This window comes from Variovorax rhizosphaerae (assembly GCF_037889975.1).
Taxonomy (GTDB): Bacteria; Pseudomonadota; Gammaproteobacteria; order Burkholderiales; family Burkholderiaceae_C; genus Variovorax; species Variovorax rhizosphaerae.
In genome coordinates this window covers 56,461-114,131 of the sequence record NZ_JBBKZT010000008.1, presented here as the reverse complement: position 1 = coordinate 114,131, position 57,671 = coordinate 56,461, and the positions used below count along the sequence as shown (strand labels likewise).

44 protein-coding genes (2 of these 44 only partly in view) are annotated in these 57,671 nt (G+C 66.9%); 29 read left to right on the top strand and 15 right to left on the bottom strand.

Features of this window, described 5'->3' with window-relative positions; genetic code table 11:
* Positions 1 to 66: the 3' end of a DUF2917 domain-containing protein gene (locus WKW82_RS18035; RefSeq protein ID WP_340343699.1), read on the top strand. It extends 240 nt beyond the left edge of the window; only the last 66 of its 306 coding nucleotides appear in the window; the start codon falls outside the window, past its left edge; the stop codon is at positions 64 to 66.
* Between the two features lie 134 nt (positions 67 to 200).
* Here WKW82_RS18035 and WKW82_RS18030 read toward each other — a convergent pair whose 3' ends face one another.
* The 3 genes from WKW82_RS18030 to WKW82_RS18020 are packed head-to-tail and all read right to left on the bottom strand — an operon-like array spanning position 201 to position 4,252.
* Complete coding sequence (locus tag WKW82_RS18030) at positions 201 to 596, bottom strand: hypothetical protein (protein ID WP_340343698.1); 396 nt, start codon at positions 594 to 596, stop codon at positions 201 to 203.
* The gene (locus WKW82_RS18025; protein WP_340343697.1) at positions 597 to 2,690 is read right to left on the bottom strand and encodes an nSTAND1 domain-containing NTPase; all 2,094 of its coding nucleotides are present in this window, start codon (positions 2,688 to 2,690) and stop codon (positions 597 to 599) included.
* On the bottom strand, positions 2,687 to 4,252 hold the full coding sequence (locus WKW82_RS18020; protein WP_340343696.1) for a TIR domain-containing protein: 1,566 nt from the start codon (positions 4,250 to 4,252) through the stop codon (positions 2,687 to 2,689). Before WKW82_RS18020 ends, WKW82_RS18025 begins: the two co-directional genes overlap by 4 nt.
* Positions 4,253 to 4,372: 120 nt before the next feature.
* Here WKW82_RS18020 and WKW82_RS18015 point away from each other — a divergent pair, with 120 nt between their 5' ends.
* Positions 4,373 to 5,470, top strand: a complete 1,098-nt coding sequence (locus WKW82_RS18015; protein ID WP_340343695.1) for a fatty acid desaturase — start codon at positions 4,373 to 4,375, stop codon at positions 5,468 to 5,470.
* Between the two features lie 262 nt (positions 5,471 to 5,732).
* Here the strand turns inward: WKW82_RS18015 and WKW82_RS18010 are convergent, their stop codons facing one another.
* The 3 genes from WKW82_RS18010 to WKW82_RS18000 form a co-directional block, all read right to left on the bottom strand.
* Entirely contained in the window at positions 5,733 to 7,067 is a 1,335-nt protein-coding gene (locus tag WKW82_RS18010) for a DUF1254 domain-containing protein (protein ID WP_340343694.1), read from the bottom strand.
* Between the two features lie 130 nt (positions 7,068 to 7,197).
* Positions 7,198 to 8,634, bottom strand: a complete 1,437-nt coding sequence (locus tag WKW82_RS18005) for a DUF1254 domain-containing protein (protein WP_340343693.1) — start codon at positions 8,632 to 8,634, stop codon at positions 7,198 to 7,200.
* Positions 8,635 to 8,865: 231 nt separating this feature from the next.
* A complete protein-coding gene (locus WKW82_RS18000) occupies positions 8,866 to 10,176 on the bottom strand; it encodes a PQQ-dependent sugar dehydrogenase (RefSeq protein WP_340343692.1) in 1,311 nt (436 codons plus the stop codon).
* Between the two features lie 414 nt (positions 10,177 to 10,590).
* On the opposite strand from WKW82_RS18000, the gene WKW82_RS17995 reads away from it, so the two are divergent.
* From WKW82_RS17995 to WKW82_RS17975, 5 genes are all read left to right on the top strand, one after another.
* Positions 10,591 to 11,391 carry a Bug family tripartite tricarboxylate transporter substrate binding protein gene (locus WKW82_RS17995; RefSeq protein ID WP_340343974.1) on the top strand — a complete coding sequence of 267 codons (801 nt, stop codon included), beginning with the start codon at positions 10,591 to 10,593 and terminating at the stop codon, positions 11,389 to 11,391.
* A 13-nt stretch (positions 11,392 to 11,404) separates the two neighbouring features.
* On the top strand, positions 11,405 to 13,273 hold the full coding sequence (locus WKW82_RS17990) for a GAF domain-containing protein (RefSeq protein ID WP_340343691.1): 1,869 nt from the start codon (positions 11,405 to 11,407) through the stop codon (positions 13,271 to 13,273).
* A complete protein-coding gene (locus tag WKW82_RS17985) occupies positions 13,270 to 13,881 on the top strand; it encodes a response regulator transcription factor (protein WP_340343690.1) in 612 nt (203 codons plus the stop codon). Before WKW82_RS17990 ends, WKW82_RS17985 begins: the two co-directional genes overlap by 4 nt.
* An 80-nt stretch (positions 13,882 to 13,961) precedes the next feature.
* Entirely contained in the window at positions 13,962 to 14,324 is a 363-nt protein-coding gene (locus tag WKW82_RS17980) for a response regulator transcription factor (protein WP_340343689.1), read from the top strand.
* Between the two features lie 126 nt (positions 14,325 to 14,450).
* Positions 14,451 to 15,941, top strand: a complete 1,491-nt coding sequence (locus WKW82_RS17975; RefSeq protein WP_340343688.1) for a DUF1254 domain-containing protein — start codon at positions 14,451 to 14,453, stop codon at positions 15,939 to 15,941.
* Positions 15,942 to 16,021: 80 nt separating this feature from the next.
* On the opposite strand, the gene WKW82_RS17970 is transcribed toward WKW82_RS17975, so the two are convergent.
* The 3 genes from WKW82_RS17970 to WKW82_RS17960 form a co-directional block, all read right to left on the bottom strand.
* Positions 16,022 to 17,395: an amidohydrolase family protein gene (locus WKW82_RS17970; RefSeq protein WP_340343687.1), complete on the bottom strand. Its 1,374-nt coding sequence runs from the start codon at positions 17,393 to 17,395 to the stop codon at positions 16,022 to 16,024.
* Positions 17,396 to 17,467: 72 nt separating this feature from the next.
* A complete protein-coding gene (locus WKW82_RS17965) occupies positions 17,468 to 18,025 on the bottom strand; it encodes a dihydrofolate reductase family protein (RefSeq protein ID WP_340343686.1) in 558 nt (185 codons plus the stop codon).
* Between the two features lie 144 nt (positions 18,026 to 18,169).
* Positions 18,170 to 19,162, bottom strand: a complete 993-nt coding sequence (locus tag WKW82_RS17960) for a LysR family transcriptional regulator (RefSeq protein WP_340343685.1) — start codon at positions 19,160 to 19,162, stop codon at positions 18,170 to 18,172.
* A gap of 103 nt (positions 19,163 to 19,265) precedes the next feature.
* Here WKW82_RS17960 and WKW82_RS17955 point away from each other — a divergent pair, with 103 nt between their 5' ends.
* The 3 genes from WKW82_RS17955 to WKW82_RS17945 are packed head-to-tail and all read left to right on the top strand — an operon-like array spanning position 19,266 to position 22,568.
* On the top strand, positions 19,266 to 20,063 hold the full coding sequence (locus WKW82_RS17955) for a gamma-glutamyl-gamma-aminobutyrate hydrolase family protein (RefSeq protein ID WP_340343684.1): 798 nt from the start codon (positions 19,266 to 19,268) through the stop codon (positions 20,061 to 20,063).
* 26 nt (positions 20,064 to 20,089) lie between these two features.
* A complete protein-coding gene (locus WKW82_RS17950) occupies positions 20,090 to 21,208 on the top strand; it encodes a M14 family metallopeptidase (RefSeq protein WP_340343683.1) in 1,119 nt (372 codons plus the stop codon).
* A 22-nt stretch (positions 21,209 to 21,230) separates the two neighbouring features.
* A complete protein-coding gene (locus tag WKW82_RS17945) occupies positions 21,231 to 22,568 on the top strand; it encodes an MFS transporter (RefSeq protein ID WP_340343682.1) in 1,338 nt (445 codons plus the stop codon).
* 27 nt (positions 22,569 to 22,595) lie between these two features.
* On the opposite strand, the gene WKW82_RS17940 is transcribed toward WKW82_RS17945, so the two are convergent.
* Positions 22,596 to 22,778, bottom strand: a complete 183-nt coding sequence (locus WKW82_RS17940; protein WP_340343681.1) for a DUF3606 domain-containing protein — start codon at positions 22,776 to 22,778, stop codon at positions 22,596 to 22,598.
* Between the two features lie 305 nt (positions 22,779 to 23,083).
* Here WKW82_RS17940 and WKW82_RS17935 point away from each other — a divergent pair, with 305 nt between their 5' ends.
* Together WKW82_RS17935 and WKW82_RS17930 are read left to right on the top strand one after the other, a co-directional pair.
* Positions 23,084 to 23,488 carry a cupin domain-containing protein gene (locus WKW82_RS17935; protein ID WP_340343680.1) on the top strand — a complete coding sequence of 135 codons (405 nt, stop codon included), beginning with the start codon at positions 23,084 to 23,086 and terminating at the stop codon, positions 23,486 to 23,488.
* Between the two features lie 86 nt (positions 23,489 to 23,574).
* Positions 23,575 to 26,511, top strand: coding sequence for a TIR domain-containing protein (locus tag WKW82_RS17930; RefSeq protein WP_340343679.1), 2,937 nt, complete (start codon positions 23,575 to 23,577; stop codon positions 26,509 to 26,511).
* Between the two features lie 36 nt (positions 26,512 to 26,547).
* Here the strand turns inward: WKW82_RS17930 and WKW82_RS17925 are convergent, their stop codons facing one another.
* Together WKW82_RS17925 and WKW82_RS17920 are read right to left on the bottom strand one after the other, a co-directional pair.
* Positions 26,548 to 26,916, bottom strand: coding sequence for an SPW repeat protein (locus tag WKW82_RS17925; protein ID WP_340343973.1), 369 nt, complete (start codon positions 26,914 to 26,916; stop codon positions 26,548 to 26,550).
* Between the two features lie 222 nt (positions 26,917 to 27,138).
* Positions 27,139 to 28,572, bottom strand: a complete 1,434-nt coding sequence (locus tag WKW82_RS17920) for an MFS transporter (RefSeq protein ID WP_340343678.1) — start codon at positions 28,570 to 28,572, stop codon at positions 27,139 to 27,141.
* A 172-nt stretch (positions 28,573 to 28,744) separates the two neighbouring features.
* On the opposite strand from WKW82_RS17920, the gene WKW82_RS17915 reads away from it, so the two are divergent.
* The 3 genes from WKW82_RS17915 (at position 28,745) to WKW82_RS17905 (ending at position 33,627) form a co-directional block, all read left to right on the top strand.
* Complete coding sequence (locus tag WKW82_RS17915) at positions 28,745 to 29,818, top strand: AraC family transcriptional regulator (RefSeq protein WP_340343677.1); 1,074 nt, start codon at positions 28,745 to 28,747, stop codon at positions 29,816 to 29,818.
* A gap of 514 nt (positions 29,819 to 30,332) precedes the next feature.
* A complete protein-coding gene (locus tag WKW82_RS17910) occupies positions 30,333 to 32,198 on the top strand; it encodes an alkyl sulfatase dimerization domain-containing protein (protein WP_340343676.1) in 1,866 nt (621 codons plus the stop codon).
* A gap of 160 nt (positions 32,199 to 32,358) precedes the next feature.
* The gene (locus WKW82_RS17905; RefSeq protein ID WP_340343675.1) at positions 32,359 to 33,627 is read left to right on the top strand and encodes a porin; all 1,269 of its coding nucleotides are present in this window, start codon (positions 32,359 to 32,361) and stop codon (positions 33,625 to 33,627) included.
* A 100-nt stretch (positions 33,628 to 33,727) separates the two neighbouring features.
* Here WKW82_RS17905 and WKW82_RS17900 read toward each other — a convergent pair whose 3' ends face one another.
* Entirely contained in the window at positions 33,728 to 34,987 is a 1,260-nt protein-coding gene (locus WKW82_RS17900) for an ion channel protein (protein WP_340343674.1), read from the bottom strand.
* A gap of 253 nt (positions 34,988 to 35,240) precedes the next feature.
* Between WKW82_RS17900 and WKW82_RS17895 the strand changes: the two genes are divergently transcribed.
* The 11 genes from WKW82_RS17895 (at position 35,241) to WKW82_RS17845 (ending at position 53,797) form a co-directional block, all read left to right on the top strand.
* A complete protein-coding gene (locus WKW82_RS17895) occupies positions 35,241 to 35,684 on the top strand; it encodes an outer membrane lipoprotein (protein WP_340343673.1) in 444 nt (147 codons plus the stop codon).
* A 188-nt stretch (positions 35,685 to 35,872) separates the two neighbouring features.
* The gene (locus WKW82_RS17890) at positions 35,873 to 36,523 is read left to right on the top strand and encodes a sulfatase-like hydrolase/transferase (RefSeq protein WP_340343672.1); all 651 of its coding nucleotides are present in this window, start codon (positions 35,873 to 35,875) and stop codon (positions 36,521 to 36,523) included.
* A complete protein-coding gene (locus tag WKW82_RS17885) occupies positions 36,478 to 36,951 on the top strand; it encodes an alkaline phosphatase family protein (RefSeq protein WP_340343671.1) in 474 nt (157 codons plus the stop codon). Before WKW82_RS17890 ends, WKW82_RS17885 begins: the two co-directional genes overlap by 46 nt.
* A 140-nt stretch (positions 36,952 to 37,091) precedes the next feature.
* Entirely contained in the window at positions 37,092 to 38,084 is a 993-nt protein-coding gene (locus WKW82_RS17880; protein ID WP_340343670.1) for a S1/P1 nuclease, read from the top strand.
* Positions 38,085 to 38,339: 255 nt separating this feature from the next.
* Positions 38,340 to 41,147, top strand: a complete 2,808-nt coding sequence (locus tag WKW82_RS17875; RefSeq protein ID WP_340343669.1) for a tetratricopeptide repeat protein — start codon at positions 38,340 to 38,342, stop codon at positions 41,145 to 41,147.
* A gap of 563 nt (positions 41,148 to 41,710) precedes the next feature.
* Positions 41,711 to 44,266 (top strand): tetratricopeptide repeat protein, encoded by a 2,556-nt coding sequence (locus tag WKW82_RS17870; protein WP_340343668.1) that lies wholly within the window; start codon positions 41,711 to 41,713, stop codon positions 44,264 to 44,266.
* A gap of 313 nt (positions 44,267 to 44,579) precedes the next feature.
* Positions 44,580 to 48,476 (top strand): nSTAND1 domain-containing NTPase, encoded by a 3,897-nt coding sequence (locus tag WKW82_RS17865; protein ID WP_340343667.1) that lies wholly within the window; start codon positions 44,580 to 44,582, stop codon positions 48,474 to 48,476.
* Positions 48,477 to 48,627: 151 nt separating this feature from the next.
* Entirely contained in the window at positions 48,628 to 50,400 is a 1,773-nt protein-coding gene (locus WKW82_RS17860; protein ID WP_340343666.1) for a flavin monoamine oxidase family protein, read from the top strand.
* 241 nt (positions 50,401 to 50,641) lie between these two features.
* Positions 50,642 to 51,418 carry an enoyl-CoA hydratase/isomerase family protein gene (locus tag WKW82_RS17855; protein ID WP_340343665.1) on the top strand — a complete coding sequence of 259 codons (777 nt, stop codon included), beginning with the start codon at positions 50,642 to 50,644 and terminating at the stop codon, positions 51,416 to 51,418.
* Positions 51,419 to 51,478: 60 nt separating this feature from the next.
* Positions 51,479 to 52,441 (top strand): Bug family tripartite tricarboxylate transporter substrate binding protein, encoded by a 963-nt coding sequence (locus WKW82_RS17850; RefSeq protein WP_340343664.1) that lies wholly within the window; start codon positions 51,479 to 51,481, stop codon positions 52,439 to 52,441.
* Between the two features lie 129 nt (positions 52,442 to 52,570).
* Positions 52,571 to 53,797 (top strand): acyl-CoA dehydrogenase family protein, encoded by a 1,227-nt coding sequence (locus WKW82_RS17845; RefSeq protein WP_340343663.1) that lies wholly within the window; start codon positions 52,571 to 52,573, stop codon positions 53,795 to 53,797.
* Positions 53,798 to 53,870: 73 nt separating this feature from the next.
* Here the strand turns inward: WKW82_RS17845 and WKW82_RS17840 are convergent, their stop codons facing one another.
* A complete protein-coding gene (locus tag WKW82_RS17840; RefSeq protein ID WP_340343662.1) occupies positions 53,871 to 54,839 on the bottom strand; it encodes a Bug family tripartite tricarboxylate transporter substrate binding protein in 969 nt (322 codons plus the stop codon).
* On the opposite strand from WKW82_RS17840, the gene WKW82_RS17835 reads away from it, so the two are divergent.
* The 3 genes from WKW82_RS17835 to WKW82_RS17825 are packed head-to-tail and all read left to right on the top strand — an operon-like array spanning position 54,838 to position 56,884.
* Complete coding sequence (locus tag WKW82_RS17835; protein WP_340343661.1) at positions 54,838 to 55,047, top strand: hypothetical protein; 210 nt, start codon at positions 54,838 to 54,840, stop codon at positions 55,045 to 55,047. The two genes, WKW82_RS17840 and WKW82_RS17835, sit on opposite strands and share 2 nt — an antisense overlap.
* A complete protein-coding gene (locus WKW82_RS17830; RefSeq protein ID WP_340343660.1) occupies positions 55,044 to 56,273 on the top strand; it encodes a CaiB/BaiF CoA transferase family protein in 1,230 nt (409 codons plus the stop codon). Before WKW82_RS17835 ends, WKW82_RS17830 begins: the two co-directional genes overlap by 4 nt.
* A complete protein-coding gene (locus WKW82_RS17825) occupies positions 56,273 to 56,884 on the top strand; it encodes a glutathione S-transferase family protein (RefSeq protein ID WP_340343659.1) in 612 nt (203 codons plus the stop codon). The genes WKW82_RS17830 and WKW82_RS17825 overlap by 1 nt, the downstream gene beginning before the upstream one ends.
* Before the next feature lie 155 nt (positions 56,885 to 57,039).
* On the opposite strand, the gene WKW82_RS17820 is transcribed toward WKW82_RS17825, so the two are convergent.
* Positions 57,040 to 57,671, bottom strand: partial view of an amidohydrolase family protein gene (locus tag WKW82_RS17820; RefSeq protein WP_340343658.1) — the 3' portion only. Its footprint extends 205 nt past the window's final position; only the last 632 of its 837 coding nucleotides appear in the window; the start codon falls outside the window, past its right edge — the gene reads right to left on this strand; its stop codon occupies positions 57,040 to 57,042.

Below are 57,671 nucleotides of genomic sequence, written 5' to 3'. Positions count from 1 at the left end.
CATCGGCCTGCCAGGCCCCTCGGCTCATTGCTGCGGGGCTGGCGACGTCGCCTCGAAGTCGTTTGAAGCGGTCAACTGCTTTTTCCAGGTTCAGCTTGCAGGAGCGGATGCGCTGCTGTGGCATGGCCACGCTCTGGTTGGGTGGCGCTGGGCCGAAGCCGGCGCCGACGTGGTGCTCGGCGGCCCACATCCACATCGCCTTACGTGGCGCCGCTGCGTCCAGAGGTCGTGGCGCTGTCGGCAACAGCGCTGGGACTGGAAGGCGAAGTCCGGGAGCTTGAGGCTGTGCTCGAAGTGCCCTTGAACCGCGGCCCGTCATGAAGGACGGCTGGCTCCAGGGGACCTGCCTCGGGCAAGCGTTCGCGCAGGGTTCGCAGGCTGGAATCTAGGCGCCGCACCGCGAGCACCCAGCCGAGCAGCACGCCGCCCACGCCCACGCCACCCAGCACGACACTCAGGTCGCCACCGATCGCACCCCCGATCGAATACACAATCATCACCAGCGCGCCCACGCCGGCGGAGAGCCATCGGGCGGCGGTCTCGACGAACCGGAATGCCCGCGCAGGGCGCCCGTGCTCGCGTGAAGGCGCCGTCATTCAGCCCTCCTGCGGCGCGCGCGGCCCATCGGCCAGGTTCTCGTCGAGCCGCTGGCCGATCGCCTCGACTTCCGAATTCAGCCGGGTCACGGCCAGCACCCAGCCGACCAGAATCAGCGCCAGCGCGAGGCCGATTGCGACCAGCAGCCACCCGCCGCTGCGACTGCTGATGCCAATTGCAGAGCAGGTAGTGAGCACGCCGATGCCGACCAGCACCGAGACCCACTTGCCCGTCACTTCGATGGCCCGCAGCAGTCCGCGCCGGACTGCGGCCAGCACGCGCGCGCTCCGTGGCTGCTGCTCCGGCGGCGGCCGGATCTGCGCGCCGACAATGCGCTGGATCGGCTTGAGCGCCAGGCGCCCGTAGACGCGCCGCGCGCCGTAGGTCAGCACCAGGTACAACACGACGTGGGAACCGAACTTGATCATCTCGGCCAGGGCAACGGCGAGGGACGCTGTGCGGACCGGCGGAATGGGTACGTTCGCCGGGTCCTTGCGCACGATTGCCTCCTGTGCCTTGAGCTCAATGCGCTCTATGGCCGGCCGGATCGCCGCCTCGGCGGAGTCCCAGAACGCCTTCACCGGTGGCACGCCGAAGCTGGCGAAGAAGAGCAGGAGTACGAGCGCGGCGATGCTGTTGCGAAGACGTCGCCAGCGGCGTTCGAACTCGCGCTCCGCCAGCCAGCGGTCGCGCGCCGCCTTGCTGGCAGCCAGAAAGGTCTGTGCCGGCACGATGTCTTCGTGCTGGTCGGCCGCCCATGCCGCGTTGGGCGCCTCGGCGGCCTGCCAGTCGAGCGCGGTCTGCAGATCGGGGTCGCGGTACAGGCCCGACTTGCCATTGCGGTAGAGCCGCGCCGACTCAACCAGCCGCTTGAAGGTCTTGATCGACTCCACTTCCTCGGCCACCCACTGGCCGAGAAGCCGCCATTGGCGGATCAGGCTCTCGTGCGAGATGTCGATCACCGGGTCGGCGCCCGGCCGCTCTTCCGACACCACCAGGAACAGGCGGCCGTCGGTGCGGAACCGCTCCACGATGGCAAGGATGCGGGCCGGCTCGGCGCGGCAGCGCGCGGCGATGGCGGCCAGCCTTGCCGGCCGCCGTATCCCGCGGTTCGTCGAGTCCACCGTGGTCAGGGCCTGGAACAGGCCCCGGGTCAGCTGCAGTTCGTCCTTGCTCATGCCCTCCAGCGCGGCATCGGCGTCGCGCGACAGCGCCATCTTGATGGTGCCCACGCTTTCGTAATGCTCGATGTCGACCGGCCCTTGCGCAACCAGTGCCCACGCGTCCCAGGTGCGCATGAGCGCGTGCTGCAGCACCGGCAGGTCGTCGCGACTGTCGATGGTCTCGTTGAGCAGGCGATCGCTCAGTCGCGCCGCGATCTCCTGTCGGTACAGCCGTATCGGGCCTTCGATGGCATCGCGCCGCTGCTCGCGCGTGAGCCGCGGCACCAGATACTGGCCACGGTTCAGCACCTCGGGCAGGCCGACGAAGGCATCGCACTCGCCGAGAAAGTCCGAGCGCATGGTGATGACCACGTAGACCGGAACGGCGCGCTGCGCCGCCAGTTCGATCAGGATGGCGACGAAATCGCTCGCCTGGTCGCGCTCGTACTGCGGGGCGTCGTCTCCGACAAAGCGGAAGACTTCCTCAAACTGGTCCACCAGCAGCAGCAAGCTGGCGTCGCGCGCGGTCAGCGTGGCCGACAGCGCTTCGAGCACGGTCGCGGCGCGCCCTTCCCTGATGGCGGCAAGCAGTTCGGCCGTCCGTGCCTCGGGCACCGGCTCGCTGCTGCAGCTGCCCAGCACGCAGGCGGCCAGGTTGGCCAGCGGCGCGGTCCCGGGCTTCATCGTGCCGAGCAGCCAGACGTCACGCTCCTCGACCAGGAAACCCGCCTGCAGGACCGGTATGAGGCCGGCGCGCACGAGCGAAGATTTGCCGCAGCCGGAGCTCCCCACCACCGCCAGGAATCGCAGCGCGTGCAGTCGCCGCAGCAGTTCAGCCACCTGCTGGTGGCGGCCGAAGAAGAGCAGGGTCTCGTCGGCTTCGTACGGCCGCAACCCGACGAACGGATTCTGGCTATCGCCCATCTTCATGCCGGTACCCCGTCCGCGCCGCACAACGTGTCCACCGAACGCGCGGCGAGATCAGGACTGCCGCTGTTGTCGATGAGCTGCACCTGCACCGGCCCGCGCGCAAACCTCTCGGCGTCGCTCGCCTTGGCGGGCGGCACGATGAGGACGAAAAACGACTTCACTTGCAGGTCGTTGATGACGCTCATCTGCAGCGCCAGGCCGAGCCGGCGGCGCACCCAGGCTTCGCTCACTTGACCGAACAGGATGACGAGCGACGACACCTGGCGCAGCCGGCTTTCGAACGCTTCCAGGTTCTTGTTCGGGTCGTCTTCCTGCGGGTTGATGTAGGGCTGGATGCTGCGCCCGACGAGCAGCCTGCTCAGCTCGAGCGCATATAGCTGGTCTTTCAGGTGCGTGTCCAACAGCACGCTGCCGCGCGGCCCCGCCTGGGCTTCGGCGCGCTTGCGCAGCTGCGCCACCTTGTCAACGATCTGCGACACCAGCAGCGGGCGCGCCCCACGCACGAAATCGTGCCCCGAGCCTTCGCGTTCACCGTTCTCCAGGTTTTCGAGGATGCCGCGATAGGCTTCGTCCTCAACGGTTGGCGTGTCCAGGTCGCTCGGTACCCAGATGAGTTGCGAGCTGGCCCGCCCGCGCGCCAGTTCCAGCTGGCGCAGCGGGTAGGTCTGGCCATCGACGCCGTCGACCTCGCGCCCCGGCGTTTGGTCGAGCAGGTGCACGCTAAGCAACGCCTCCTGCGTGAGTTCCCGCACGCGGGCGTCGTGTGCTTCGGCCTCGTAGGGTGGCGGCACATTGGATGCGACGGCAAGGCCCTTGGTGCGCAGTTCGCTGACCAGCCGTCGCCGATGGCCGGCCAGTGCGTCGGAGACATCGGCGACGAAGACTCGCGGCCCCGCTGACGTCGACGCCGACGCCGCGGGTGCCGGTGCCGGAGCATGTGCCGCCGTTGCCTGCTCGAGCGCTGCGTGGAAGGCCTGGAGCGTCTGAATCAACGCCACGGTGAGCGCGTTCATCTGGCGCTTGAAGCGTAGCCGGTCTTCTTCCGGATCGGTCGGCTGGCCGAGCGCGCCGCTCGGGTCGTTAGGGTCGTCGGCGTCGTGGAAGGGGAAGCCGGAGCTGCGCCCGTACTCGACAGGCCAGCGCTCGGGCGGCAGCGGCGCCAGCAGCACGTTGCAGATGCGGGACGTATCGCCCACCCGCCCGCCTTGCGGTTCGGCCTCGGCCTTCGCATGGAACCAGCGCAACTCCTGCAGGCAGTAGTCGGAGGCCAGGTAGCCGTTTGATGTGATGGCCAGGAACAGCGCCGAGCCCTCCACCGCCGCCTTGATGGTGTTGTCGAAGAGCTGGTTGCCGTGCAGGCGCTTGTCGCGCCACAGCGTGATGACGCCAGCGCGCCCATGCTGCTTGGCTAGCGCGATCTCGAGCCGGTCGTGGAATTTATTGACCCACAGGTCGCCGAGGTTGTCGACATGGCTGTAGCTGACGAAGATGTCGAAAGCGAAGCCAGGAAGAAACGCCATGTCCACGCTCCTGTTGTGTCCGTCTCGTGCGCCGCCGCGCACGCGCTACGCCTACGGCCGGCAACCCAATATACGCCATACCTCCTGGGGGCGTGAACCCCCAGCCGGCGGCACGAACCTGCAATGTCGGCGGCCGCTGCGATGAAAGGCTGGCGCTTCGCGTTGCCGCTGCTGGTACCCGTGCTGGCGGCATTTGGATTCGCACATGGATACGACGGCGCGGCTCGCCTGGTCTTCGTTGTCTTCGGCGCGGCCGTCGTCCTGGATTTGCTTTGCCCGCGCCCGGCCACTGTCTCACCAGTGGCCGCGAGCGCTGGTGCGGCGGATGGAGCGGCTGTGACGGCTGCGATCACGACGACGCCAACGCGACCGTGGTGGCTCTGGCTCTGGCTGCCCACTCAGGCGGCGCTGCTGGCAGCGGCAGTGCACGCCGTCGGGCTTCCAGGCGTCGACATCGTGCAGGTCCTTCAGGATGCGCTCGCGGTGGGTCTGATCGGCGGCATGCTGGCCGCGCCGGCTGCGCATGAGCTGCTGCACGCCCGCTCGCGCTTCGAGCGCGGCATGGCCGAGCTTTTGCTGGTGCTCCTCGGTGCCAGCGCCTTCGGGGTGGAGCACGTCGGCGGCCATCACCGCCACGTGGCGACGGCGCGCGACAACGCCACAGCGCGCGCGGGCGAGTCGGTCTATGCGTTCTATTGCCGCGCCGTCTTCTCCGGCTGGCGGAGCGCCTGCCGCATCGAGGCGCGTCGCTTGCGCCGATTCGGCCATCGTGTTGCGGGCCCGGGCCACCGCGTGTTGCGAGGCTGGGTATTGACGTTCGCGCTCGGTGCCGGCGCGGCTGCATGGGCAGGGTGGCGCGGCGCCCTGTTCGTGGCCGTGCAGTGCGCGGTCGCGGTGCTCTGCATCGAGACGATCAACTACGTGCAGCACTACGGGCTGCTGCGCACGCGGCTTGCCGATGGGCATCACCGGCGTGCAGGCGCACGCGACGCGTGGAACGCCGAGCCGCCGGTGGGCAACAGCCTGTTGCTGAACCTGGGACACCACTCCAGGCATCACATGGAAAGCACGGTCCCGTTCCAGCGCTTGGCTATGGAAGCCGGTATGCCGATGCTGCCGACGGGCCTGCTTGGCATGTGCCTGCTGGCGCTGCTGCCGCCGCTGTGGTTCGGCGTCATGGACCCGCGGGTGCGCGCGTGGCAGCAAGCGGAGAACGCCGAAAAACCCTGCAGCCACTCCATCTCGCGCCGCAACGGGTAAGCCACGGGCCGTGGTGTCGAAGTCCACCTCGTCTCCGCTCAGACCCTACCCCCGCCGGGACCGGCCGCGCACCTTCACGCCGTGCGCCAGCCCGGGTGGCAGTTCGCCCATCGCGTGTGACGTCACCGCCGGTTGCAGCTTGCCGCACCCGGTGTAGCCGCCTTGCCAGCCGAGCACATTTGCCGACGCGCCGTTTCGTGGTGACGACGGCATCGTCCTTCCTGCGCTGCTCCGCGCTCGAGCCGCAGTGCGAATGGCCGCGTCAACCTGTCCTTGTCATCTGCGGCAGCACCCACTCGCCACTCAATATGTCGTCGTTGGGTTGGTACATGCGCAAGATGACGTAGAAGCCGCCATCCGGGGCCGGGAGCCAGTTGGACTTGTCGCTCGGAGCTTCATGCTGCACCTGGAGGGTGAAGGAGCCGTCGGCATTCTTTTTCAGGCCTGCCGTATCCGACCCGATCTTGTAGCGCGCGAGTTCGTTGGGGACCAGCATCTTGTCGCCTGCGTTGTACATGGTCAGCGACCAGAACGCGCTCACCGGGGGCGCACTGTCGAACTTCAACTCGTAGTGATTCTTGCCGTCGAGCGGCGCGTCGTCTGCATCCGTGTAGCGAATCGGGTACATGGCTTCGCGTTCGCCGTTGCCCCCCAGGTAGGGCCCGGCGACCACGGCACGCAGCGGATAGTTGAAGCCGAAGCTGTCCAGGCCAGTCACCCAGTCCCAGCCGCTGCGCTTGCTTGCAGTGCTGGCGAACGACGCTACGGCCACAGAGGGCGCATCGGCGAGCCCTCGCACCACACCGTTTCGCATTTCCGGGCTCAGCCTGGTCGCATCGAAGCCCTTGCGGGTCAATCCCATCCGCGCGAATTGGCCGAACAACGCCTCATCGGCTGGCTTGATGGAATTGCTTTGAAGTGCATGGCCCAGCAAGGTGAAGAAGCCAAGTTCGTCGTTGTCGGTGGCGGGCAACGGAGGAAGCTCGGTACGGCCGACCTTGGACGCATCGAGCGGCGTCAGCTCGAACTTCTGCTGCAGCGCGTGAACGGGCGCCGCAGGCTCACCCTGCGCGATTCGAAGGCGGCCCCATAACCAGACCTTGCTGGTCGATGCATCGAGACGCGTGACGCCGCTTGGCAATGTGCCGCTCCAGCCCGGCGGCACGATGGCGTAGCGAGCGGCCTTGGTGCCCGTGGTGCGCCGCCCGATGTAGTGCTCCAGCTCCTGGTACATGTTGAAGACGTTGACCACGTAGTAGCGGTCGTCGGTGTCGGGCACGCTCAGCAGGTAGGGCTGGCCGAGGTCGACCACTGCGCTCATGTAGTAGGTGTCGTTGTTGGCCGTCGGCATGTCCTTGGCCTCCGGCGTGGCGAGCTCTGTCGCCCACCCGATCCGGTTGAGGACCGCCCGGTAACTGGTCGGCGGGTTGTCGGCAGGAACGGTGGCGTAGTCGCGCATGACCGTCTCCATCCTGACGAGGGGGTAGCCCCAGGTGTACGCGGACACGGCCAACTGATAGCCATCCGTCTCGAGTCCTTTCGCCACGACTTCCGGCGTGGCGGGCGTGCTGAGCAATGCGTCCGGGGTGCTTGTCATACAGATGCCTTTCAGTGGGTAGGCTGTTGGAGGTCAGGCCATTCGAGTGGCCATCGCCTCGAAGGTGTGTAGTGGGGTTGGCACACCGCTTGAAGTGCTCGATCGCTGCGAAATGCAGCCGCGGCACTGTTCATTCGGCCAGTTCGAAATCCGGCATCTTGAAGGTCTTCTGATTGAGTTCTTCCGTCGGGCCGTAGTAGCGGAACATGGGCATCGGCCGCTTTCCCGAGGTGGGAATCCAGTTTGCATCCAAGCCCGCTGGCGCCTTGGGTCCGACGTAGATCGTCACGCCGCCATCGGCATTCTTCGTCATCTTTTCCAGGTCGAAGGACGAGAGCGTGCTGCGATTGCTCTCGCTGTAGATGAACGCAAAGGTGGCCCGGTCGTAGACCGTCAGCGCCCAGAATTGCTTGACCGGCACCTTCGCCGGGACGTTGACCTTGTAGAGCTTGCCAGCGTCCAGCGCCTTTCCGTTCTTGTCGGCAATGGCGACGGTGTACTGCGTTGCCGGTGATTCACTCAGCACTTCGGGCACGTAGGTGCACCACGCATATTGGGCCGCCCGCGCAATGATGTCGATGCGGTCCGGGTAGTCGTATGTGAATCGGCGGTTGTCGTCGGTCTGCATCAACGATGCGTAGTTCCGGTCGGGCCAGAACAGCTTTTCCTTGGGGAAGTTGTCGAACACGCCCTGCAGGTAGTGCCATGCATCGATGGCCCCCTGGCGCACGGCGCGCTTCGTCGTGTCGTCCGGTGCGTAGGGCTTGCCGCGCTCGATGCCCAGGCTCTTGAGCATGCCCATCATGAGTTTGTCCTGGGGACGCACGGGCTCGACGGTAAAGATGTCGTGGATGTCCTTGAACATCCGCTCGTCGTAGAAGGGCAGCGTGGCGTAGCGGTCGTTGATGGGGTCGATGAAACGCTGTTTCGGCGGGCTCTTCGCCTCGGACAGGTAGTACATGCGCAGGCGCTTGGCGTACGCATAGGCGTCGGCAGTCGTCTTGCCTGCCACTGGCACGGAGCGGAACGCGAAGGCCACCCGGTAGTTGGGCGAGGGCACATGGATGTACCCGGACGGGATCGCGCCCTTGTATCCCGGCGGCGTCAGGAGGTATTTCCCGCCCTTGCCTTTGTCCTTGCCCGACGGGCCGACGTCCGCAATCGTCAATTGCCAGGCGTCCACCACCTGGCCGTACACGCTGCCATCCGCACCTGCCGCTGGCACCTCCAGGACGGCAGGGCCTTTTTGCAGGTCGGTGAAGGCCGTGATGTACGGCGTGCTGCTGTTGGCGGTCAGCGCCTCCAGCTTGGGGGTTGCAGGTGCGCTGTAGACAATGATGTCGTTGTCTTTCAGGCCCAGGTCGTCGAACGCAGCGCCGCGGAACCGGTAGATGGCGGCAGCTGGAATGGCCCACAACGTCGCCTCGAAGGCGCGCTGGTACTTGAGCTGGTAGTCCAGGTCCTTGCTGGATGCCTGGGTGCCTGGCGGAGGTTGGCCGCCGAACGGCTCATTGCCTTGCTGGGCAAGTACGGCCGACTGTCCTCCGAGACCGATGGCCGCACTCATGAGAACGCTTCGCAAAGCTGAACGCATCATCACGCACTCCGGTGAAGACACCCGTGACCCGGGACCTTGCCCATCGCCTCGACGGCGACGAGCGCAATCGACAATGGTGCGCAATCTCCCGCACCACGCACAGCGACCCCATGGGCAATCGGCGATGCACTTTGGGGCATGTCCGGTGGACGGGCACGACGCAAGCGCCATCGTCCACTCGCGCCAGGCTGGCCGTCCGGATTAGCCCGCGCCGCTTGCGCTGACGCGCCAGATGACGTCGCCCACGTCGTCTGCCACCAGCAGCGCCCCATCGGGCCCGATCGCGACGCCGACCGGGCGGCCGTACGACTCGCTTTCGTCGGGCGACAGGAAGCCGCTCAGGATGTCGCGCGGCAGGCCTGCCGGGCGGCCGCCCTCGAAGGGCACGAACACCACGCGGTAGCCGCTGAGCTTGCTTCGATTCCACGAGCCGTGCTGACCGATCGCCATGCCCGCGGGCCAGCCGGGCAGCGTGCCGGCGGGCAGCCAGCACAGGCCGAGCGACGCCGTGTGCCCGCCGAGCGCGTAGTCGGGTGTCAACGCGCTTGCGACCGCGGCCGGGTCCTGCGGCACGCGGTCGTCGACCGTGCGGCCCCAGTAGCAGTACGGCCAGCCGTAGAAGCCGCCGTCGCGCACCGAGCTCAGGTAGTCGGGTGGCGTCTCGTCACCGAGGCCGTCGCGCTCGTTGACCACGGTCCACAACTGGCCGGTGGTCGGTTCCCATGCGAGGCCGACCGGGTTGCGCAGGCCGCCGGCGTACATCCGGCTGCTGCCGCTCGCGAGGTCGATCTCGTAGATGCAGGCGCGGCCCTTTTCGACCTCGAAGCCGTGTTCGGCGATGTTGCTGAGCGAGCCGACGCCGGCGTAGAGCTTGCTGCCGTCAGGGCTCGCGAGCAGGCTGCGCGTCCAGTGGCCGCCCGGCTTGAATTCGTTGAGGCGGCGGCCCGGCGCGTCGATGCGCGTGGTGCCGGGGGTGTACGGGAACGCCACCACGCCGTCGGTGTTGCCGACGTAGAAGGTGTCGCCGACCAGCGCCATGCCGAAGGGCTGGCTCAAGCCCTCGAGCAGCGCCGAGCGGACCTCGGCGACGCCGTCGCGGTCGGCATCGCGCAGCAGCGTGATGCGGTTGGGGCTGGGGCCGATCGCGGCGGCGCGCCGCAGGGTGCTGACCATCGCGTAGTCGAACACCGACTTGCTCGGGCCCGGCTCGAACAGCGCCTCGGCCACCGTCACGTCGCCGTTGGGCAGCACGTAGATCCAGCGCGGATGTTTCAGTCCGGTGGCAAACGCGTTGACCTCGAGCCCGGGCGCCGGTGTCGGCTTGTGGCCGCCGGACCAGCCGCGCGCCGTCGGCATCTTCAGTGTCGGGATGCGGCCCTGGGGGCGTCCGTCGGGGATCGTCGGCGCGGCGCCGATCGCCTGCGTCGGATCGCCGGTCTGCATCCGGCGCCACTGCAGCGCCGCGTTGCCGGCAACCGCAACCATCTGCGCGAACACGCTCGACATGCTCATCTAGGTTCCTCTCGTCCCGGGTGGATGTTCAGTATCCGCATTTGCAGGATGACGGGCAACGCGTCGTTGCCGGAACGGCAGGCCAAGGCGCGCGAGCACCACAAATTGACTTCGCAAGCGATCCCCTGAGCACAGGATGGCAACTTTTCATCGGAGTCGGTAGGATTCCGCCGCCGCGCTGGATTCGCCCAGCGCCACCCAGGTCGCTCGCAAGGCGACGCATTCGTCCCAGGAGGGTGAAGTGTGTTGAGGCGGGATGTGGCACGGGGTTTCTTGAGCGCCTTGACGTGTTGGCCCTTCGGATCGGGTCAGGCGCAGGAGCGCGCGACGCTGACGAAGCTGCTGGTCGGGTTTCCTCCCGGGGGGCCGATCGACGGTATTGCCCGTGTGCTTCAGGCGCCCCTGCAAGAGTCGATGGGTACGCGGGTCATCGTCGACTATCACAGCGGCGCGAGCGGCCGTATCGCCGTTTCAATGGCCGCTCGCGCGCCGGCAACGGGCCAGACGCTCCTGATCACGCCCAGCGCCCAGGTGACCATCCAGCCCCATCTGTTGGCCGACCCACCGATCGACCCGATCCACCAGCTCGCGCCCATCGCGTTGATTGCGACGACGGCGCTGTGCGTGGTCGTCGCCAACGACCATCCGGCCCGGAACATCGGCGAGCTCAAGGATTGGTTTGCGCGCCATCCCGCGCGCGCGAATTGCGGCACGCCGGGATCGGGAAGCGTTGCGCATATCGTCGCGCTCGCGCTTTCGAGGCAACTGGACGTCGCGGTCACACCTGTGCACTATCGCGGCGCGGCGGAAATGCTGGCGGCGTTGTTGGAGGGCAGCCTGCACTCGGCCGTGGCCGTGCCCTTTGCGGCGCTGCCGCTCGCACAAGCAGGCAGGGTCCGGATTCTTGCCGCCACCAGCGACACGCGAGCAGATTTGCTTCCGGCCGTGCCAACCATGCTTGAGTCGAACCTGGACATCGTGGCGAGCGAGTGGGCGGGCGCATTTGCACCCAGCGGAATGGGCGCGGAGCAGCTTGATTCGTTGAACCGGGCGTTCTGCACGGCGATCGCGCAGCCCGGCGTTCAATCGACCTTTGCGCGCTATGGCCTGAGCGCCGGGGCTGCGGATCGCGCGCAGTTCACGGCACTGGTCCGCGACGACCATGCGCGCTGGGGACGGATCCTGAAGGATTCGGGCGTGAGCGTCGCGACCTGAAGCAAAGGGCCATGTGAACGACTTTTCCGAAACGATCAGCTTGCAAAGCGATGCCGCACCGACAGCGCCTGCGCCTTTCGACGACTTGCCGGGCTTCGATTCGATGCTGGCCCGCCTTTCCGCCCGCTTGATCACGCTGCGGCCAGCCGAGGTCGATGCCGCCATCGCCGCCGGTTTGGGCTCGATCGTGGAGGCGCTGGACGTCGACCGTTGCGCGCTGCTGCGCCTCGATCCGGATGGCCGCTCCTTCACCCGGGTCGGCATCTTCACGCGGGCTGGCCTGAGGACATCACCCCTGCATGAACGCGTCTTCGGCTACCCGTGGTGCATCGAGCGGATCAATCGCGGCCAATCGGTGATCTTCAGCACCGCCGACGAACTGCCGCCCGAAGCGCATGTCGACAAGGCATCCTTCAACAAGGCGGGTTCGCAATCGATGGCATCCATTCCGCTCGTGGTGGCGGGCGAGATCTATGGAACGCTCAATTTCCTGAGCCTGGATCGTCGCCGCGAGTGGAGCGAAGCGTTGCTCAGCCGCGTGCGCCTGGTGGCCGAGATCCTGGGCAACACGATCGCGAGAAAGCACGTGCAGGAGGAAAACCAGCGCCTGTTGGCTTTCGAGCAGATGCTCGTGGAGGTCGCGGCCTCGTTGATTTCCCTGGCCCCTGGCGACGTGGATTCAGCCGTCTCGAACGGCCTGCAACGGATGGCCGAGTTTCTCCACGCCGAGCGCGCGACGCTCTGGGCCTTCGACCGCGGCAGCGACGACCTGCTTCCCGGCCACTGCTGGAGAAGCGCCAATGCGCCGGAACCCGCGCGGGTGCGGGGCCGGGACTTGCCTTCCTTCATGGCTCGCCTGAAGTCCGGTTGGGTGGTGCGCATCGATGGCCCGGAAGAATCCTCGGCGGCGGTCGTTTCGCATGATCGGGACACGCTTCGCGCCCTGGGCAGCGTGTCGCTCCTCGCGTTGCCCTTGAAGGTCAGCGGCGTCGTGGTGGGTGCGATCTCGCTGGACACGGTGCACACGAGACGCGCCTGGCCCGAGGCGCTGGAGCCGCGCGTCCGGCTGCTCGGCGAAGTGTTTGCCACCGCCCTGGCGCGCCAGCAGGCAGAGCGCAGCATGCGCGAAGCACAGGCGGAAGCCGCCCAGCACCGTGAGCGGCTTGCGCACATCGCGCGGGTCCATACCGTGGGCGAGATGTCCGCGGGCATCACCCACGAAGTCAGCCAGCCCCTCGTGGCGATCGAGAACTATGCGCTAGCGGCGCGCCGGCATGCCGCGGCCGGGCCGGCGGCCAACCATGCCAAGCTCTGCGAACTGCTGGACAAGATCGCGGCCCAATCGAGCCGGGCCGGGGCGGTGATGCGCAAGCTGCGCACCATGGTCAAGCGCCACGAACTCGAGATGAAGAGGGTCCGGATCGACCAGATCGTGGAGGAGTCGCTGCGCTTCGCACGGATGGAAGGACACCTGCACGACGTCGCCATCACGCTGCGGGTGGCTCCCGGCTTGCCGGAGGTCATCGCCGATGACATCCAGATCCAGCAGGTCATCGTCAACCTGGTGCGCAACGCCAGCGATGCGATGAGCGAAGCGGCCAACGCTGGCGCCAGCAAGGATTTGGTCATCGAAGTGGGCGCCCTCGGGGAGGCCCAGGTCTTCGTGCGCATCGAGGACACCGGGGTAGGCTTCGGCGAAGGCGCGCTGGAGCGGATCTTCGAGGCCTTCTTCACGACCAAGTCGGCCGGCCTGGGCATCGGCCTGTCGCTGTGTCGGGCGATCGTGGAGGCCCACGGCGGCCGGGTCGACGGCCGGGCCAGGCCGGGCGGCGGCGCCATCTTCGAGTTCACGCTGCCCATTGCAGAGGAGATCGACCAGTGACCCAGGGTGTGACGGTATTCGTGGTCGACGACGATGAGGCGGTCCGGGACTCGGTGAAGGAACTGGTCGCCTCGGTGGGCCTGCGCGCAGAGACCTTTGCGTCAGCCGAGGCGTTCCTGGCCGCTCACGATCCCACGCGGGCCGGCTGCCTCGTGCTGGACGTGCGGATGGCAAGGATCAGCGGCCTGGGACTGCAGGCCCGGCTCCGCGAGATGAAAGCGCCCATTCCGATCGTCTTCGTGACCGCGCATGCGGACGTGCCGATGGTCGTCGAGGCGATGCGCGGCGGCGCGGTCGGATTCGTCACCAAGCCTTACCGGGAACAGGAACTCCTGGACAACATCAACGAGGCCATTGCGAAGGACGCGGCGGCCCGGAGCGACTCCAGCCGGCACGGCCAGTTTGCGCGGGCGCTGGAACTGCTCACCGAGCGTGAGAACGAGGTCATGCAACTGGCCATGCAGGGCTTGCCGAGCAAGGTCATCGCGCAGCGCCTGGACATCAGCCACAGGACCGTCGAGCTGCACCGCAGCCGGGTGCTCGAGAAGTTCGGCCTGGGCAGTACCGCCGAGTTGATCCGCATCGCGGCCGAGCATCGCCCCCGGTAGGTTGCTACCTACGTGGGGAGCGTGATTCCACGACTGGCGTCTTCGTCGCCACTGCCGCACGCTGCATGGCAGTGCCCATCATGCACGTCACCGTCTATGTTCTCGAGCCCGACGCCAGCCGGCGGGCCGGGATTGCGCGCGCGCTCTCCGGCTACGTGAAGTCCGTGGTGCTGCTCGACAGCTTCAAGGACTGGCTGGATCTGCAGGAGATCACGTCGCCCGCCTGCATGCTGCTGGCGCTGGAGTCTCCCGGATGGCCGATTCATGAACGGATCGCATGCGCCGCGCCCGCTTGCCCCGTCATCGTGATCGGCGAAACGGACGAGCTCGACACGGTCATCCAGGCCATGCGTGCAGGTGCGACGAACTTTCTCGATCGTCCCTGCAATGAACTCCGCCTGCGCACCGCCATTCGCGACGCGCTCCAGGCCTCGCGTTCCTGAACTGCGCGATACGTGGCATCACGTACCGGACCGCGTGGCATCACGTGCTCCGGCACGCGTTCGCCTTGATTGTCTTGCCAGGGGCCGGTCCCTACGATTTCCTCACAACCTGACGAGGAGATCACCATGGATGGAGATGCAACGCGGCGTGGCCTGTGCCTGGCCATGACGCTGGGGGCGCTGGGAACATCGGGCTTCGCCCGCGCCGCCGACAGCCTGATGCTCAACCTGAAGGACGAGGTCGAGGACAGCGTGGATTCCCTCAAGGGCGACCTGAAGGCCCGACAGGCGCGCGACCTGGCCATCGAGGCCTACATCTACGCCTACCCGCTGGTCACCATGGAGCTGACACGCCGCAGCCTGACCAACGTCGCGGCACCGGAAGCCGCCAAGGCGCCCATGGGCCAGTTCCTCAAGCTGCGCGGCTATCCGGCGGTCGACAACCATGCGGTGACGGCCCCGAACGCCGACACGCTCTACACGATCCTCTGGCTGGACGTGGCCAAGGAACCGTGGGTCGTTTCGACGCCCGACATGAAAGGCCGCTTCTTCCTGCTGCCGATGCTCGACGGCTGGACCGACGTCTTCGAGGTGCCGGCCAAGCGCACCACGGGCACCGGCCCGCAGAAGTTCGCCATCACCGGCCCGGGCTGGAAGGGCACCCTGCCGGCAGGCGTCAAGCAGTACAAGTCGCCCACCGGCATGGTGTGGATGCTGGGTCGCATCTATTGCACCGGGACGCCCGAGGACTATGCCGAAGTCCATGCGCTGCAAGACCAGATGTCTGCCGTGCCGCTGTCGTCCTACGGAAAGTCGTACACCCCGCCGCCCGCAACGGTCGACCCGAGCATCGACAGCAAGACGGCGGTGCGCGACCAGGTCGAAGCGATGGATGCCGCGAGCTACTTCACCCTCTTCGCGCAGTTGCTCAAGACCAATCCTCCGGCGGCGGCCGATGCGCCGATGGTCGCCAAGCTGGCGAAGATCGGCATCGTGCCGGGCAAGGACTTCGACGCATCCAGGCTCGACGCCTCGGTCAGCAAGGGACTGGCCGAGGCGCCGAAGCCGGCGCAAGCCAAGATCATGGGCTGGATGAAGAAGGGCATCCTGTCCGGGGACCTGAAGCTCAAGAACGGCTGGACCTACACGACCAAGACGGGCCTGTACGGCACCAACTACATGCAGCGCGCCCTGATCACGGCCATCGGCCTCGGCGCCAACCGGCCGCAGGATGCGGTGTATCCAACGTCGACCGGGCCCGACATCCTGAAGAAGTACGACGGCTCCAAGAAGTACGTGATGCACTTCCCGAAGGGGCAACTGCCGCCCGTCAACGGCTTCTGGTCGCTGACGATGTACGACACCGCCTACTTCTTCGTGCCGAACGCGCTCAACCGCTACACCGTCAGCCAGCGCAACAAGCTCAAGACCAACGCCGATGGGTCGGTCGACCTCTACATCCAGAACGAGTCGCCGGGGGCCGATAAGGAAGAGAACTGGCTGCCCGCACCCAAGGACGGCTTCATCCTCATGATGCGGCTGTACTGGCCCAAGGACAAGGCGCCATCCCTGCTGGACGGCTCGTGGTTTCCGCCTCGGGCCAAGGAAGTGGCTTGAGCAGGTTGTGCAGGAAGCCGTGATCCGTCGCCAGTGCTGCGTCAGCGCGGGCTTCCGCCAACTGTATGCCCCTCGAAGTCTCACCCAGCGGGGTCGAATACGCTGAGGAACTCGCGCCGCGTCTTTGGCCCGTAGGTCCTGAAATGAGGATCGGGTTTCTCCAGGTACGCCATGCGCTTGCGGGCGACCGCGTCGCTGGCGGCGTAGCGCTTCACTTCCGTCGGCGCCAAGCCGTACACCTTCGCGGCGTTGAGGCCGAATATCCTGGCCCGCAGCGCAGGCGTCATCTCGGGGTATCCATGCCGTTCGCGCAGGTCCGCCGCGATCTGGAACGTCCGGAAGGCCTGGATCTGGTCCTGCGGTGAGCCGTACCAGATCGAGTCCGTGCCCCACAGCACGTTGTTCTCGCCGCATGCGACGATCAGTTTCCCCAGGGCGTGGGCCGCCTGTTCGGGGTCACGCATCAGGAAGCGCCACGTGCTGCCCAACTCGGCGTAGACGTTGCTGTTCGGCTTGACCTGGTGTTTGCGCAAGGACGTGATCAGCGTGTCGATGCCGTCGCTCTTGCCGCTCGCGTCGTAGGCCTTCTCGGTCACCGTGCTGACGAAGCCCGAGTGATAGATCAGGAAGTTCACGTCCGGGAAACGCCTGGCGACGACACCGATGTCGCTGCATTGGCTGTGCTCGTAGGAGCGTTGTCCGAACGGCAGCCCCTTGTGGATGCAGATGTTCTTGACGCCCAGCGCGCGCGCCTTCTCGATGAACCGGATGCCGACGTCGTCGTGAAGGAAGTAGCCCTTGCCGTCCGGCCCATACTGCGTGTAGGTCTTCCAGGCGCTGATGCCCCACTTCTCGTGCAACTCGTCCATGCCCTCCAGGTCTCCGGGCTGGTTCGGGTTGACGCGTCCATGCAGCAGCAGCCGGTGCGTTCCCTCGAGCTTGTCGACCAGCCTGCGGACCTCGTCGGCGGCCTGGATCGTGACCGGTTCGGCGTCGCGAGCGGAGGGCACGAAGGACAGCACCATCACGTCGGTGTCGCTGTCCATGAACACGTCCTTGAGGAAGACCTCCGCGCGCTTCGAATTGCCTTTGGGCGTGTCGATGAAGTGCCCCTGGACGTCGAGGATGAACTCCTGCCTGGCCGGGCCGACCTGCGCGCGCGCGAGCTGCATGTCCAGCGCGGCGTCGCGGGGCAGTTCGAAGAAGCCGCCGGCCCTTCCGGCCGCGGCGTTGGCCGCGTTGAAGGCCAGCAGCGTGCTGGCTGCCCCGCAGGACGAAGTCAGGAACGCGCGCTTGGAACATCCCAGCCGCTTCGCGTTGGTTGCGGCGGCCTCGTGCGCGAGGCGGTTGGCTTCGATGTTCGCCGGCCACAGCGCCACCGGGGCGAACTCGCCATTCGAGGTGCTGTCGAGCTTGATGGGAAGGCGCTTGCCCTCGGGGTCGCTGTCATGCATGGTGGTCCTCCGGTTTGATCAAGAAGCTCGGCCCTCGCAGCGCGCTGTCCGGCGACATGCCTCGCCTCCGAGTCAGCGCGCGCGCCGGTAGTGCATGGCGACCGCGCCGCTGCGCAGCGCCTTCGCCGAGATCAATTCGAGCCGTCGCGTGCTGGGCAGCCCGCTCTCGTACAGGGTCGGGCCGTGGCCGGCAATCCTGGGGTGGACGAGCAACTTGTACTCGTCGATCAGTTCCAGCCGGTCCAGCTCCGTCGCGAGCTTGCCACTACCGAGGAGCACGCCGTCCGGTGTCGCGTCCTTGAGCTTCTGTACGCCCGTGCGCAGGTCGCCGGCGATGGGGTGGCTGTGGGTCCACGGGAAGTCCTTTCGCGTCGAGGACACCACGTACTTCGGCTTGGCTTCCAGCTTGAGCGCCCACTCGCGCATCGCCGGCGGTGCCTCCACCTCGCCGCGGGCGACCGCTGGCCAGTAGCTCTCCATCATCTCGTAGGTGACGCGGCCCCACAGCATCGCCCCGCCCTCGTCCATGAGGCGGGTGAAGAAGGCGTGCGTCTCATCGTCGGCGATTCCTTCCTGGTGGTCGACGCAGCCGTCCAGGGTGACGTTGATACTGAAGGTCAAGAGACCCATGGTGTCCTCCGATCGAGATACGCGACGAGCCGCTCGCCGTCTGGCACCGAGGGCACGAGCCCAATGGACGCAGAAAGCGGCCGTCCATCGGGGCGACTCTGCCAGCAGCTCGCATCATGCGCAACGATGGATATTCGAAGGGCTTCAACGTCTGGGACGGGTGGCTCGCTTCCCGCGTGTCGGCGCCAATCCCGGAGCCGCCCGGCGTCCATCCAGGCGCGAGATCTCGGCGTCCGCATTGGCAAAGCTCGCCCGGATGAACTCGAACGCACGCGAGCTTGCAGGCGCCAGCGTGCGGCCGGCCCGATGGATGATGCCGAGCGTCAGGTCCAGGTCCAGCGGCGGGGTCACGTCGAGCGGTACCACTACTCCGGCCTTCAACGGGTCGATCACCGCGATGGCCGTCGATGGCGTGACGGCGTCGCTCGATGCAAGCAGGGCGTGCACCGTGGAGAGATCACTGGTGCTGAGGGCGAAGTGCTGGCTGATCGGCATGGTGAGGCCATACAGGTCGGCAATCCTGCGCTCCACCGTCTCGTCGGCGTAGCCTGCGGAGATCAGCGGATAGGCAGACAGCCGGGCCATCGCGATGTCGCCGCTTGCCGCGAGCGGATGCCCAGCTCGCGCGAACCAGCCGAAGGTGCAGGGGTAGAGCGCCTCGGTCACCATGTCGGGATCGTGCTGCGCGATGCGGACGTCGCCGATGAAGAAATCGAGTTGTTCCTTCAGCAAGGCGGCATGGAGCACGTCGGTGCTCTGCACCATGGCACTCATGCGCAGGCCCGGCGCCCTGGCGAGCATCTCCAGCATCAGCGGCGCCAGCAGGAACTTCGCGATCGATGAGCCCATGCCGAAGGCCAGCGAGCCGAGTTCGCCGTCGCGCATGAGCGCCAGCGAACGCGCCCCTTCGTTCTCGTCGAACACCATGCGCCGCGCGCGCTCGACGTAGGCCAGGGCATAGGGCGTCGGGCGCAGTCGGCGGTCCTGCCTGTCGAACAGCGGCACCCGCAATGCGTCCTCCAGCGCACGCAGGCTGCGCGAGAGCGCGGGCTGGCTCAGGTGCACCATCTCGGCAGCCGCGGCCAGCGAGCCGAGGTCGATGACGGCCAGGAAGTGCTTCAGCTGACGGATGTTCATGCCGACCTTTCACTTGCAGGTTATGCAAGTCATTGCTGAACATTATGCAATTTACGCAAGCGTGGCGAATTCCTAGACTGCCTCCCACAGCCCGGAAACCGCCATGAACACCCTGCATTCGAACCCCTGCGCAACCCTGCGACCCATCGTCGCCATCTCGTCCGATCGGATCGAGCGGCATGGCCATCCCGCGCATGCGGCCCTGCACGGCTACGTTCGCGCCACCAGCGAGATTGCGCAAGCCCTGCCGCTGGTGCTGCCGGCCCTGGCCGACGGCCTGGACGTCGACACGCTGGCGGCGTCGATCGACGGCATCGTGCTCACGGGCAGCCCGTCGAACGTCTCGCCGCAGCGCTACGGCTCGCCTTCGCCGCACCGCGAGATGCTGCTCGACATCCATCGCGATGCCGCGATCCTGCCCTTGCTGCCGGCGCTGGTCGCGGCCGGCGTGCCCTTGCTGGCGGTCTGCCGCGGCTTCCAGGAAGTCAACGTCGCCTGGGGCGGCACGCTGGAGCCGGCCGTGCATGAGCAGTCGGGCCGGCTGGACCACCGCGAAGGCGATCACGATCGCCCGATCGAGCGCTGGTACGACGACAGCCACGACATCCACCTCGTCGAAGGCGGCCTGCTCGCGCGATTGGCCGGCGCCACGCGAACACAGGTCAATTCCCTGCACCACCAGGGCATCGAGCGCCTGGGTGCCGGTTTGCGCATCGAAGCCACGGCCCCCGACGGACTGGTGGAGGCTTTCTCCATCGCCGACGCCCCCCAGTTCACGCTGGCCGTGCAATGGCACCCCGAAATGCGCGTCGACGACAGCCCGTTCGCACGCGCCATCTTCGAGGCCTTCGGCGATGCCTGCCGTGCGCGGCAGCAGCAGCGGCGCCGCGCCTTCGCCTGACTCAAATACACAACCAAAGGAGACATATGGACAACGACAACTGGATCAACTCGCTCTTCAGCAAAAGCTACGCGGAGGCGCGCCAGAAATTCCTGGATGCCGCATCGCGGCGCGGCCTGCCCGTGGAATCGCACTTGCTGAAGTTGACCGGCGCCAACGGCGAAACGCTGGCCACCGACGTCGTGCTGGATGGGCCAGCCGACGCATCGCGGATGCTGCTGGTCGTCAGCGGCGTGCACGGTGTCGAGGGCTTCTGCGGCTCGGCGGTGCAGACGGGCATGCTGCTCATGGATGCCGCGGAGCGGCCGGGCGCACTGCGCGACACCGCGGTGCTGCACGTGCATGCGATCAACCCTTTCGGCTTTTCACACCTGCGCCGCGTCACGCAGGAGAACGTGGACCTGAACCGCAACTTCGTCGACTTCTCGAAGCCGCTGCCGGTGAATCCGGGCTACGCGGAGATCCACGAGTTGCTGCTGCCCAAGGAATGGCCGCCGCAGGAAGACGTGGAAGCCGGTCTGGCCGCGTACCGCGAACGTCATGGCGCGCGCGGCCTCCAACGCGCCATCGGCCTCGGCCAGCATGTCTTCGACGACGGCATGTTCTTCGGCGGCCATGCGCCGACCTGGAGCAACGACACCTTCCGCGCGATCCTGCGGCGCCATGCACCCCAGGTGCGCCAGCTGGCCTCGATCGACATCCATACCGGCCTCGGACCCTACGGCGTCGGCGAGCGCATCTTCGCGAGCTTCGATGACAACCCTGCCGTGCTCGCACGCGCCAGGGATTGGTGGGGCGAACTGACCTCGGTCACCACCGGTACATCGACCAGCATTCCATTGACCGGCCCCATCCAGACGGCCATCACCGAAGAGTGCGCGGAAGCGCAGCACGTCGGCATCTGCCTGGAGTACGGGACCTGGCCGAGCGAGCGGGTCACCGCCGCATTGCGCGCGGAGCATTGCCTGCATCGGCACGGTCACAAGGACCCGGCGCAGTCGGCCGCGATCAAGCAGGAACTCAAGGACGCTTTCTACCCCGACGCCGCCGACTGGAAGCTCGCGGTATGGCAACAGGGCTCGCAGGCCTGCCTGCGTGCGCTCGAAGGCTTGCAGGAAGACACGGCGCAGGCGATGCCGGCCTAACGAAAAAACGGAGACATCATCCATGAACACGACCACCCTGAATTCCGCGCGCATGCCCCATGCCGCCACGGCTGCCCGCAACGCGCATGCCGCACCCACCCCCAGCGCCACCATCAGCCGCAAGGCCGTGGCTGCCGCCGTCGCGGGCAACGCCCTCGAGTTCTACGACTTCGTCATCTACGCCTACTTCGCGGTGTACATCGGCCGCACCTTCTTCCCGGTGAGCGGGGAGTTCGGCAGCCTGCTGGTGGCCGTGGCCACCTTCGGCGTCGGCTTCTTCACGCGTCCACTCGGAGGCATCCTGATCGGCACCTTTGCCGACCGGGTCGGGCGCAAGCCGGCCATGATCCTCACGGTGGCGCTGATCACCGTCGGCACGCTGGGACTGGCCGCGACGCCGAGCTATGCCAGCATCGGGATCGCGGCGCCGATCATCGTCGTGTTCTGCCGTTTGCTCCAAGGCCTGGCGCTCGGCGGTGAAGTGGGCCCGGCGACCGCGCTGCTGCTGGAAGCGGCGCCTCCCGGCAAGCGCGGCTTCTATTCGAGCTGGCAGATCGCAAGCCAGGGCTTGGCGGTTGCGGCAGGCGGCATCTTCGGCGTAGTGCTGTCGCTGATGCTCACGCAGGAGCAGTTGGCGTCCTGGGGCTGGCGCGTGCCTTTCCTGTTCAGCCTGGTGCTGATCCCGATCGCGCTCTACATCCGCCGCAGCCTTCCCGAGACCCATGAAGGCACCAGCAAACGCACCAGCTCGCAGATTGTCGGCGCGGTGTTCAAGAACCATCGCCGCATCCTGGTGCTGGGCGTTCTCCTGACCGCCGCCACGGCCGTGGCGTCGCAGGTCGGCAACTACATGGTCAGCTACGCGGTGCAGGTGCTGAAGCTGCCGCCGGCGCTGGCGCAAGGCAGTGTGCTGATGGGCGGCCTCATGACATTCATCTTCGGCCTGGCCGGCGGCCTCTTGTGCGACCGCTTCGGCCGCAAGGTCACCAACCAGTTCCCGCGCATCGTGCTGATGCTGGCGATCGTCCCGCTGTTCATGTGGCTGTCGGGCGCACCGGGTGCCACGACGCTGCTGACGGTGTCCGCGATCCTGGCCGCACTCACGGCGATGTTCGGCGCGGCGGGACTGGTCGCGGTGCCGGAACTGCTGCCGATCGCCGTGCGAAGCACGGGCCTGTCGCTGGTCTACGCGATCGGCACGTCCGTGTTCGGCGGCACCACGCAGTTCGTCGTGACATGGCTCATCGCCGTGACGCACAACCCGATGGCACCCGCCTGGTACGTGGTCGCGATGTGCGCCATCAGCGTGGTGGCGATGTGGATGCTGCCCGAGTCGCGCGACGTCGACGTGACGAAGTAGGCCGGGGCGGGGAGGCCGGCCACTCCGTCACTGGTGCGCGGCCAACTGCTGGCGCACCGCGGTGACGTGGTCGCCGACCTGGGTCAACGCGTCTTTCAATTGCGCTTCGGTGCAGTGGAGTTGCTGGCACCAGTACTGCATCTCGACTGGGTCGTGGCCGTTGACGCGGCCGGGGTCGAGTGGCTTGAAGTGGCTCAAATCGTCTGACATGGCGTCTCCTTGGGTCGATTCGCAGCCGACCCTTATAGGACTGCATTCGCACACTTGCAAGCCGCGTCAGGGCTGCCTTCCGGCGCGAGACGCGGCACCGCTTCGACCAGGGTCAACCGGGACTGGCACGTGGCGCGCTTCGCACGCCCCGGTTGGGCGATGAGGCAACGGCCGAGAGCACCTGATCGACCCACAGTCGACCCGGAGATAAAGGATGACAGTGCGCCGATCGCCGTCGATGATGTTGGCAGTCTGCCCGCCATCTTTTCGAATCCTGCGGCAGCCGATATGAAAGGGCTAGCGAAATGGTCGCCGATCGCTTTCTCGCAGTGGCAACCGCCATCCTCTTTTCATTCGCGGTGCAGGCCCCTGCACAAACCTCACTGGTACCTGGCAATGTGAAAGAACTGGCGCGCGCCGATCTTTCAGGGGCGCCGGACATGGAGGTCATCACCTCCCGCATCGAATGGAAGCCCGGTGAGTCCGTGTCCAGGCACATCCACCCAGGCATCGAAACCGGCGTCGTGTTGCAAGGGGCCATGATCCAGCCGCCTGGCAAGGAGCCCGTCATGTTCCCGACCGGCGCACCGCTGATGAACCTGCGAGGCGTGGCGCACGGAGGCTTCGCGGTCGTCGGTGATACATCCCTGATCCTGCTGACGGTGCATATCGTCGACAAGGGCAAGCCGGTCTACCAGCCACCAAACTAGGCGCCTGCACTCGGAAAATCGAGGGTCCCGAGGCTTGCATTCGCGCACTGGCAAGCCACGTCGGGTGGTAGTCTGCAGCCCACCTCATGAGGGGCCACCAAGCCGTGTCGGAACACCTCACCCCGTCCGGATCGGCCCGCTACCGGGCCTTCCTCAGCTACAGCCATGCGGACGAGCGCTGGGCCTCGTGGCTGCATCGCGCGCTGGAAGGCTATCGCCTGCCGCGTCAACTGGCCGGCGGCACGGGTCGGCACGGCGCCTTGCCGCAGCGCCTGTTCCCGGTGTTCCGTGACCGGGAGGAACTCGCGAGCGCCGCCGATCTGCCGGCGCGCATCCGGGAGGCGCTGGCCGAATCACAGGCGCTGGTGGTGATCTGCTCGCCGCGCGCGGCCAGCTCGCGCTGGGTCGGGCAGGAGATCCGCAGTTTCAAGGCGACGCATGGCGAGGAGCAGGTCTACTGCCTCATCGTCGATGGCGAGCCGCATGCGAGCGAGGTCGAGGGCGGGGCGGCGCGCGAATGCTTTCCGGCGGCCATCCGCTTCAGGGTGGGGGCCGATGGTGACCTGAGCGATCAAGCCGCGGAGCCACTGGCGGCCGATGCGCGCCCGTCCGGCGATGGCCGGCATGGCGCGTTGCTCAAACTGCTCGCCGGACTGCTGGGCGTCGAACTCGATCTGCTGCGCCGCCGTGACGAGCAACGGCGACGGCGCCGCAACCAGGGCTGGGGCGTGGCGGCAGCGGCATTGATCGCCGTGCTCAGTGCGGGCGTCTGGTATTCGAATGCGCAGCGCCTGGAGGCGGAACGCCAGCGCGACCTTGCCGACACCCGACAGCAGATTGCGCTTGCGCGCCAACTCGCGGCCCAGTCCGCGCGCATCCGGGTCGAGCAACCGGCGGGCATCGAACTCGCCAGCCTGCTGGCGATCGAGTCCGTGCGGCGGCTGGACACGTTGGAGACGCAACAGGCGCTGCAGGCCGCGCAACGCCTGCTGCCGCCGAGGCCGGTGCGGCTGGCGGAAGGAAACTCCAATGCGGCGGTGCGCTACAGCCGCGACGGTCGCGTCGCGCTGACGGACCAGGGAAACCGGTTGGGCGCATTCAGCGTGCCCGAGGGACGCCGCCTGTGGGAAGCCGCCAAGCACTACGACAGCAAGCTGCTGCTCACGCCCGATGGCTGCTGCGTGCTGTTTTTCGATGCGGGCAAGCGCTGGCAGGCGCTGCGCCTTGACGGAGGGGGCGAGATGCAGCCGCCGCCGGCGTATCTGTCGGTGCTCCAGTCGCTGTCGCCGGAGCGCACGCGCCGGATGGACTTCAGTCCGGACGGCCGCGTGCTTGCCGCCGGAGCACAGCGCGTGGACACCGCGACCGGCGCCGTGCTGCGCGACACCGCGCCGGACACCGAGGCGTTGGTCATCTTCGACACATCCGGCAAGCTGCTGGCGCGGCATCGTGGCCGCGATCTGGCGCTGTTCAGCGCGAACGGTGCAGAGCCGCCGAAGCGCCTGGAACTCGCCCGTGAGGCCACGCCGCGCTTCAGCCCGGACAGCAGCTTGCTGATCGCGATGGGCTACCAGGCGATGGAAATCTTCGACACGGGCAGCGGCCAGCGCCTGTTCGGGCTGCCCTGCGACGGACCCATGACGGATGCCGCGTTTTCGCCGGACGGCAAGGTGCTGGCCACGGCTTGCGGCAACGCCGCGCGCCTGCACGACGCCCGCACCGGCAGTGTGCTCGCCGACCTCGCGCACGACCGGCCGGTGAACAGCCTGCACTTCAGCCGCGACGGCACGCGCCTGCTGACCGCGAGTTACGACGCCACCGTGCGCATCTGGCGCGTGGCCGATCGGCAGGAGGTCTGGCGGGCCGCGCATCCCGGCTACATGACCCAGGCCATCTTCGCGCCGGACGAACAGAGCATCCTGGCCGCCGGCATGGGCGGTATCCAGCTCTGGCCGCTGGCGGCGCAGCAGGCGGATCTGCTGGCCGAGTTGCCGGGTGCGATCTGGTCGCTGGCGGCGAGCCCGGACGGGCAATGGATCGCTGCGGCGGGTGTGGAGCCGCAGGCACAGGTGATGGTGGTCCGGGTGTCCGACGGCAAATCGCACCAGCTGGCGCATCCGGAACAGCGCGTCGCCGGGCTGGCCTTCAGCCCTGACAGCAAGTGGCTCGCGGTGCCGCAAGGACGCCAGCTGGAGGTGTTCCCTGCGACCGGTGGAGAAGCCGTGTGGCGCCGTCGGCAGGGCGACTTCCCTTACGCGGCCATCGTGGGCAGCGCGTTCACGCCCGATGGGCAGTTGCTCGTCGCGACGACCGGCAAATCGGTGCGCGGCTATCTGCGCCTTGACCGCTGCACCGTGGCTGGCACCGGTAACAGCGATGACAAGCCATGCACCACCCGTGAACTGCCGCTCGACCCCTTCACCGAAGCCAAGCCCTTCTTCAGCACCGACGGCCAGCGGCTGGCCTTCGATGCCAGCGTGAGTCGCGAACCGACCCTGCGCCTGTGGGACACCGTGGGCACGGGCGAGTCGATCCTGCCCGCGCAGAAGGCCAGTGACATCGTGCTCGCGCCGGATCGCCTGTTCGTCGCCACCACGGCGGGTGGGTCGGTGGACATCGTCGACCTGGCGGGCCGCAAGCTGCGCGGCATCGGCCACGAGGGATGGGTGCCGCACCTTGCGCTGTCACCGGACGGGCGATACCTCGCTGCCGGCCTGACCGACCCTGTTTCGCGGGCCAAGAACCGCGTCGTGCTGTGGCGCCTGGCCGATGGCGAAGAGGTCGCGCGCTATGCCCGCCCCGGTGACGATGGGCCGCTGGTCTTCCTCCCCGATGGACGCCGCCTGGCGTTCTCCGAGGGTCGCGGCCTGCGCGTCGTTTCATGGCGTGCCGAGGACGCCGTTGCGCAGGCCTGCACGCGCCTCGGCCGTAACCTGGATTGCGGCGAATGGCGCACCTGGCTGCGCGACGAACCCTATCGCACGACTTGCCCGGCGCTGCCGGCCACGGGTTGCCGGCCCTGACGCCGGACGCCTTGTCTCAGTCGCATCAATCGCATCTCATCGATCAATGTGCACCGCCTTGCGCCAGTCGACATAGTCCTTGTCGGTCGCCAGCACCCAGACGGCGAGCACCACCACGGCAATGCCGGTGACCACGGCGTTCATCATCGGATCGCGCATGGAAGCAAAGCCAAGTGCCCACGGTGAAATGACCATCCACAAGCCCAGCGCACCTTCGGTCCATTCTTCCCATGCACGGGGCACGAAGGTGGCGCCCAATGCAGCCGCGCCCAGCAAGATCCCGACGGCCACGGCGTTCATCGTCGGGGTCTCCAGGTCCTGAAAGCCCACCAACCAGGGCGAAAGAATCAGCCAGACGCCGAGCGCCGCGTTCAGCGGATCCTGCCAGTGCTTCACGTGCTTCATCATGATGTTGACCTCCTGCCGCCGCATGAAAGCGAAGTTCGCGGCGACAGGTGTTGGACCGCGGGAAAAGTCGCGAGTTCAGTCATCCGCCTTTGCAATCAAGCGCAGAGCAAGGCGGAGCGCCGCTGACAGTACGAGACTGCGAGATCGCAGATCGCTGAGCACACAGCGAGAGGTGATGTAGCTGCCAGTGCTGTAGCACGGCAAGGCGATCCCACGCAGTCATGCGTTGGATTGCGAAGGCGGAGTGGAACCCATCGGCGGCGCAATGTCTTCCAGCGGCCTTCGCTCCGCATCCACCGCATGCCACCAGGCGATCAGCCCCGCCACGATCACCAGCACCGCGCCGATCGCATACCCCACAGTCACCGCGCCCCGGCTGCCCGTCTCGATCAGCACGCCGAACAACCACGGCGCCGCGAATCCGCCGGCCCCCGTGCCCACCGCGTAGAACACCGAAATCGCCAGCGCCCGCATCTCCAGCGGAAACACCTCGCTCACCGTGAGGTAGGCCGAACTCGCCGCCGCCGACGCCAGGAAAAACACGGCTGACCAGCACAGCGCCTGGCTCAGCGCATCGAGCCACCCGGCCATGAAAGCCGCGCCGGTCAGCGCCAGCCCGACGCCCGAGAGCACATAGGTCGCGCCGATCATCTTGCGCCGCCCGACCCGGTCGAACAGCGGCCCCAGCAGCAGCGGCCCCAGCACATTGCCCAGCGCGAACGGAAAGATGTAGAGCGCCACGCGTCCCTCCGGTACGCCATGGAAGCGCGTCAGCACCAGCGCATAGGTGAAGAAGATTGCGTTGTAGAAAAAGGCCTGCGAAATCATCAGCGACAGCGCCACCACGCTGCGTCGGCGGTAGCGATGCAGCAGCACATCAGCCACCTGCCGGATCGTCGGCGCAGACTGCTGCACGAAGCTCAGGCGCGTGGTGACGGCTGGCAGCGGGCCGTGCTGCGCCGACACCTCCGCCTCGATGCGCGCGATGATGGCCTCGGCCTCGTCGGCACGGCCATGCATGACCAGCCAGCGCGGGCTTTCCGGCACGTCGCGCCGCACCAGCAGGATCGCGACGGCCAGCAGTGCGCCCAGCGCGAAGCCCGCGCGCCAGCCCCACACCGGGCCGAGCACACTCGGGTCGAGCAGCACCAGGCTCGCCCCCGCACCCAGCGCCGCGCCGATCCAGAAGCTGCCGTTGATCGCCAGGTTCACACGGCCGCGCACGCGCGCCGGGATCAGTTCGTCGATGGCCGAGTTGATGGCCGCGTATTCGCCGCCGATGCCCAGGCCCGTGACGAAGCGGCACAGCGCAAAGAAGGCGAAGTTCGGTGAGAAGGCTGTGGCCAGCGTCGCCAAGGTGTAGACCGCCAGCGTCGCAAGGAACAGCCGCTTGCGCCCGAGCCTGTCGGCAAGCCGGCCGAACAGCAGCGCGCCGACCACCGCGCCACCGATGTAGAGCGAGCCTGAAGCGCCGATCTGCGCGGCGGTGAGGCCCAGCGTGTCCGGCCGCTCCAGCACGCTGCCAACCGAACCGACCAGCGTCACCTCCAAGCCGTCGAGCACCCATGCCACGCCCAGCGCGATCACCACGCGCCAATGCCAGCGCGACCAGGGGAGGCGGTCGAGGCGGGCGGGGATGTCGGTGTGGAGCACGGCTCATGGTGCGCCAGTGCGGCCTTTGTACGTGTACGAAAAGGCGCCGAATGCGAGGGCTGTCGAGTCGCCTGCGAGCGACCCGCGTGCCGTCCGCCGATCCGGCAGCGAGCCGGTCCCGATCAACGCCGGCTCGTGATCGTTTCATCCATCGCCGTGGCAAACTCGCGCGGTGGAAAACGCCCTGAATCCGTTGATTCGAGCCTCGGCGCTTGCGGGCTACGAGGAGCTTGCGCTGGAGTCCGGCCTCGTGCCCGCCACCCAGTTGCGGCGGGTCGGCCTTTCGCTCACCGCGCTGCGCGACCCGGATGAGTTGATTCCGTACCCCAACATGATCTCGCTGCTGGAACGTTCGGCACAGGTGTCGGGCCGGCTCGATTTCGGCCTGCAACTGTCCCAGCAGCAGGGGTTGAGCATCCTGGGTCCGCTGGCCGTGATCGCCCAGAACGCGGACGACGTGGCACAAGCCTATGAGCTGGCCGGGCGCTACATGTTCGTCTACAGCCCGGCCGTCCGTGTCGGCGTCAAGCCGGTCGGTGGCAACGGTGAGTTTGTCGACCTTTACTATGACATCGACATCGTTCCTCGCCCGGTCTGTGTGCAGGCGATGGAACTGGCCCTTGGCGTCATGGTGAACTGCGCGCGAATGCTGGCCCAAGGGCAATTCTCCGCTCGCGAGATCCTGGTGCCACACGCGCGCCCGAAGGGCAGCACGCGGCATGAAGAACTGCTGGGTGCGCCTTGCCGCTTCGGCCAGGCCCAGGCCGCGGTGCGCGTCGCAGCCGCGGATGTGCGCCGGCCGGTGCGGGGCAGCAACCCGATGGTGCGCGAGATGGCGCAACGCTACATCGACACCCAGTTCGTCGCGCCCAACAAGCCCTTCTCGGACCGCGTGCGCCAGGTGATTCACCGCGTGCTGGGCACGGGTCGCTCCTCGCAGCAGGCCGTCTCGGCCATGCTGGCGATGCATTCCCGCACCATGCAGCGCAGGCTGGTCGAGGAGGGCACGAGCTTCGAGAAGATCAGGGACGAGGTCCGAAGAAGCGTGGTCGAAAGCGTGATGCGCAGCGCCGAGCCTCCGTCCCTGACGATGCTGATGGTGATGCTCGATTACGCCGACGCATCGACCCTGACGCGCAGTTGCCGCCGCTGGTTCGGCATGCCGCCGACAGCCTTGCGCGCCGGCATGGGCCTGCGACCCGACACCGAGCGCAAGGCCTCCGCGACAGCCCGGCGCCCGGCCTGAAATGAAGCCCACCCCCGAATGCGCCTGCGGCGCTCCCCCTCAAGGGGGCGCACCCAACGGCCCGGCAAAGCCGGTTCCGTGGGTGCCCACGAACAGGCATTGCTCGCCCGGGTTTCATACACCGCGGGTCACGCGATAGCGTGGTGGAAAACTGAAATGAAACCCCACCCCCGAATGCGCCTGCGGCGCTCCCCCTCAAGGGGGCGCACCCAGCGGCCCGGCAAAGCCGGTTCCGCGGGTGTCCACGAACAGGCAGCGTTGTGCTCGCCCCGGTTTCATGCGTCGCGGAAGACGCGCCAGCGTCATGGAAAACTGATATGAGACCGTGTCGCGCCGCCATGGCGCGACCGGATCCGGATGATCTCTCGCGGGATTAGGGTTTGCCCGCATGTGTCGGGCAAAGAAAAAACAACGTCGCGTCGGGCAATGGCGAATTTCGGCTTGACTGCGACCATTCGTCTCGCTTGATTCGAGCCCCGCGCCGGCCACCCCTTCAACCCAAAGACACACCACGATGAACACGATTCCTTCCCCGCTCTCCAGGCTCAAGCAGCGCCTGGCCGGTGGGTTTGCCGCGACCTGCATGACCCTGCTGGCCTTCAGCGCCACGCCCAGCCACGCCCAAGCCTGGCGCTGGTACAACGAGAACCCGGACTTCAAGCCGGCGACCCTGCCCAACGGCACGGTGATCAACTTCAACGAGTGGAAGAAGGCGCTGCCTTTCGTCCGCATCGACGGCAAGCCGGCGCGCGCCGAGTCGGTCGGCGACAAGACCTGGATGATCTACGGCTACTTCTACGGCCCGGTCATCATCGAGCGGCCCAGCGGCCTGCTCGTGTTCTCCACCGGCGAGAACGCGGAAGACGGCAAGAAATTCCGCGAGATCATCCGCCGCGACGTGAGCACCAAGCCCATCATCGCCGTGTTCTACGACCACGCGCACTATGCCAAGGGCGCCGAGACGCTGCTCGACGGCGACAAGGCCGTCATCATTGCGCACCCGGATTCCAACAAGACAGTGCAGGAGTCTGGCTTCCTCGGCAAGCCGAACATCCCCGAGATGCTGCCCGCGCTCGACGGCCGCGCCCGCATCCACTTCGGCACCGACATGCCCAGCAAGGGCCCGGACGCCAAGATGGGCGCCGCATCGCTGGACCTCGGCAAGAAGAGCGCCTGGCTGCCGGCCACGAAGACGCTGGTCGACGGCGAGAAGATCACGGTGGACGGCCTCGACATCCAGGCCTTCCATGCGGTGACCGACACCGAAGACTCGCTGACCTTCTGGATCCCCTCGCAGAAGCTCGTCATCGACAACGTGATGTGGCCTTGCCTGCCCAACCTCTACACGCTGCGCGGCGACCGCTATCGCGAACCCGAGCAGTGGACCTCCGGCATCAAGAAGATCCGCGACCTCGAGCCTGAAATCGTGCTCGACGTGGGCGGTGGTGCGACCGCATTGGTCGGCAAGGACAAGATCAAGGACACCGCCAACGCGCTGATCGATGCGTCGTCCTTCGTGTACGACCAGGCCATCCGCCTGACCAACCAGGGCGTGCGCATGCAGGAACTGCGTCATCACATCGTGTTGCCCGCGAGCCTGCTCAAGAACCCGTATGTGAACGAGGTCTACGGCCAGTACGACACCTTCCCGCAGGCCTATGCCGATCGCGCCTTCGGCTGGTTCTCCGGCCACGCGGAAGACCTGCACTCGCTGCCGCGCACCCTGGAATCGCAGAAGTGGGTCAAGCTCGCCGGTGGCGAAGCCAAGACCTTCAAGGCCTACAAGGCAGCCGTGGCCAAGGGTGAATACCTCTGGGCCAAGGACCTGGCCGTGGCGCTGACCGATGTGGCGCCGGCCAACAAGACCTACCGCCAGGCACTGGCCGACAGCTTCCGTACGCTGGGCCGCTACAGCCCGGGTTCGATCACGCGCAACTTCTACCTGGCTTCGGCACGCAGCCTGGAAGGCGAGACGACCCATACGCTCGGCAGCGTGCAGGACGCGGCATGGGTGATGGAAGACACGAGCCGCGCCGTCAACCACCTGCGCACGCGCCTCGACCCCAAGAAGGCGACGGGCAAGGAAGGCGAACTCGCGTTCGACATCGGCGGCAAGCGCGCCGCCCTGCACGTGCGCAACTCGGTGGCTGAATTCGTGGCCGACCCTGACACGCACTACCGCAAGCCGGACGCGACCATCAAGGCCACGCCCGAACAGTTCGCACGCTACTTCCGCGGCGAGATGAGCACGGCTGATTTCGTCAAGGCCTCTGGAGCCGATGCCCAGGCAGCGTCATTGCTGGGCCTGTTCGACGAGTTCCGCCAGGTGCCCATGTATCCCGTGGCCGCGGCGAGCGGTCCGGACCACGCGGCGCACTGAGCGTCTCGGCGATCCCCGGGGCTTACCCCGGGTCTTGAGGGCAGGGCCCCGCGGCGCGCAGCGTAGGCGGGCCTAACCTTCCACCCTTTACGGGGGGAGTGCGAATGGACTGAGCGAACTACCTTTGGTGCGTTCATCCATTCGTTCACTTGATCCCCCCATGAAAAAGACTCTCGTCGCCGTGGCCGCCCTTTTGGCGGCCGGCATCGTTTCGGCGCAATCGACCCTGACCGTGTTCGGCGCACTCGATGCCGGCGTCAGCTACTACCAGACCAACAGCAAGTACCAAGGGCTGACCACCCCGGCAGCACCCAAGCCGGACCTGAAGCAAAGCCAATGGGCACTGTCGAACAGCGGCAATGTGTCCAGCCGCCTCGGCTTCCGCGGCCAGGAAGACCTGGGTGGCGGCCTGGCGGCGGCATTCTGGCTGGAGTCGACGCTGTGGCCCGACGTGGGCTCGGTCGGCCGTGCCGGCACCTACTTCGACCGGCGCTCGACGGTCAGCTTGCTCGGTCCCTTCGGCGAGCTGCGCATGGGCCGGGACTACACCCCGACCTTCTGGAGCGACGCGGTGTTCGATCCCTTCGGCGTCGTCGGCTCCGGCACCAGCCTGATCGCGCAGACCATGGGCGGCGCCTTGCCCACCATCTCGCTGAACCGCGGCTACTACGCACGCAAGGCCAATTCGGTCGGCTACTTCCTGCCGCCCAACCTCGGCGGCTTCTATGGCCAGGCGATGTACGCGTTCAGCGAGAACGTGTCGGGCCCGCAACTGCAGGACGACCCCAAGGCCGTCAACAACTCGCGCACGGGCGGCTATGCGGGCGCCCGCGTCGGCTATGCCAACGGCCCGTTCGACATCGCACTCGCATACGGCAAAAGCAACATCGCGGACAACTACCACTTCGGCTCGACCACCAGCGTCACCACGACCAATCTCGGCGCGTCGTATGACTTCAACGTGGTCAAGTTGTTCGGCGAGTATTCGATGGTCGACGTCAAGACCGACTTCGCCAACGCGGCGACCTTCCCGTTGACGCCGGCCCTGACGCCGCCGCTGAACGTGGACACGCGCAACTTCCTGGTCGGCCTGAGCGTCCCGATCGGCGCCGGCCAGGTCAAGGCGTCGTATGCGCAGGTGAAGGGGCAGTTCTACAACTTCACGCCGTATGGCCCGCGGCCCATGACCACGCCCGACCCCAAGGCCACCAAGCTCGCGCTGGGCTATGTCTACAACCTGTCGAAGCGCACCGCGCTGTACACGAACTTCGCCGTGACGAAGAACGAGAACGGCGCCGCCGTGGGCGTGGTGAACGTCGCGTCCGCGGACGTCGCGCCCGGGTACAGCAACACGGTCAACTCGAATGCGGCGGGCTACCGCGCGGACCGCGGCTACGGCTATGACCTGGGCATCCGGCACGCGTTCTGATCTCGTGGTGCCGGGCGACGGTGCGCATGGTCGCGCAGCGAGATGTGTCAGGCGATTCGCGCTCGATCGACGGCAGGTAAAAGGTACTGTGCCTGCAGCCTCAAGTTCCCTTGGCGGGCGCGGGCGGCGGCGGCGCCTTGATCAGCATCTCGGCTCGACCCGCCAGCGCGACCCACGCGGGCAGGATCGCCACGCACAACAGCGGCAGCAATTCGATGCCGGGGATCATCACGGCGCCCATGAACAGGCTCAGCCAGCCGTCCCGCGTCGCCACCAGCGTGAAGCCCATCACCGAGCAGGCCACGGCCAGCGCGGGAGGGACCGCGGGAAACAGCTGGTGCACCAGGAACCCGAATGCGACGCCGACGAAGACCAGCGGAAAGATCCGCCCACCCCGAAAGCCGCAGGTGGCGGAGACCAGGATCGCGATCAGCTTGATCACGACGATCATCGCCAGTGCCGCCGCGGAATAGCTCCCCGCATTGCTTGCCAGCGACTTCATCTCGCCGAGCCCCTTGAACATGGTGATGGGCCCGCCCAGGATGCCCAGCAGCCCGAGCACGAACCCGCCCACCGTCAGCGCGATCAACGGGTTGCCGATGGCCTGGTAGGCCCGGTGGAAGATCGGGAACAGCCACACCGCGACCATGCCGATCGCGACGGCGGCCAGCGCCACCAGCATGCCGATGCCGATGTCCGGAATGGTCGGGTGAAGGTAGGGCTGGATCGGCAGCGAGAAATTCATCTCCTCGAACTGCGCCATGGTCAGCGCACCGGCGCCGGCGGCCACCAGCGGGGCGAAGAGCTGGTCCCACACCGGCTTGTCCTCGCTGCCGCCGACCATCTCGGAGAACAGCAGCGCCGCCGCCACGGGCGTGCCGAACATCGCGCCGATCGTCCCGGCGGCTGCGAGCATCACCCAGCCCTTGACGGGCACGCGCGGCATCACCTTGGCGCCGATGGCGACGGTGAGGCCCACGATGATCGCGATGACGGGATTCTCCGGGCCGAGGCTGACGCCGCCGGCCAGCGCGAGGATGAGCGCCAGCGCAAGACCCGGCAGCACGCCGACCGGCGTCGGCGGGCCGAACAGCGATACGGTTGCGGGGTCTGGGCCGGCATGTCCGGGAAAGAAGCGCACGATGAGCCCGACCGCGAAGCCGGTGAGCGTCAGGATGCCCAGCACCCACCACCAGGCCGTGCCCGAGGCCCCGAGCATCGGCGGCAGCGTTTGCCAGAGGAAGCGCTGCAGCAGGTTGGCGGTCAGCGCCACCACGAGCAGGATCAGCGCGGCGGCCACGCCGACGACCAGCGCCGGCAGGCCGAGGAAGAGCATGGTTCGTACGCGAGGATCGGTCATGGTTTTCGAAGGGTCAGGTTGAAAGCGGTCAGCCTTGCCATCGACACGCCAGATCGTCGCCTTGCGCGCCGCCGTGAACAGGCAAATTCTGAGGTTGCGGGGCGGCCGCTGCAATTGCCCCTGAATGCGCGCGTCGATGCACCTGAGGGCAACGCCCGCAAGGTGCAACGGCGGGCATTGGCCTTGCCCCAAGGGGCAATGTTGCGCCTGCGTGTTCGATGCTCCAATCTTTTCGAGCCCTCAAGGAGCACACATGTCCGCCATCGCAAAGGTCGTCGTCGCAACCCTGGTTTCGGTGTTCCTGCTCGCCGGTTGCGCGGCCCCCGGAACGCCGCCCGGCGCGATGGCGATACGCCAGGCCACCATCGAGCAGATCACGCCGGTGCAACTGCAGAGCAGCCACCATTCCGGCATCGGCGCGGTGGTCGGCGGCGCGGTCGGACTGGGTGTCGGCAGCCTGATCGGCGGTGGCACGGGCCGCGACGTGGCGATGATCCTGGGCACGGTCGGCGGCGCCGTTGCAGGCAACGAGGTGCAGAAGCGATACGACCAGCCGGTCGCGGGCCAGCAGGTCATCGTGCGCACCGCCAGCGGCGTGCTAGTGTCGGTGAGCCAGCCGGTGAACCCGAACCTGCGCGTCGGCCAGCGCGTCTACATCGAAGGCAACGGAGAAGGCGCGCGGGTCATTCCGCAATAGCCTGCGAGCGCTGCGTCGTCCTGCCTGCATCTCGTGCGTGCGCGTAGGTGCAATAGCCAGCCCCGGTAGGCAAGACCAGTCTCGTTGCAACGGCGGAAGAAGAGCCCGAGCTGCCGGACTATCCGAAGGACCCGAGCTATCGGGCCAAGTTCGGCCCGCGGGGTGTCCTCCAATGCAAGGCCACCGATATGGACGACGAGACCGTCGACCCGCGCTTCGGCAAGGTCGGCAAGCAGACCATCGAGGACACCGGGCCGCTGACGAAGAAGCGCATGGAGACGATCGACGATGAAACGTCGGCAGCCGCCGTCGAATTCATCCAGCGACAGAACAAGGCCGGCAAGCCCTTCTTCGTGTGGTTCAACGCGACCCGCATGCACTTGCGCACGCACGTACGCTCCGAACATCGCGGCCGCTACGAGCATGGCGACAGCGAGTACATGGACGGCATGATGGAGCACGACGATACCGTCGGAACCCTGCTCGACACGCTGGACGAGCTGGGCATTGCCGACAACACGATCGTCGTCTACTCCTCCGACAACGGCCCGCACATGAACTCCTGGCCCGATGGTGCGATGACCCACTTCCGGTCCGAGAAGAACACCAATTGGGAAGGCGCCTTTCGCGTCCCGTGCCTGGTGCGCTGGCCCAAGGTGATTGCGGCAGGCACCGTCACCAACGCGCTGATGGCCCACAACGACTGGATCCCGACGCTCTGCAGTTTCGCCGGGAGACCGACATCATCGGCAAGTTCAAGAAGGGCTACAAGGCCAACGGCAACACCTACAAGGTGTGCCTGGACGGCTACGACCAGTCGGACTTCCTGCGCAACGTGAAAGGGAAGGCCGGCAGCAAGGGTGCCTTGAAGAGCGCGCGCGACCTGTTCTTCTACACGGACGACGACGGCTTGCTGGTCGCGATCCGGCAGGGCGACTACAAGTACGTCTGTGCGGAACAACGCATGCAGGGCACCTTGGGCGTCTGGGCAGAGCCTTTCACCGAATTGCGCCCGCAGAAGATCTTCAACCTGTTCCAGGATCCCTTCGAGCGGGCCGACATCACCTCGAACACCTTCTGGGACTGGCAGTTGAACCACATCGGCCAGGTGTATGGATTGATGGAGCAAGTCTTCGAGTTTGCGGAGACCTTCAAGGCGTTCCCGCCCCGGTCGTTCCCGCCAAGCTTCAACCCCGCGACGGTGCTCGAGCAAACGATGGCGGCCATCCGGCACCGCATGGAGACAGAGGCGCAAAAGGGCAAGTAAGGGCGCCGCAGCGCTCGGGCGGACGCGGCCCGCAAAGGCCGCGTGCTGCCTTGGAAAGTGATTTCTCCCCCGGTGTGGGGTCGCTTCACAACGTTGAAGCGGCTAGCCTCCATGGTCGCAACAAATATCAAGGAGGTTCCATGTCAACCAGACTGTGCGCCCTGGCTTTCGCTTGTGTCGTCGCTTGCGGGAGCGCATTCGCCTACGGACCCCATGGCCACATGGCAGTGGGCACGGTCGCCGACGCGATGATCGCGGGAACGCCCGCGGCCAAGGAAGTCCGCAAGATTCTCGGGAGCAATCTGCGCACCGCCTCGGTCTGGGCCGATTGCGCCAAGAGCGTGGATCCCAGGACCTTCAAGTACGGCGGCGCGGGCCGGTTCGCCGATTGCGCCATCTACGAAAACCCGGCCAGCGAGCAACTGATGGAAGCCTTCGTGCGCCGCAACGTGGGCAACTGCACCTCGCCACATAACACCGAGCCTTGCCACAAGCAGTACCACTACACCGACGTCGCCTTGCAACGCGTGGCGTACAAGAAGGGACAGGTCGGGACCACCGACCAGGACGTCGTCTCGGCCATTGCCGCGACCATTGCGGTGCTCCAGGGCAAGCCGTGCCCGCCACCCTTCAAGATCACGAGCAAGAAGGAGGCATTGCGGCTGCTGTCCCACTATGTCGGCGACATCCACCAGCCGCTGCATGTGGTCTCCGTCTATGTGGATGCCAAGGGAAAAGTGGTGGACCCGGATGAGGGCGCCTTTGATGCGAGGACCGAAACGCACGGCGGCAACGACCTGCTCATCGGCTCGAGGAAGCTCCACGGCGAATGGGACTCGGTGACTTCGAGCCTTGCGTCGCAGCCGCCATCGCCGGCCTTGATGAAGCTCGCGCGGGCCGTTCCCGTGACTGCGGGAGACATGTCGGGCTGGTCGACGGCATGGGCGACTGAATCGCTCACCGGCGGAAAGGTCGCGTTCGATGGCATCACCTACGCCGCCGAGGATGCCCAGCATCACCATGCCGTCGACCTGCCCGCCGGCTACGCACAGAGGAAGGAAGATGTCCAGCGCAAGGAGATCGCCAAGGCCGGTGCGCGGCTCGCGCAGGTGCTGACAGCGATCTGGCGCTGAGCCATGATGGCGGCGCGATGCGATTGGAGTCACACAGGGGCTTGCATAGAGACCGGTGCAGCATGCGCCAGTGATCGCGCAACAACGACAGGCAATCCGACAAGATAGGCCGTGGTACGGGTACAAATCTTCCTGTCTGCCGTAAGCGCGGAGTTCCTCAGCTACCGCGAGTCGCTGCGACACGACCTGACGCGCGCGAACGTCTCCGTGGCCGTGCAAGAGGATTTCGTTGTCACGGGCACCGAGACGCTGGACATGCTGGACGACTACATCCTGCAATGCGACGCGGTGATCCACCTCAGTGGCGACATGACCGGGGCACTGGCGCAGGCGCCATCATTGGCGGTGATGCGCAGCCGATATCCCGACCTGGGTGAGAAGCTGCCGCCGCTGGCTCCCTTCTTGCGCTCCGGCGCGCCGGCGCTTCCGTACACACAGTGGGAAGCGTGGCTCGGGCTTTACCACGGCAAGCGCGTGATCATTTGTGTGCCCGAGGATGGCGCGCCTCGGGATGCAAGCTATGAGCTCGTCCCGGAACAGCGCGATGCGCAGCAGGCGCATCTGCGGCGCTTGGCAGAGGGGGAACGCTATCCTGGCTTCCACTTCGCAAACCCCGACCGGCTGGCGGTGGAAGTGTTGCGTTCCGGCGTGTTCAACATCCTCCTCGCTGCGGGATTGGCCCGGCGCGTCATCCATCTGCCCTATCCGAGCCTGGGTGGTCTTTTCAAGGGACGCGAAGCCATGCTGGACCAGTTGCGCACCAGCCTGGCAAGTGCCCCAGCGACCGGCGCCAGCGCCATCGTCGGCAAGGCACTGCACGGGCTGGGCGGCATCGGCAAGACGCGGCTGGCCGTGGAGTACGGTTGGCGGCACGCCGATGACTACACAGGAGTGCTCCTCGTCGGAGCCGACAGCCCCGAAGCGCTGCAGCGCAACCTCGCTGCATTGTGTTCGCCCGCAGTGCTCGACCTGCCCGAGCACCAGGTTGCGGAGGAAGCCGCCCAGGTGAGCGCTGCGCTCGCTTGGCTGCATCTCAATCATGGCTGGCTGCTGATTGCCGACAACGCAGATACGGAAGCCGCCGCCCAGGCGGTGGAAGCGCTGCTGCCGCGGCTGACTGGTGGCCATGTGCTCATCACAAGCCGCTTGAGCAACTGGAGTGGCGCCATCGAGGCGCTGCCGCTTGAGGTACTGCAAGAGGCGGACGCGGTCGAGTTCCTCCTTGCCCGGACTGACGCGCGGCGCCGCAAGCAAGCGGATGACGCCGCTCAGGCCCGCATCCTGGCCGGGGAACTGGGGGGCCTCGCGCTTGCCCTGGAACAGGCCGGCGCCTACATCGCCCAGCGCCGTCTCACCTTGGCGGACTATCTGGCAGCGTGGCGTGGCCAGCAGGACAAGGTGCTCGCGTGGTACGAAGCGCGCCTGATGCAATACCCCAGGAGCGTGGCGGTCACCTGGCAGACCTCGTTTGACCAGCTCGACGAGCCAGCCCGGCGGCTGCTGCTGCGGCTGGCCTGGCTGGCCGCAGACCCGATCCCGGAATCGTTGCTGAAGGTGCCGGCGAGGGGTGCTGCGCCGGGTGACGATGTCTACGCGGCGCTGGCGGCACTGGAGTCTTATTCGCTGGTGACCCGCGCCAGCACGGAGCCGAGCTTCACGGCCCATCGGTTGGTGCAGGCGGTGACACGGTCCAGCGCTGGTGTCCCGGCGCTCACCGAGGCGTTGGGCTGGATCAATGACGCCTTCGTGGGTAATCCGAGTGACGTACGCACTTGGCCGATGCTTGATCCACTCCTGCCCCACGCCCAAGCTGTGGCCAGCTATGCGGACAAGGCGGGCATTGCCACGCCGACTGGCAGGCTATTGAATCAGAGCGCGGTGCTGCTTCATGGGAAAGCCCTGCACGGCAAGGCTGAGCCGCTCATGCGCCGGGCACTCGTCATTGACGAGGACACCTTCGGCGCCGAGCATCCTAAAGTCGCCACCCAACTAAACAACTTGGCGCAATTGCTCGAGGCCACCAACCGTCTGGCCGAGGCCGAGCCGCTCATGCGCCGGGCGCTGGCCATCGACGAAAGTAGCTTCGGCGCTCAGCATCCCTACGTCGCCCGCGACCTCACAAACCTCGCGCAGTTGCTTCAGGCCACCAACCGCTTGGCCGAGGCCGAGTCGTTCATGCGCCGGGCGCTGGTCATCGACGAGAACAGCTTCGGCGCCGAGCATCCCGACATCGCCCGCGACCTCAACAACCTAGCGGCCTTGCTCCAGGCCACCAACCGCTTGGCCGAGGCCGAGCCGCTGATGCGCCGGGCGCTTGCCATCGACGGCAAGAGCTTCGGCGCTGAGCATCCCGACGTCGCCCGCGACCTTAACAACCTAGCGGCCTTGCTCTACGCAACCGACCGCCTGGTCGAGGCCGAGCCGCTTATGCGCCGGGCGCTGGCCATCAACGAGAAGAGCCTCGGCGCGGAGCATCCCAGAGTCGCCATCGACCTCAATAACCTGGCGCAATTGCTCAAGGCCACCAAACGCCTGACCGAGGCCGAGCCGCTCATGCGCAGGGCGCTGGCCATCGATGAGAACAGCTTCGGCGCTGAGCATCCTTATGTCGCCATCCGGCTCAACAACCTGGCGGGATTGCTCCAGGACACCAAACGCCTCGCCGAGGCCGAGCCGCCCCTGCGTCGGGCGCTGGCCATCGACGAGACCAGCTTCGGCACTGAGCATCCCGACGTCGCCCGCGACCTGAACAACCTGGCGGCTTTGCTTCAAGCCACCGGCCGCCTGGTCGAGGCCGAGCCGCTCATGCGCCGGGCGCTATCCATCACCGAGAAGAGCTTCGGCGCTGAACACTCCAAGGTCGCCATTCATCTCAATAACCTGGCGCAATTGCTCCAAGCCACCAACCGCCTGGCCGAGGCCGAGCCGCTCATGCGCCGGGCGGTGGACATATTCGTTTCCAGCTTGGGGGCGGATCATCCGAACTCGCAGACGGTGATGCGCAACTACGCCAAGCTGCGCGCGGAGCTGGCCGATGGCGAGCAGGTGTTCCCCGAAAATTGAGATCGCTGCGGAGGAAGTTGCTTGCCAACAGCTACCGCAACGAACTTCTCGTACCGACCGACCCAGACGCACGAAGCACGGTTCGACCGCACAGCGATCGGTACTCCTGACCTTGGGACTCAACCGCGCGCGATAGACCACCGCGAAGGCTTCGCGAAGGAGGGAGACTGGGTGGCGCGCCCATGGCGCGTCGCCTCCGGCCCACCGTGATCGCATGGCTCAAACTGGCATAGAGTCGGATCCCGCACATTCACCGCCGCGATTTCGCGTTGAGGCAGGGCCGGGGACATGGGAACAATCTTTTCCCACCCCGACAATGCCACGTCGCCCGTAAGAGTCGCAAAGGGGCTTGCATCGAGACCGGTGCAGGCACCTTCAGCGACGGCGCAAGAACATCGGGCAATCCAACAAGGTAGGCCGTGGCACGGGTACAAATCTTCCTGTCTGCCGTAAGCGCGGAGTTCCGCTGCTATCGCGACACATTGCGATACGCCCTCACGCGCCCGAACGTCTCCGTGGCCGTGCAAGAGGATTTCATTGTCACGGGCACCGAGACCTTGGACATGCTGGACGACTACATCCAGCACTGCGACGCGGTGATCCACCTCGTTGGCGACATGACCGGGGCACTGGCGCAGGCGCCGTCTTTGGCGGTGATGTGCAGCCGCTATCCCGACCTGGGCGCGAAGCTGACGCCGCTGGCTCCCTACTTGCGTCCCGGCGCGCCGGCGCTTCCGTACACCCAGTGGGAAGCGTGGCTCGGGCTTTACCACGGCAAGCGCGTCATGATTTGTGCGCCCGAGCCCGACGCGCCTCGGGATGCACGCTACGAACTCGTCACCGAACAGCGCGATGCCCAGCAGGCGCATCTGCAGCGCTTGGCAGAGGTGGAACGCTATCCCGGCATCCACTTCGCAAACCCCGACCGACTGGCGGTGGAGGTGCTGCGCTCCGGAGTGTTCGACATCCTCCTCGCTGCGGGATTGGCCCGGCGCGCCATCCATCTGCCCTATCCGAGCTTGGGTGGTCTTTTCAAGGGACGCGAAGCCACGCTGGACCAGTTGCGCGTCAGTCTGGCAAGTGCCGCGGCGACGGGCGCCAGCGCCATCGTCGGCAAGGCGTTGTACGGGCTGGGCGGCATTGGCAAGACGCGGCTGGCCGTGGAGTACGGTTGGCGGCACGCCGAGGACTACACGGCAGTGATCTTCGTCGGCGCCGACAGTCCCGAAGCGCTGCAGCGCAACCTCGCCGCGCTGTGTTCGCCCGCGGTGCTCGATCTGCCCGAGCACCAGGTCGCGGAGGAAGCCGCCCAGGTGAGCGCCCTGCTCGCTTGGCTGCATCGCAATCCTGGCTGGCTGCTGATTGCCGACAACGCAGATACGGAAGCCGCCGCCCAGGCGGTGGAAGCGCTGCTGCCGCGGCTGACTGGTGGCCATGTGCTCATCACAAGCCGCTTGAGCAACTGGAGTGGCGCCATCGAGACGCTGCCGCTCGAGGTACTGCAGGAGCCGGCCGCGGTCGAGTTCCTCCTTGCCCGGACCGACGCGCGGCGTCGCAAGCAAGCGGATGACGCCGCCCAAGCCCGCATCCTGGCCGGGGAACTGGGGGGCCTCGCACTTGCCCTGGAGCAAGCCGGCGCCTATATCGCCCAGCGCCGTCTCACCCTGGCGGACTACCTGGCAGCGTGGCGTGGCCAGCGGGACAAGGTGCTCGCGTGGTATGACCCGCGCCTGATGCACTACCCCAAGAGCGTGGCGGTCACCTGGCAGACCTCCTTTGACCAGCTCGATGAGCCAGCCCGGCGGCTGTTGCTCCGGCTGGCTTGGCTGGCCGCAGAGCCGATCCCGGAATCGTTGCTGAAGGTGCCGGCGGCGGGTGCTGCGCCGGGTGAAGATGTCTACGCGGCGCTGGCGGCACTGGAGTCTTTCTCGCTGGTGACCCGCGCTAGTACGGAGCCGAGCTTCACGGTCCATCGGTTGGTGCAGGCGGTCACACGATCCAGCGCAAGCGTCTCGGCGCTCACCGAAGCGCTGGGCTGGATCGACGCCGCCTTCGTCGGTGAGCCGAGTGACGTACGCACTTGGCCCGTGCTAGAGCCACTCCTGCCCCACGCCCAGGCTGTCGCCAGCCATGCGGAGGAGGCGGGCATTGCCACGCCGACTGGCAGGCTGTTGAATCAAAGCGCGCTACTGCTCCTTGAAAAGGCCCTGCACGGGGAGGCTGAGCCGCTCATCCGCCGGGCCCTGGCCATCGATGAGAACAGCTTCGGCGCTGGGCATCCCCGAGTCGCCACTCGGCTTAGCAACTTGGCGGAATTGCTCAAGGCTACCAACCGCCCGGACGAGGCCGAGCCGCTCATGCGCCGTGCGCTGGCCATCGACGAGAACAGCTTTGGCGCTGGGCATCCCCGTGTCGCCATCGGGCTCAACAACCTGGCGGCGTTGCTCCAGGCCACTAACCGTTTGGCCGAGGCCGAGCCGCTGATGCGCCGAGCGCTAACCATTGAGGAGAACAGCTTCGGCGCTGAGCATCCCAATGTCGCCATCGAACTTAGCAACCTGTCGACTTTGCTCCATGCCACCAACCGTCTGGCCGAGGCCGAGCCGCTGATTCGCCGGGCGCTGGTCATCGACGAGAACAGCTTCGGCGCTGAGCATCCCAATGTCGCCAGCCGGCTCAACAATCTGGCGCAATTGCTCAAGGCCACCAACCGCTTGGCCGAGGCCGAGCCGCTCATGCGCCGGGCACTGGCCATCGACGAGAACAGCTTCGGCGCTGAACACCCCTATGTCGCCCGCGACCTCAACAACCTGGCGACCTTGCTCCAGGCCACCAACCGCTTGGCCGAGGCCGAGCCGCTGATGCGCCGGGCGCTGGCCATCGACGTGAACAGTTTCGGCGCTGAGCATCCCGAAGTCGCGATCGACCTCAACAACCTAGCGCAATTGCTCCACGTCACCAACCGCCTGGCCGAGGCCGAGCCGCTCATGCGCAGGGCGTTGGCCATACTCGTTTCCAGCTTGGGCGCGGATCATCCGAAATCGCAGACGGTGATGCGCAACTACGCCAACCTGCGCGCTGAGCCGGGCGATGGCGAGCAGGCGGTTCCCGAAAATTGAGGTCGCTGTGGAGGAAGTTGCTTGGTCAGCGGTCCCATTGATTCACAAGGCCAACAGCTACCGCAACGAACTTCTCATACCGACCGGCCGGGACGCACAAAGCACGGTTTGACCGCACAGCGAACGGTACTTCCTGCCTTTGGGACTCAACGGCGCGGCAGTCCGCCGCGAAAGCTTCGCGAGGAAGGGAGACCGCGCGGCACGCCCATGGCGCGTCGCTCCCGCCCCACCGTGGTCGCATCGCCCAAACTGGCATAGAGTCGTACCCCGCACATTCACCACCGCGATTTCGCGTTGAGGCAAGGCCGGGGACATGGGAACAATCTTTCTCAGCCATAGCAGCCGCGACGACGCAGCGGCGAGCGCACTGCGCGTGTGGCTCGAGGCCGAAGGCCACCAGGCGATCTTCCTCGATCACGATGCGGCGGACGGCCTGATCGGTGGCACCCCGTGGGAGGAGCGGCTCTACACCGAACTCAGGCGCTGCCGTGCGCTCATCGCCCTGGTCGACGAGGCATGGCTGAATTCGCCGTGGTGCGTCGCCGAGGCCAACCATGCCCAGGCACTGCGCAAGCCGGTGCTGCCGCTGACGCTGCGGCCGATCGACGAAGCGCAACTCGCTGCCAAGGCGCCGCCGGTGCTGCGGCGGACGCAGGCCATCGACTGGCAGCGCGGGGCAGGTGATCCCGAGGCGTGCGCCCGGCTGCGCCGCGGCCTGCTGGCGGCCGGCCTCGACCCGAAGGATCTCTTCGTCTGGCATGGCAATCGTGCGCCTTATCCCGGCCTCGCCGCCTTCCAGCGAGACGATGCCGCCGTCTATTTCGGCCGCGAGCAGGAGATCACGGACCTGCTGGCGATCCTGCGCGAGTGTCGCGCGCCCGATCGTGCTCGCCTGGTGCTGGTACAGGGGGCCTCCGGCACGGGCAAGTCGTCGCTGGTGCGTGCCGGCGTGCTGCCGCGGCTCGAGCGCGATCCCGACAACTGGATCGTCGTGCCGCCGTTCCGTCCACTCCAGGCGCCGCTCGCCAACCTCGGCGAGGCGTTCGGTGTGGCCGGTGCCGACATACCGGCGCCGGCCGCAGACGGCGCGCCGGTCGACACCGCCAGCTGGGTCGCCGCCGTGCAGCAGATGGCTTCGGCACTGCGGCGCCGCGCCGCCAAGCCGGATGCCACCGTGCTGGTCACGGTCGACCAGTTCGAGGAGGTGCTGGGACGCACCGCCAGCCCGCTGAACGACCAATTCCTGCTGGTCCTGCGCGACACATTGGCGGCCACCGACCATCGCCTGCTCGTGCTCGCGACCCTGCGCGCCGACTTCACCGGCACGCTGCAGCGCCATCCTGCGCTGCGCGATCCCGCAGTCGCCACGGCCGAGATCCTGCCCACGCGTGCGTTCCAGCTGGGGCCGTTGCCGCGCGCGGCCTTCCACGCGGTGGTGGAGGGCCCGGCGGCGCTGGCGGAGCTGCAGCTCGAGCCAGGCCTCGCGTCTCGGCTGGTGGCGGAGGCCCAGACCGACGACGCCCTGCCGCTGCTCGCCTTCGTGTTGCGCGAGCTGTGGGACCGCTTCGGCGCCGACGACCTGCGCCTGACCCATGTCGAGTACGACACGCTCGGCGGCCTCGAGGCGGCGGTCGGCGAGCGGGCCGAAAAGCTCGTGACCGCGGCGGCCGCCACGCCGGAAGAGCTGGAGGCGTTCCGCGGCCTGCTGGTCTACGGCATGGCGGATCTCTCGGCCGAGGGCCGTGTCTTGCGCCGTCGACTGCCGCAGGCCGATGTGCCGGTGCCGGCCCGCCGCCTGCTCGAGGAATTTGCACGTGCCCGCCTTGTCTTTGCCGACGAGACGGGCTGGGAAGTTGCGCACGAGGCGCTGTTCCGGCGCTGGACGTTCCTGCGCGAGGGAATCGAGGCGGCGCGCGATTCGCTGGCGGCGCGCCGGCGCGTCGAGGAAGCGTTCGCAGCGTGGAAGGCCGAGCATGCCGACCGCGACTCGCGACTGCTGCCGCCGGGCCGCCCGCTCGCCGAAGCGACAGCGCTGCTCGACCGAGCGGGCGCGCTGCCGGACCCGGAGATGCGGCGCTACGTCGAGGCGTCTGCCGCGGCCTTGGCGGATTCGAATCGACGCGAGCAGCGGCGGCGCCGGATGAGTCTCGCCGCGCTCGCCGGCGTCGTGCTGCTGGCGGCTTCGACCTGGGGCCTGTTCGAGCTGTTCGCGTGGTCGGACCAGCAGCGCGCGCTGACTGAGACGGCGCGCGAACGAATGATCGCGGCGAATGCGTCGCGCGAGCTGGCGAGCGGCCGAATGGGCGCGGCCCTCGCCATCGCCCTGGAAGGCGTTGCGCCGGAGCAGCGGGCCAACAGGGTCGGGGAAACCGGCCTGGTCGGCCATGCCGCGCTCTGGCTGAGCAGCGACAGCGGTCCGCGCGAGGCGGCTCCGCAAGCCGTCGAGGCGCTGCGCGAGGTCCTGTGGGCTTACCACGAACGAACCCCGCTCAGGGGCCACCAGGGCCCGGTCATCGCCGGCGCCGTATCGGGCGACGGAGCGCGGCTGCTCACGGCTGGCGAGGACGGCATGCTGGTGATGTGGGATGTCGCGACCAGCGCAAAGCTCGAGCCACCGGACCGTCACGAAGCACCCGTCCTCGCGGCCGCACTGGACGCCTCCGGGCGCCTGGCTGCGACAGCGGCGACCGACAACACCCTCCAGCTCTGGGACATGGAGGACCGACGAAAGCTGCCCGTCCCCACCCATGAGGCGGCCGTCCTCGACCTGGCATTCCTGCCCAAGCGGGGACTGTTGGCAACGGGCGGCCTCGATGGGCAGGTGCGGCTCTGGGAGCCTCTGCGCCCGGAGACGCTGCGCGCCTTCCCGGTCAATCGAGCGGCGGCGATCCTGTCGCTGGCCGTTTCACCGGATGAGCGGCTGCTCGCGGCCAGCGCGCTCGACGGCTCGATCACGATCTGGAACCTCGACACCGGTGAGCCGGCGCAGACTTTGCAGGATGGTCGCGGCGCCATCCGCCGCGTCGCCTTCTCGGACGACAGCACGATGCTGGTGGCCGCGTCCAACGACCGGGGCGCCACGCTCTGGGACCCGCGCGACGGCCGGAAGATCGGCCGCATGGAGGGACACGAGGACTGGCTGCTGGACGCGCGCTTCTCGCACGATGGCAAGCGCGTCCTGACCGCGTCGCTCGACGGCACGGCGCGCGTTTGGGACGTGCGCGACCGTCGCGAGACCTGTCGGATGGGCGCGCACGAGGACGCGGTCTCGGGCGCCGTCTTCTCCGCCGATGGGCAGCAGGTCGTCACGACCTCCTACGACGGCGTGGTCCGGATCTGGGACCTGACACGCTGCCGCCTCACGAGCACGCTGCGCAGCCACAGCGGTGCGATCACGCGGCTCATCCTCATGCCCAGCGCCAGATCCGTGACGACGCTCGGGACCGACGGCACGGCTCGCAACTGGTCCATCGAGCCGCTCGCCAGGGTCGATCCTGCCCTCGTGCCGTCAAATGCGGCGCCTGAAGTCCTGGTCGGCGTGGCACGGCGGCTGGGGAACTATCGCCTGACTTGTCCGGAGCGGCAGGCCTACCTGGCCGAAGCCGGTTCGTGCACCGAGGAAGCCGTGCAGGAGGGGACCCGCCGCTTCGCCGACCCGCGCTACTTCCTGGAGGCGCTCAGCATCCTTCTCCGGGTCGAAGGTGGCTCCTCCGAGGTGGTGGACGGTCCGGGCGGCCCCACCAAGTTCAACTTCACCCAGAAGGCCTACGACGATTTGCGTCGCCAGCGCGGTGTCGAGCCGCGCCCGGTCAGCGAACTGACCCGAGCCGAGATGCAAGAGTTCTTCCGCACCGACTGGTGGCGTCGCGCTGGTTGCGACGACCTGCAGCCGTCGCTCGCGATGCTGCACTTCGACACTGCAGTCCAGATGGGTCCGCCACGAGCCGTCGTGATCCTGCAGAAGCAGCTCGACCTGACGGCCGATGGGGTGCTTGGTCCCATGACGCGGTCGATCGTCAACGAGCGCGGCCTGCGCGGCGTCGCGACCCGCTACGTCGACGGCCGCGTCGAGTACTACAAGGAGATCGCAAAGAAGGGGGACATGTTCGCGAAGATCCTGCCCGTTTGGCTCCGGCGCACGGCCCTTATCGCCGATTCCATCGGCTTGCCGAGCGATTCGCTTCCGGAGGAGTTGAAGGCGGTGCGGTGAGAACGGAGTTGCTCCGGATTTGCATTGACCATGACCTTGTAAGTGTCCGTGTCGACAGCACCCGAATGTTGAACGTCGCACCCATACGGTCGTATGCTGATCCCGGTCAGGGATGTGCGCGCCGCGTCGGCGGGCCTCCGGAAAGGATCCGATGTCGTTCTTCGTCGTCCCCCGAAGCGCCAAGAAGAATGTCGCGCTGCCCACGCCCGTGACCTTCGCCGACGTCCTCTACGCCCACGCCAACTTCTTGGAGACCAATAGCGGTCAACTCGGTCCGGGCACGCCGCTGAAGGGCAAGAAGATCGCGGTCGTCGGCGGTGGTCCTGCCGGGCTGTGCTCGGCGTGGCTGCTGACCCGGATGGGCGCCGCCGTCGAGGTCATCGAGGCGTCGACGCGCATCGGCGGACGCATCGACTCCAACGTTCCCGTCAGCGGTGACCCGGCGCGCTTCGAACTGGGCGCGATGCGCGTGCCGCCCTCCGAGCAGTTGTTCCAGTACTTCTGGAACACGGTGTTCAGCCTGCCGCAGCCATCGCCGTTCCCGGACCCGGGCGACGTGGACACCAAGATCATCTTCCAGAACACCGTGTACGACTGGCCGGCCAAGGGCAGCCCGCCGGCCATCTTCGACAACGTCGCCAAGGGCTGGAGCAACTTCGCCGGCAGCCCGGCCTTGCAGGAGCTCACCACAAACCTGTCGGACCCGTCGACTTTCGGGGACGCGCAGCAGGCGTGGCAGAAGCTGATCTACAACGCATCGGCGCCGCTCGGCCCCGAGCAGGGCTACAGCACGGTCTCGTTCTACCAAGGGCTGGTGGAAGCCTTCGTCGAGAACGCCGCGACCCATGGCTGCCAACCGTGGACTGCCCAGGACTTCGCGCTGTTCGGTGCGCTGGGGCTGGGTTCGGGCGGCTTCGGCCCGCTCTACCAGGTGAACTTCGCCGAGATCGTGCGCCTGGTGGTCAACGGCCTGGAGACCTCGCAGCAGTTCTATGCAGCGGGCCTGTCCAGCCTCACTGATGCCTTCCAGAACAGCCTGACGCAGCAGGGCGCGACCTTCACCATGAACACGAAGGTGAACGGCGTCTCCTACCACGGCGGGGTGCAGCAACCGGTGTGCATCAACTGGGTGAGCAATAGCACGCAGGGCACCGGCTACTACGATGCAGCGGTCATCGCGACCACCACGCGCGCGATGCAGATGGACATGAACATCACCGAGCCGCCGACCGCCGCACCGGCCCAGGCGGCCCAGGGCGCCCCCGGTACCGGTGCGCAGGTGAGCCCCGTCACCAACGACCAGGCGACCGCGGTGCAGGACCTGCACCTGATGAACTCATCCAAGCTGTTCGTGCTGTGCTCGTCGCAGTTCTGGAACGACAACGCCAACTGTCCGCAGAACATCCAGACGGACGGCCTGGCGCACGGGCTCTACTGCCTGGGCTACCCGGGCTCGCAGTACGGCGTGGTGCTGGTCAGCTACACGTGGGGCGACGACTCGACCAAGCTCATCGCGGTCACCGATCCCAACGAGCGCCTGCAGATTCTCTTGCGCTCGCTCGCGCCCTACGCATCCGACCCGGGGATGAACGCTTTCCTGACGGGGCTCAACAGCACGCTGCTGCCGCAATACACCACGATGATCGACTGGCAGATGCAGCCGCAGTATTACGGCGCGTTCAAGCTGAACTATCCCGGCCAGGACGTGATGAACCAGAGTCTCTACAACCAGGCGTTGACGACGAGCAAGCGTGTCTTCCTCGCCGGTGACAGCGTGGGTTGGTGCGGGGGCTGGATCGAGGGCGCGCTGCAGACGGGTGTGAACGCGGCGGCCGCGGCGGTCAATGCGCTCGCCGGCGCGGATGCGCTGTTCCCGAACAACCCGATGACCCAGAGCCGGAACCTCTACAACTACGGGCCGTAGCCGGAACGGCCGAATGCAGGCCGCGCTGGATCAGTCGGCCATCGGCCGGAACAGCCTCGTCGCCACGGACGCTGTGGCCACCGAGCGCAAGTAGTTTCCGGACAACTCCCCGATCCGGGCGAAGCGACTTGCCGAAACCCGCATACCAGCTCTGTCGGCGCGATGGCTTCGCCGCCGCAGTTCGTTCCATAGACTGGCTCCACCGAACAAGACGAGCGCGCTTCGCGCCGGAACGGAGACCATGAACGACCTGACCCAACTGAACTACGAACTGAACAACTTCGTCGCCACCCTCACGCTCAACGCACCTCCCGTCAATGCGCTCACGCGCACGCTCAACGACGAACTCACGCTGGCGCTCGACCGCATCTCCGAGATGGACGAGGTGCGCGTGGTCGTGCTGACCGGGGCGGGCAAGGTGTTCTGCGCCGGTGCCGATCTCAAGGGCCGCGCCTCCGTCATCAAGGGACCTGGCGACCTGCCCGCGCATTCGCGCCGCACGCGTGAGTGCTTCCATGCGATCCGCGAATGCGCCAAGCCGGTGATCTGCGCAATCAACGGCGCAGCGCTCGGCTCCGGCGTCGCGATGGCCGCTTCCAGCGACATCCTGATCGCATCGGACAAGGCGTCGCTCGGCTTGCCCGAAGTCGATGTCGGACTGCTCGGCGGCTGCCGCCATGCGATGCGCCTGTTCAGCCACTCGCGCCTGCGCCGCATGATGCTGACCGGCATGCGCGTGCCGGCCGCGGAGCTGTATCGCCTCGGCATCATCGAGGAATGCACGACGCCGGAGGACCTGATGCCCAAGGCGCTCGAACTCGCCGCGACCATCGCGTCCAAGAGCCCGGTGTCGACGCGCATGGGCAAGCACACGCTCAACGTGATCGAGGACATGAGCCTGCGTGACGGCTATCGCTACGAGCAGGACATGACGGCGCTGATCGGCAAGACCGACGATGCGAAGGAAGCGCAGCGCGCGTTTGCGGAGAAGCGCGCACCTGTCTTCACGGGGCGCTGAGTCATGCCGATGGCTGACCAACCCAGGCGACCTGGCAACCTTCATCCAACCCGGCGCCGGATGCTGCTTGCCGGCGCATCCCTGGGTCTTTCAGCGCTCGGCTTGCCAGCCCGTGCGGCCGGCTATCCGGACAAGCCGATCCGCCTCGTCGTGCCATTCCCCGCCGGCGGCGCGACCGACCTGATGGCACGCACCATGGGCCAGAAGCTGGCGGAGCGACTGGGCCAGGCCGTGATCATCGACAACCGCGCGGGCGCCGGCGGCGGCATCGGCGCCGAAGCGGTGGCGACCTCGGCACCCGATGGCTACACGCTGCTGTTCGCGACGATGGGCTCGCTCACCATCAACCCGAGCCTGTACAAGAGCCTGCGCTACGACCCGGTCAAGAGCTTCGACCCGATCACGCTGACGCACAACACGTCCAACCTGCTCGTGGTCAACCCGGACGTGCCCGCGAAGTCGGTGGCAGAACTCATCGAGTTTGCGCGCAAGAGGCCAGGAGAGCTGAGCTTTGCGTCGGCGGGCAACGGCACCACCAGCCATCTCTCGGGCGAGCTCTTCAAGAGCCTGGCCAAGGTCGAGCTGACGCACGTCCCGTACAAGGGAAGCGCACCTGCGATGACCGACTTCCTCGGCGGTCGCACGTCCATGATGTTCGACACCGCGTCGAACTTCGTCGACTACGTCAAGACCGGCAAGGTGCGCCCGCTCGGCGTCACCGGCCGCAAGCGCCTGCCGTCGATGCCGAACGTTCCCAGCATCTCCGAAACCCCCGGCATGGGCGACTACGAGATGTCGCTGTGGCTCGGCGTGCTCGCGCCGGCCGGCACGCCCGGTGCCATCGTCACGAAGTTGCATGACGAGATCGGCGCAGTCATGTCCTCGCCCGGCATGGTTCGGCAGATGGCCGATGCCGGCATCGAGGTTCGTCTCGGCACGCCGAAGGAATTCGCGGCGCTGATTCGCACGGATATGGCGAAGTGGTCCGAGGTGGTGAAGCGCTCCGGCGTGCGCCTCGACTGATCTGCCCAACTGCTGGATTCCCGGCCGTTGCGTCACACGCGAGACGGCCTTTCTCCCTCGGCGGCGTTCCAATCTTGCGCAGCAGCGTCAGGACCGGCGCGGCCCCACACCAAGACCCAAGGACACGCCATGTTTGCCGACCCCTCCCCCAAGACACAAGACCTGCTGCATCGCATGCGGCAGTTCTTCGACCAGCACATCTATCCCAACGAGGCGCGCTACCACGAGGAGATGGACGCGTTCCGCCGCGCGGGCAATGCCTGGCAGGTCTCGCCATTGATCGAGGAGCTGAAGCCGCTGGCACGCGCCGCCGGCCTGTGGAACATGTTCCTGCCGCATGAGCATCGCGGCGTGCCGGGCATCTCCAACCTCGACTACGCACCGTTGTGCGAACTCATGGGCCGCGTGTCATGGTCCGGCGAGGTGTTCAACTGCTCGGCGCCGGACACCGGCAATATGGAGACCATCGAGCGCTACGGCACCGAGGCACAGAAGGACGAATGGCTCGAACCGCTGCTCGCGGGCGAGATCCGTTCCGGTTTCCTCATGACCGAACCGGCTGTCGCATCGTCAGACGCCACCAACATCCAGTGCACCATCACGCGCGACGGCGACGAGTACGTCATCAACGGCCGCAAGTGGTTCTCCTCGGGTGCCGGCAGTCCGCGCTGCAAGATCTACATCGTGATGGGCAAGACCGACACCGAGGCGCCGCGTCACGCGCAGCAGTCGATGGTGCTGGTGCCGCGCGACACGCCCGGCGTGACGGTGCTGAGGCATCTCTCGGTGTTCGGCTACGACGATGCGCCGCACGGCCACATGGAAGTGCTGCTCGAGAACGTGCGTGTTCCGGTGGGCAACATCCTGCTGGGTGAAGGCCGAGGCTTCGAGATCGCGCAAGGGCGCCTTGGCCCGGGGCGCATTCACCACTGCATGCGCTCCATCGGCGCCGCGGAACGTGCGCTGGAACTGATGTGCGACCGCCTGCGTTCGCGCATCGCCTTCGGCAAGCCGCTGGCCGAGCAATCGGTCTGGCATGAGCGCATTGCCGAGTCGCGCTGCCTGATCGACCAGGCGCGCCTGCTGACGCTCAACGCCGCGTACAAGATGGACACCGTGGGCAACAAGGAAGCGCGCGCCGAGATCGCGATGATCAAGGTGGTCGCGCCCAACATGTCGTGCAAGGTGGTCGACTGGGCGATCCAGGCGCACGGCGCGGCTGGCGTCAGCCAGGACTTCTGGCTGGCCGAGGCCTATGCGCACCAGCGCACCGTGCGCATCGTCGACGGGCCGGATGAAGTGCATCGCAATGCCATTGCCAAGCTTGAACTGGCCAAGCGGCGTGTGACTGCGTAAAAAAAGGCTTCAGCGCTCATGACGAGTCGCTGAAGCCGACGAAGATCAAAGGCGGCCAACTCGGCCGCCTTCTTCATTCCATCTTGGCGCCCACCGCCTTGGCCAGGCTGCCCCAACGCTCCGACTCCACGGCGATGAAGGTGCCGAACGCCTCGGGCTTGCTGCCAACGACTTCCACGCCTTGCTGATCGAACTGCTGCTTGAGGTCCGGCGAGCGCAAGGCGGCGTCGACGGAGGTGTAGAGCTTGCTGATGATCTCGGGCGACGTGCGGGCCGGCGCGAGCATGCCGTACCAGTTGTAGGCCTCGGCCTTCGGATAGCCCAGTTCGCCGACGGTAGGCACGTCCTTGAGCACTGGAATCCGCTTCGTGTTGGTGACGGCCAGCGCGCGCAGCTTGCCCGACTGGATGAACGGCAGTGCCACGGGAATGTCCACCACCATCATGTCGACCTGTCCGCCCATGAGGTCGGTCAGTGCAGGTGCGGCCCCGCGGTACGGGATGTGGTTGATGTTGAGCTTTGCTTCGCGTTTGAGCAGTTCGGCCTGCAGGTGCGGCGTGGTGCCGCTGCCGGCAGAGGCGTAGTTGATCTTGCTGGCATCGCCGGTGGCAGCCGCCTTGAGGTCGGCAAAGGTCTTGTAGTTCGAGGTGGCGGACACGACCAGCACGGCCGGCACCTTGAGCGCCTGGGTCACGGCCACCAGGTCCTTCTGCGGGTTGTAGGGCATCGTCGGCACGATGTGCGGCACGATGGCCAGTGCACCTGCTGACGAGAACAACAGCGTGTAGCCGTCGGCAGGTGACTTCGCCACAGCGTCGGCGCCGAGCAGCCCACCCGCACCCCCCTTGTTGTCAATCAGGACGGGTTGGCCCAAAGACGTGCTGAGCTTGGAGCCGAGCGCACGCGCTGTCTGGTCGACGGGGCCGCCCGCCGGGAAGGGCACGATCACGCGGATCGGCTTGGTGGGCCAGGCCTGCGCCCAGCCTGATGTTGCGGCCACTGCAAGCGCCAGTGCGGCAGCAGATTGGATGAGTCGATTCATGTTCAAGGTCTCCGGTTTTTGGGATGAATGGACTTTAGGAATCCGGCCCTCGCGTCGCATCAGGCTGCTGCGCATAGCTGCTATGCATGCCGGCGCCATGCAGCTCGCCGGTATGCGCCGCGGCGCATCACAGCGTTGCCGCACAGCGCGTAGTCCGGAGCGCATCGAAAATCAAGAATCGTCTCCAACCAAAGGAGACATCGCATGACCACCCCACAAGGCCCGCTCTCGCACGTCAAGGTGCTCGACCTGAGCCGCATCCTCGCCGCCCCCTGGGCCAGCCAGATCCTCGCCGACCTCGGCGCCGACGTCATCAAGGTCGAGCGGCCCGGTGCCGGCGACGACACCCGCACCTGGGGCCCTCCGTTCCTGAAAGACGCCGAAGGCAAGGACACCAAGGAAGCGGGCTACTACCTCGCCGTCAACCGCGGCAAGCGCTCGATCACGGTGAGCCTGGAGAAGCCCGAAGGCCAGCGCATCGTCAAGGAACTTGCGGCCAAGGCCGACATCGTGCTGGAGAACTACAAGGCCGGAACGCTGAAGCGCTACGGCCTCGACGAAGCATCGCTGCGCAAGATCAATCCGCGCCTGATCTACTGCTCGGTCACCGGCTTCGGACAGACCGGACCGCGGCGCGACCAGCCGGCCTATGACTTCCTGATCCAGGCGATGGGCGGCCTGATGAGCGTGACCGGCGAGAAGGACGGCCGCCCCGGCGGCGGGCCGCAGAAGGTCGGCATTCCGATCGTCGACCTGATGACCGGCATGTACACCGCCGTCTCCGTGCTGGCTGCACTGGCACGGCGCAACGAGACGGGCGTGGGCGACAACATCGACATCGCGATGCTCGACGTGCAAGTCGCCACCTTGTCCAATCAGGCGATGAACTACCTGGTCTCTGGCAAGGTGCCGCGCCGCAATGGCAATGCGCATCCCAACATCCAGCCGCAGGATGTGTATGCCTGCGCTGACGGCGACGTGATCCTGGTGGTCGGCAATGACGGCCAGTTCGGGAAGTTGTGCGAAGTCTTCGGTCGGCCGGAATGGATCAACGACGAACGCTTTGCCACCAACGCACAACGCGTGCGCAACATCGGCGAGCTGTCGGGCATGCTGCGTGACGTGTTTGCCGAATGGGAGCGCGAGCGGCTGATTGCAGCGCTCGACAAGGCGGGCGTGCCTTGCGGCCCCATCAACACCGTGGCGGACGTGTTCAAGGAGCCGCAGGTCAAGGCCCGCGAGATGCTGCGCTATGTGCCGCATCCGAGCGGGGTCGACGTGCCGCAGGTGGGCAGCCCGATGCGCTTTGCCGAATCGCCGCTGCAGACACAGAGCGCGCCGCCGCTGCTCGGCCAGCACAGCGATGACATCCTGGCGGAGCTGGGCTACAGCCCCGCCTGCATCGAATCGTTGCGCACCGCGGGAGCGATCTGATGACGATGAAGCTGCACTGGTCACCCAAGTCGCCCTATGTTCGCAAGGTGATGATCTGCGCGCATGAACTGGGGCTGCTGCAAGAGCTTGAACTCGTGCGCTCGGTAGCGGCGATGCTCAAGCCCAACGGGGCCATCATGGCGGACAACCCGCTGTCGAAGATCCCGACGCTGGTGCGCGAAGACGGCTCGACGCTGTTCGATTCGATCGTCATCTGCGAGTACCTCAATGACCAGGCTGGAGGCGCGCTGTTTCCGGCGGAGGGCGAGCCACGCTGGCAAGCCTTGCGCTGGCATGCGCTGGGCGATGGCCTGCTCGACGCGCTGATCTTGTGGCGCAACGAGCGCGAGCGCGAGCATCCGCTGGAAGCACTGGTGGACGCCTTCAAGCTCAAGACGCGCGCCGCGCTGAAGCTGCTCGATTCAGAGGCCGACGTGATCGACAGCGCGCCTTTCTCCATCGGCCATGTGACGCTTGGCTGCGCCCTTGGATATCTCGACTACCGCTTCGATTCATTGGGCTGGCGCGCAATGGCGCCGCGCCTCGCATCGTGGTTCGCAAGCTTGCAAGCCCGGCCTTCCTTCCAGGCCACCGAGCCCGTCGACGGTTGATTGCTCAGGGAGGCGCTGATCAAGTCCGCCGCGGACCGCGCATCCTCTGCCCGGGCGGTCTGCGGCGTTGCAAATCCTCGCCAAGACATTGGCGATGACTGTGGTTTGCGTCTTGCATCCCATCCCGCGCCGAGGCGGATTTGATCAGAGTCTCCTTATCGGTAAAGCCTCTCCGGATTGCTGCGCAACACCTTGTCCGCGACGGCTTCGCTCCCCGCCCAATCCTTGAACATGGCGAGCAACTGCGCAGCGTCGGGCACAGGCGTCACACGCAGGTGCGGCCAGTCGCTGCCCCACAGCAGGCGATCGGGGTTGGCTTCGATCATCTTCTGCTGGAAGGGGCGGCCAGCCTCCCAGTCGGATGAACCCAGCAGGTTGCGATAGGCGCAGAGCTTGACCCATACCTTGCCGGTCGCTATCAGGTCGAGCAGCGTGCGGAACCCCGCATCGTCGACGCCGGCATTCACATCGAAGCCACCCATGTGGTCGATCACGATCGGGACCGGCAACTCCAGCAAGTGCGGCGCAATGGCCGGCAATGCCCTGCAGTCCGTCCAGAGTTCGGCATGCAGGCCGGCATCGGCCAAGGCCGGGGCCAGCGTGCACAGGTCGTCGAATGACGCGCTGCCGGCGAAGTTGGTGCCCGGTCCGCTGCGATGGCTGAAGCGTGCGCCCCGCACGCCGCGCGCACGCAGGCCACCGAGCGCCAGCGGATCACCAGGCTGCACGACGACGACGCCACGCAGGGCGGGCTGCGCGGCCAGCGCATGCAGCAGCAGCGAGTGGT

Bases quoted from the DNA above. Each gene is read 5' to 3' on its own strand.
- WKW82_RS17945 (WP_340343682.1), top strand. From the start codon at position 21,231: ATGAACACGACCACCCTGAATTCCGCGCGCATGCCCCATGCCGCCACG.
- WKW82_RS17935 (WP_340343680.1), top strand. From the start codon at position 23,084: ATGGTCGCCGATCGCTTTCTCGCAGTGGCAACCGCCATCCTCTTTTCA.
- WKW82_RS17900 (WP_340343674.1), bottom strand. From the start codon at position 34,987: ATGACCGATCCTCGCGTACGAACCATGCTCTTCCTCGGCCTGCCGGCG.
- WKW82_RS18005 (WP_340343693.1), bottom strand. From the start codon at position 8,634: ATGAGTGCGGCCATCGGTCTCGGAGGACAGTCGGCCGTACTTGCCCAG.
- WKW82_RS17940 (WP_340343681.1), bottom strand. From the start codon at position 22,778: ATGTCAGACGATTTGAGCCACTTCAAGCCACTCGACCCCGGCCGCGTC.
- WKW82_RS17905 (WP_340343675.1), top strand. From the start codon at position 32,359: ATGAAAAAGACTCTCGTCGCCGTGGCCGCCCTTTTGGCGGCCGGCATC.
- WKW82_RS17950 (WP_340343683.1), top strand. From the start codon at position 20,090: ATGGACAACGACAACTGGATCAACTCGCTCTTCAGCAAAAGCTACGCG.
- WKW82_RS17855 (WP_340343665.1), top strand. From the start codon at position 50,642: ATGAACGACCTGACCCAACTGAACTACGAACTGAACAACTTCGTCGCC.
- WKW82_RS17860 (WP_340343666.1), top strand. From the start codon at position 48,628: ATGTCGTTCTTCGTCGTCCCCCGAAGCGCCAAGAAGAATGTCGCGCTG.
- WKW82_RS17910 (WP_340343676.1), top strand. From the start codon at position 30,333: ATGAACACGATTCCTTCCCCGCTCTCCAGGCTCAAGCAGCGCCTGGCC.
- WKW82_RS17970 (WP_340343687.1), bottom strand. From the start codon at position 17,395: ATGCATGACAGCGACCCCGAGGGCAAGCGCCTTCCCATCAAGCTCGAC.
- WKW82_RS17995 (WP_340343974.1), top strand. From the start codon at position 10,591: ATGGGTACGCGGGTCATCGTCGACTATCACAGCGGCGCGAGCGGCCGT.
- WKW82_RS17880 (WP_340343670.1), top strand. From the start codon at position 37,092: ATGTCAACCAGACTGTGCGCCCTGGCTTTCGCTTGTGTCGTCGCTTGC.
- WKW82_RS17895 (WP_340343673.1), top strand. From the start codon at position 35,241: ATGTCCGCCATCGCAAAGGTCGTCGTCGCAACCCTGGTTTCGGTGTTC.
- WKW82_RS17890 (WP_340343672.1), top strand. From the start codon at position 35,873: ATGGACGACGAGACCGTCGACCCGCGCTTCGGCAAGGTCGGCAAGCAG.
- WKW82_RS17960 (WP_340343685.1), bottom strand. From the start codon at position 19,162: ATGAACATCCGTCAGCTGAAGCACTTCCTGGCCGTCATCGACCTCGGC.
- WKW82_RS17975 (WP_340343688.1), top strand. From the start codon at position 14,451: ATGGATGGAGATGCAACGCGGCGTGGCCTGTGCCTGGCCATGACGCTG.
- WKW82_RS17830 (WP_340343660.1), top strand. From the start codon at position 55,044: ATGACCACCCCACAAGGCCCGCTCTCGCACGTCAAGGTGCTCGACCTG.
- WKW82_RS18000 (WP_340343692.1), bottom strand. From the start codon at position 10,176: ATGAGCATGTCGAGCGTGTTCGCGCAGATGGTTGCGGTTGCCGGCAAC.
- WKW82_RS17875 (WP_340343669.1), top strand. From the start codon at position 38,340: ATGCTGGACGACTACATCCTGCAATGCGACGCGGTGATCCACCTCAGT.
- WKW82_RS17930 (WP_340343679.1), top strand. From the start codon at position 23,575: ATGAGGGGCCACCAAGCCGTGTCGGAACACCTCACCCCGTCCGGATCG.
- WKW82_RS18010 (WP_340343694.1), bottom strand. From the start codon at position 7,067: ATGACAAGCACCCCGGACGCATTGCTCAGCACGCCCGCCACGCCGGAA.
- WKW82_RS17825 (WP_340343659.1), top strand. From the start codon at position 56,273: ATGACGATGAAGCTGCACTGGTCACCCAAGTCGCCCTATGTTCGCAAG.
- WKW82_RS18025 (WP_340343697.1), bottom strand. From the start codon at position 2,690: ATGAAGATGGGCGATAGCCAGAATCCGTTCGTCGGGTTGCGGCCGTAC.
- WKW82_RS17870 (WP_340343668.1), top strand. From the start codon at position 41,711: ATGCTGGACGACTACATCCAGCACTGCGACGCGGTGATCCACCTCGTT.
- WKW82_RS17835 (WP_340343661.1), top strand. From the start codon at position 54,838: ATGTTCAAGGTCTCCGGTTTTTGGGATGAATGGACTTTAGGAATCCGG.
- WKW82_RS17845 (WP_340343663.1), top strand. From the start codon at position 52,571: ATGTTTGCCGACCCCTCCCCCAAGACACAAGACCTGCTGCATCGCATG.
- WKW82_RS17965 (WP_340343686.1), bottom strand. From the start codon at position 18,025: ATGGGTCTCTTGACCTTCAGTATCAACGTCACCCTGGACGGCTGCGTC.
- WKW82_RS17865 (WP_340343667.1), top strand. From the start codon at position 44,580: ATGGGAACAATCTTTCTCAGCCATAGCAGCCGCGACGACGCAGCGGCG.
- WKW82_RS17925 (WP_340343973.1), bottom strand. From the start codon at position 26,916: ATGAAGCACGTGAAGCACTGGCAGGATCCGCTGAACGCGGCGCTCGGC.
- WKW82_RS17840 (WP_340343662.1), bottom strand. From the start codon at position 54,839: ATGAATCGACTCATCCAATCTGCTGCCGCACTGGCGCTTGCAGTGGCC.
- WKW82_RS18030 (WP_340343698.1), bottom strand. From the start codon at position 596: ATGACGGCGCCTTCACGCGAGCACGGGCGCCCTGCGCGGGCATTCCGG.
- WKW82_RS17850 (WP_340343664.1), top strand. From the start codon at position 51,479: ATGCTGCTTGCCGGCGCATCCCTGGGTCTTTCAGCGCTCGGCTTGCCA.
- WKW82_RS17980 (WP_340343689.1), top strand. From the start codon at position 13,962: ATGCACGTCACCGTCTATGTTCTCGAGCCCGACGCCAGCCGGCGGGCC.
- WKW82_RS17955 (WP_340343684.1), top strand. From the start codon at position 19,266: ATGAACACCCTGCATTCGAACCCCTGCGCAACCCTGCGACCCATCGTC.